General features: G+C 50.0%; 52 protein-coding genes (1 of these 52 cut by a window edge). 35 read left to right on the top strand and 17 right to left on the bottom strand.

Features of this window, described 5'->3' with window-relative positions:
- A protein-coding gene (locus TX85_RS26620) for a family 43 glycosylhydrolase (protein WP_049895200.1) crosses the window boundary here: on the top strand, positions 1-2,437 show its 3' end. Its footprint begins 4,145 nt before the window's first position; only the last 2,437 of its 6,582 coding nucleotides appear in the window; the start codon falls outside the window, past its left edge; the stop codon is at positions 2,435-2,437.
- Between the two features lie 457 nt (positions 2,438-2,894).
- Positions 2,895-4,175 carry a GTPase HflX gene (gene hflX, locus TX85_RS23235; protein WP_044482291.1) on the top strand — a complete coding sequence of 427 codons (1,281 nt, stop codon included), beginning with the start codon at positions 2,895-2,897 and terminating at the stop codon, positions 4,173-4,175.
- A 66-nt stretch (positions 4,176-4,241) separates the two neighbouring features.
- Here hflX and TX85_RS23230 read toward each other — a convergent pair whose 3' ends face one another.
- Positions 4,242-5,810 (bottom strand): sensor histidine kinase, encoded by a 1,569-nt coding sequence (locus TX85_RS23230; RefSeq protein ID WP_044482290.1) that lies wholly within the window; start codon positions 5,808-5,810, stop codon positions 4,242-4,244.
- The gene (locus tag TX85_RS23225; RefSeq protein WP_044482289.1) at positions 5,807-6,493 is read right to left on the bottom strand and encodes a response regulator transcription factor; all 687 of its coding nucleotides are present in this window, start codon (positions 6,491-6,493) and stop codon (positions 5,807-5,809) included. The genes TX85_RS23230 and TX85_RS23225 overlap by 4 nt, the downstream gene beginning before the upstream one ends.
- 512 nt (positions 6,494-7,005) lie before the next feature.
- Here TX85_RS23225 and TX85_RS23220 point away from each other — a divergent pair.
- Complete coding sequence (locus TX85_RS23220; protein ID WP_044482288.1) at positions 7,006-7,938, top strand: manganese-dependent inorganic pyrophosphatase; 933 nt, start codon at positions 7,006-7,008, stop codon at positions 7,936-7,938.
- A 758-nt stretch (positions 7,939-8,696) separates the two neighbouring features.
- Here the strand turns inward: TX85_RS23220 and TX85_RS23205 are convergent.
- Entirely contained in the window at positions 8,697-9,974 is a 1,278-nt protein-coding gene (locus TX85_RS23205) for an MFS transporter (protein WP_044482285.1), read from the bottom strand.
- 184 nt (positions 9,975-10,158) lie between these two features.
- On the opposite strand from TX85_RS23205, the gene TX85_RS23200 reads away from it, so the two are divergent.
- The gene (locus TX85_RS23200) at positions 10,159-12,405 is read left to right on the top strand and encodes an ATP-binding protein (protein ID WP_044482284.1); all 2,247 of its coding nucleotides are present in this window, start codon (positions 10,159-10,161) and stop codon (positions 12,403-12,405) included.
- Here TX85_RS23200 and TX85_RS23195 read toward each other — a convergent pair whose 3' ends face one another.
- A complete protein-coding gene (locus tag TX85_RS23195; RefSeq protein WP_044482283.1) occupies positions 12,406-12,708 on the bottom strand; it encodes a hypothetical protein in 303 nt (100 codons plus the stop codon).
- Between the two features lie 266 nt (positions 12,709-12,974).
- On the opposite strand from TX85_RS23195, the gene TX85_RS23190 reads away from it, so the two are divergent.
- Positions 12,975-14,321 carry an amino acid permease gene (locus TX85_RS23190; protein WP_044482281.1) on the top strand — a complete coding sequence of 449 codons (1,347 nt, stop codon included), beginning with the start codon at positions 12,975-12,977 and terminating at the stop codon, positions 14,319-14,321.
- Positions 14,322-14,339: 18 nt separating this feature from the next.
- Here TX85_RS23190 and TX85_RS23185 read toward each other — a convergent pair whose 3' ends face one another.
- Both TX85_RS23185 and TX85_RS23180 read right to left on the bottom strand, forming a co-directional pair.
- Positions 14,340-14,972: a LysE family transporter gene (locus TX85_RS23185; RefSeq protein WP_044482279.1), complete on the bottom strand. Its 633-nt coding sequence runs from the start codon at positions 14,970-14,972 to the stop codon at positions 14,340-14,342.
- Between the two features lie 327 nt (positions 14,973-15,299).
- Positions 15,300-15,872, bottom strand: a complete 573-nt coding sequence (locus tag TX85_RS23180) for a type II toxin-antitoxin system PemK/MazF family toxin (protein ID WP_044482278.1) — start codon at positions 15,870-15,872, stop codon at positions 15,300-15,302.
- Between the two features lie 197 nt (positions 15,873-16,069).
- On the opposite strand from TX85_RS23180, the gene TX85_RS23175 reads away from it, so the two are divergent.
- The 14 genes from TX85_RS23175 to trxB all read left to right on the top strand — a co-directional run bounded on the left by TX85_RS23175 (position 16,070) and on the right by trxB (position 35,566).
- Positions 16,070-16,327 (top strand): YqkE family protein, encoded by a 258-nt coding sequence (locus TX85_RS23175; protein ID WP_044482276.1) that lies wholly within the window; start codon positions 16,070-16,072, stop codon positions 16,325-16,327.
- 108 nt (positions 16,328-16,435) lie between these two features.
- Positions 16,436-18,163 carry a sensor histidine kinase gene (locus TX85_RS23170; protein WP_233500844.1) on the top strand — a complete coding sequence of 576 codons (1,728 nt, stop codon included), beginning with the start codon at positions 16,436-16,438 and terminating at the stop codon, positions 18,161-18,163.
- 106 nt (positions 18,164-18,269) lie between these two features.
- The gene (locus TX85_RS23165) at positions 18,270-19,856 is read left to right on the top strand and encodes a response regulator (protein ID WP_044482275.1); all 1,587 of its coding nucleotides are present in this window, start codon (positions 18,270-18,272) and stop codon (positions 19,854-19,856) included.
- Positions 19,857-19,995: 139 nt separating this feature from the next.
- A complete protein-coding gene (locus TX85_RS23160) occupies positions 19,996-20,916 on the top strand; it encodes an ABC transporter permease (RefSeq protein WP_044482274.1) in 921 nt (306 codons plus the stop codon).
- An 18-nt stretch (positions 20,917-20,934) separates the two neighbouring features.
- The gene (locus tag TX85_RS23155; RefSeq protein ID WP_044482273.1) at positions 20,935-21,861 is read left to right on the top strand and encodes a carbohydrate ABC transporter permease; all 927 of its coding nucleotides are present in this window, start codon (positions 20,935-20,937) and stop codon (positions 21,859-21,861) included.
- Between the two features lie 58 nt (positions 21,862-21,919).
- Positions 21,920-23,506 carry an ABC transporter substrate-binding protein gene (locus TX85_RS23150; protein WP_044482272.1) on the top strand — a complete coding sequence of 529 codons (1,587 nt, stop codon included), beginning with the start codon at positions 21,920-21,922 and terminating at the stop codon, positions 23,504-23,506.
- 31 nt (positions 23,507-23,537) lie between these two features.
- Entirely contained in the window at positions 23,538-25,613 is a 2,076-nt protein-coding gene (locus tag TX85_RS23145; protein ID WP_044482271.1) for a beta-galactosidase, read from the top strand.
- 225 nt (positions 25,614-25,838) lie between these two features.
- Positions 25,839-26,420, top strand: coding sequence for a peptide deformylase (gene def / locus TX85_RS23140; protein ID WP_044482270.1), 582 nt, complete (start codon positions 25,839-25,841; stop codon positions 26,418-26,420).
- Between the two features lie 32 nt (positions 26,421-26,452).
- Complete coding sequence (deoC, locus tag TX85_RS23135; protein WP_044482269.1) at positions 26,453-27,124, top strand: deoxyribose-phosphate aldolase; 672 nt, start codon at positions 26,453-26,455, stop codon at positions 27,122-27,124.
- Positions 27,125-27,290: 166 nt separating this feature from the next.
- The gene (locus TX85_RS23130) at positions 27,291-28,100 is read left to right on the top strand and encodes a MerR family transcriptional regulator (protein ID WP_044482268.1); all 810 of its coding nucleotides are present in this window, start codon (positions 27,291-27,293) and stop codon (positions 28,098-28,100) included.
- Between the two features lie 154 nt (positions 28,101-28,254).
- Positions 28,255-30,213, top strand: a complete 1,959-nt coding sequence (locus TX85_RS23125) for an FAD-binding protein (RefSeq protein WP_044482267.1) — start codon at positions 28,255-28,257, stop codon at positions 30,211-30,213.
- Between the two features lie 186 nt (positions 30,214-30,399).
- Positions 30,400-31,692 (top strand): homocysteine synthase, encoded by a 1,293-nt coding sequence (locus TX85_RS23120; protein WP_044482266.1) that lies wholly within the window; start codon positions 30,400-30,402, stop codon positions 31,690-31,692.
- Positions 31,693-32,463: 771 nt separating this feature from the next.
- Positions 32,464-34,413 carry a heavy metal translocating P-type ATPase gene (locus TX85_RS23115; RefSeq protein ID WP_044482265.1) on the top strand — a complete coding sequence of 650 codons (1,950 nt, stop codon included), beginning with the start codon at positions 32,464-32,466 and terminating at the stop codon, positions 34,411-34,413.
- A gap of 193 nt (positions 34,414-34,606) precedes the next feature.
- Positions 34,607-35,566, top strand: a complete 960-nt coding sequence (gene trxB / locus TX85_RS23110; protein ID WP_044482264.1) for a thioredoxin-disulfide reductase — start codon at positions 34,607-34,609, stop codon at positions 35,564-35,566.
- Between the two features lie 81 nt (positions 35,567-35,647).
- Here trxB and TX85_RS23105 read toward each other — a convergent pair whose 3' ends face one another.
- A complete protein-coding gene (locus TX85_RS23105) occupies positions 35,648-35,845 on the bottom strand; it encodes a membrane protein (RefSeq protein ID WP_044482263.1) in 198 nt (65 codons plus the stop codon).
- A 268-nt stretch (positions 35,846-36,113) separates the two neighbouring features.
- Between TX85_RS23105 and TX85_RS23100 the strand changes: the two genes are divergently transcribed.
- From TX85_RS23100 to TX85_RS26915, 6 genes are all read left to right on the top strand, one after another.
- Positions 36,114-37,241, top strand: coding sequence for a transglutaminase domain-containing protein (locus TX85_RS23100; RefSeq protein ID WP_044482262.1), 1,128 nt, complete (start codon positions 36,114-36,116; stop codon positions 37,239-37,241).
- A gap of 108 nt (positions 37,242-37,349) precedes the next feature.
- Complete coding sequence (locus tag TX85_RS23095) at positions 37,350-38,066, top strand: response regulator transcription factor (protein WP_044482261.1); 717 nt, start codon at positions 37,350-37,352, stop codon at positions 38,064-38,066.
- A gap of 1 nt (position 38,067) precedes the next feature.
- Positions 38,068-39,018 (top strand): sensor histidine kinase, encoded by a 951-nt coding sequence (locus TX85_RS23090; RefSeq protein ID WP_044482260.1) that lies wholly within the window; start codon positions 38,068-38,070, stop codon positions 39,016-39,018.
- 83 nt (positions 39,019-39,101) lie between these two features.
- On the top strand, positions 39,102-40,025 hold the full coding sequence (locus TX85_RS23085) for an ABC transporter ATP-binding protein (RefSeq protein ID WP_044482258.1): 924 nt from the start codon (positions 39,102-39,104) through the stop codon (positions 40,023-40,025).
- On the top strand, positions 40,003-40,710 hold the full coding sequence (locus tag TX85_RS23080; protein ID WP_316244904.1) for an ABC transporter permease: 708 nt from the start codon (positions 40,003-40,005) through the stop codon (positions 40,708-40,710). Before TX85_RS23085 ends, TX85_RS23080 begins: the two co-directional genes overlap by 23 nt.
- 20 nt (positions 40,711-40,730) lie before the next feature.
- Complete coding sequence (locus TX85_RS26915) at positions 40,731-40,904, top strand: hypothetical protein (protein WP_158297370.1); 174 nt, start codon at positions 40,731-40,733, stop codon at positions 40,902-40,904.
- 128 nt (positions 40,905-41,032) lie between these two features.
- On the opposite strand, the gene TX85_RS23075 is transcribed toward TX85_RS26915, so the two are convergent.
- On the bottom strand, positions 41,033-42,163 hold the full coding sequence (locus TX85_RS23075; RefSeq protein WP_044482256.1) for a virulence factor: 1,131 nt from the start codon (positions 42,161-42,163) through the stop codon (positions 41,033-41,035).
- Between the two features lie 498 nt (positions 42,164-42,661).
- Here TX85_RS23075 and TX85_RS23070 point away from each other — a divergent pair, with 498 nt between their 5' ends.
- From TX85_RS23070 to TX85_RS23060, 4 genes are all read left to right on the top strand, one after another.
- Positions 42,662-44,011 (top strand): cytochrome ubiquinol oxidase subunit I, encoded by a 1,350-nt coding sequence (locus TX85_RS23070; protein WP_044482254.1) that lies wholly within the window; start codon positions 42,662-42,664, stop codon positions 44,009-44,011.
- Positions 44,008-45,039: a cytochrome d ubiquinol oxidase subunit II gene (locus TX85_RS23065; protein WP_044482253.1), complete on the top strand. Its 1,032-nt coding sequence runs from the start codon at positions 44,008-44,010 to the stop codon at positions 45,037-45,039. Before TX85_RS23070 ends, TX85_RS23065 begins: the two co-directional genes overlap by 4 nt.
- A gap of 7 nt (positions 45,040-45,046) precedes the next feature.
- On the top strand, positions 45,047-45,157 hold the full coding sequence (gene cydS, locus TX85_RS28265; RefSeq protein ID WP_392391862.1) for a cytochrome bd oxidase small subunit CydS: 111 nt from the start codon (positions 45,047-45,049) through the stop codon (positions 45,155-45,157).
- A 105-nt stretch (positions 45,158-45,262) separates the two neighbouring features.
- Entirely contained in the window at positions 45,263-46,192 is a 930-nt protein-coding gene (locus tag TX85_RS23060; RefSeq protein ID WP_044482252.1) for an MBL fold metallo-hydrolase, read from the top strand.
- Here TX85_RS23060 and TX85_RS27100 read toward each other — a convergent pair.
- Positions 46,187-46,369: a hypothetical protein gene (locus tag TX85_RS27100; RefSeq protein WP_199558855.1), complete on the bottom strand. Its 183-nt coding sequence runs from the start codon at positions 46,367-46,369 to the stop codon at positions 46,187-46,189. The genes TX85_RS23060 and TX85_RS27100 overlap by 6 nt on opposite strands.
- Before the next feature lie 219 nt (positions 46,370-46,588).
- Entirely contained in the window at positions 46,589-46,879 is a 291-nt protein-coding gene (locus tag TX85_RS27095) for a hypothetical protein (RefSeq protein ID WP_222860725.1), read from the bottom strand.
- A 245-nt stretch (positions 46,880-47,124) separates the two neighbouring features.
- Between TX85_RS27095 and TX85_RS23050 the strand changes: the two genes are divergently transcribed.
- Positions 47,125-47,313 (top strand): hypothetical protein, encoded by a 189-nt coding sequence (locus TX85_RS23050; protein WP_044482250.1) that lies wholly within the window; start codon positions 47,125-47,127, stop codon positions 47,311-47,313.
- Between the two features lie 111 nt (positions 47,314-47,424).
- Here the strand turns inward: TX85_RS23050 and TX85_RS23045 are convergent, their stop codons facing one another.
- From TX85_RS23045 to TX85_RS28105, 3 genes are all read right to left on the bottom strand, one after another.
- Positions 47,425-47,934, bottom strand: coding sequence for a hypothetical protein (locus TX85_RS23045; RefSeq protein ID WP_044482249.1), 510 nt, complete (start codon positions 47,932-47,934; stop codon positions 47,425-47,427).
- A 304-nt stretch (positions 47,935-48,238) separates the two neighbouring features.
- Positions 48,239-48,391, bottom strand: a complete 153-nt coding sequence (locus TX85_RS28260) for a hypothetical protein (RefSeq protein WP_392391861.1) — start codon at positions 48,389-48,391, stop codon at positions 48,239-48,241.
- Complete coding sequence (locus TX85_RS28105; protein WP_044482248.1) at positions 48,363-48,587, bottom strand: helix-turn-helix domain-containing protein; 225 nt, start codon at positions 48,585-48,587, stop codon at positions 48,363-48,365. The genes TX85_RS28260 and TX85_RS28105 overlap by 29 nt, the downstream gene beginning before the upstream one ends.
- An 886-nt stretch (positions 48,588-49,473) precedes the next feature.
- Here TX85_RS28105 and TX85_RS23030 point away from each other — a divergent pair.
- Positions 49,474-51,099 carry an ABC-F family ATP-binding cassette domain-containing protein gene (locus TX85_RS23030; protein WP_044482246.1) on the top strand — a complete coding sequence of 542 codons (1,626 nt, stop codon included), beginning with the start codon at positions 49,474-49,476 and terminating at the stop codon, positions 51,097-51,099.
- A gap of 164 nt (positions 51,100-51,263) precedes the next feature.
- Here the strand turns inward: TX85_RS23030 and TX85_RS23025 are convergent, their stop codons facing one another.
- Positions 51,264-51,464, bottom strand: a complete 201-nt coding sequence (locus TX85_RS23025) for a hypothetical protein (RefSeq protein ID WP_101781221.1) — start codon at positions 51,462-51,464, stop codon at positions 51,264-51,266.
- A 141-nt stretch (positions 51,465-51,605) separates the two neighbouring features.
- Here TX85_RS23025 and TX85_RS23020 point away from each other — a divergent pair, with 141 nt between their 5' ends.
- A complete protein-coding gene (locus TX85_RS23020) occupies positions 51,606-52,481 on the top strand; it encodes a cation diffusion facilitator family transporter (RefSeq protein WP_044482244.1) in 876 nt (291 codons plus the stop codon).
- Positions 52,482-52,556: 75 nt separating this feature from the next.
- Here TX85_RS23020 and TX85_RS23015 read toward each other — a convergent pair whose 3' ends face one another.
- Positions 52,557-54,551: a methyl-accepting chemotaxis protein gene (locus TX85_RS23015; RefSeq protein WP_044482243.1), complete on the bottom strand. Its 1,995-nt coding sequence runs from the start codon at positions 54,549-54,551 to the stop codon at positions 52,557-52,559.
- 282 nt (positions 54,552-54,833) lie between these two features.
- Between TX85_RS23015 and TX85_RS23010 the strand changes: the two genes are divergently transcribed.
- Positions 54,834-55,829 carry a C40 family peptidase gene (locus TX85_RS23010; protein WP_044482242.1) on the top strand — a complete coding sequence of 332 codons (996 nt, stop codon included), beginning with the start codon at positions 54,834-54,836 and terminating at the stop codon, positions 55,827-55,829.
- Between the two features lie 100 nt (positions 55,830-55,929).
- Here TX85_RS23010 and TX85_RS23005 read toward each other — a convergent pair whose 3' ends face one another.
- Positions 55,930-56,256: a hypothetical protein gene (locus tag TX85_RS23005; RefSeq protein WP_044482241.1), complete on the bottom strand. Its 327-nt coding sequence runs from the start codon at positions 56,254-56,256 to the stop codon at positions 55,930-55,932.
- Between the two features lie 113 nt (positions 56,257-56,369).
- Here TX85_RS23005 and TX85_RS23000 point away from each other — a divergent pair, with 113 nt between their 5' ends.
- A complete protein-coding gene (locus TX85_RS23000; protein ID WP_044482240.1) occupies positions 56,370-56,942 on the top strand; it encodes a hypothetical protein in 573 nt (190 codons plus the stop codon).
- An 86-nt stretch (positions 56,943-57,028) separates the two neighbouring features.
- Here TX85_RS23000 and TX85_RS26115 read toward each other — a convergent pair whose 3' ends face one another.
- Entirely contained in the window at positions 57,029-57,193 is a 165-nt protein-coding gene (locus TX85_RS26115; RefSeq protein ID WP_044482239.1) for a DUF1328 domain-containing protein, read from the bottom strand.
- Between the two features lie 228 nt (positions 57,194-57,421).
- Here TX85_RS26115 and TX85_RS22990 point away from each other — a divergent pair.
- Positions 57,422-57,671, top strand: a 250-nt coding sequence (locus TX85_RS22990; protein WP_044482461.1) for a DUF948 domain-containing protein, incomplete at its 3' end; no start/stop codon positions are given.

Here is a 57,671-nt window from a genome sequence, read left to right as displayed (position 1 = left end):
CATCGCCGATCCTTACGTGCTGTTCCACGACGGAATCTATTATTTGTACGGCACTCATACGGCGGATTGGCCGGGTATGCAGAACGGTATCAAGGCATATACCTCAACCGACCTAGTGCACTGGGAGGATCAAGGCTATGCCTTAAGCAAGGAAGACACCTGGGGCAATAACCGGTTCTGGGCGCCGGAGGTGATCGAGAAGAACGGAACCTTCTACATGTACTATGCCGTAGAAGAACGCCTTGCCGTTGCGACGAGTGAATCGCCTTTAGGGCCGTTTGTACAGGATGTTCAGGCGCCGCTTCATCTGAATACGCCTGAGATTGATGCGCATATTTTTACGGATGATGACGGCAAGAGCTATATGTATTTTGTTCGGTTCAACAATAATAATCACATCCTGGTTGCGGAAATGAACGAAGATATGAAGTCCATTAAGGAAGACACCGTCCAATTTGTGTTTGCGCCTACGCAAAACTGGGAGCTAAGCACAAAGCAGCCGGCAGCAAGGATCAATGAGGGACCGTTTGTAATCAAGCATAATGGAACCTATTATATGACTTACTCGGGGAATCACTTTGAAAGTCCGGATTACGGGGTCGGATATGCGACAGCGCCAACGCCGACGGGTCCATGGACGAAGTATGAATATAACCCGATCATGAAGTCAAACATACTGGTGCCGGGTGCGGGTCATCACTCTCTCATCTATTCGCCGGCTGGATCCGAATTGTTTATGGTCTACCATACGCACTATCGCGTGGGTCAGACGGAGCCGCGAAAGCTGGCGATTGACCGCGTTCAATTCGTTCCGCAAGAGAGCGGACCGGATGCGATGGAGGTATGGGGACCAACGGTTACGCCGCAGCCGATGCCTTCCAGTAAGAGCATTGAGCCTGAACCGGTCGCCGTGGAGAGCGTTGCGGTATCCGGAGCCGGCGGTGTTTCGAGTATTACAAGTAGGGGCGGGACTCTGCAACTGCTTGCCGAAGTGCTTCCGGCAAATGCTGGCGATAAGCGTGTGAACTGGTCGATCATCAACGGCAATGCATACGCAGATCTCTCGCTTGCCGGGTTATTAACCGCCAAAGGTAACGGAACGGTGACCATTCGGGCAACCTCTGTAAGCACCCCGGACATCTTTGGGGAAATCACTGTAGTTATTTCCGGGCAGCAAGCCGCTTCTGGCGGAGGGGGGACACCTGCAACACCGGGCGGATCTTCTTCTCCTTCACCGGGCACGCCGGATTCAGGAACGAAGCCTTCGGATACGGCAGGACAAGTGAATGGAAACAGGCTGCAGCTAACCGAAGCTAAGCCTGATGCGAATAGGGCCGTATTCTACGAAGTGCCGGCTGATCTGTTCATCCAGGCAGCTGCAAAATCGGCGAATGGAACGGTGGCAATTGTTGCCGCATCAGGCGCTGCGGACCGTGCAGCTATTGCCTTGAAGGCAGAGCTTCTTGATGCCGCATCCAAGCAGGGAATCAAGCAACTGAGTCTTGATCTGGGCTTTGCCGCGGTAGCCTTCGATCCGTCTGCACTTCCGTCAAAGCTAACGGCAAGCGGAACACTCACCTTGAAGGTATCCAGGAACGGTGAACAGCCTGATCTGACAGGGGTCAACGGCTTAAGCGGAGTCATTGCCGCGTACGAGGTTGTCTTGGAGCACGATGGCAAAATCGTATCCGGGCTTGCTAAGCGCATGCTTCGGATCGGATTGGATTACAAGCTGGAGTCAGGCCAAGAGCCGGAACATGTCATTGTATTCTTCATAGATGACGCGGGACAACCGCAGCTAATCGTAAATGGGGCTTATCATTCCGATACAGGCAAGGCGGAGCTGTCAGCTTCCAACTTGGGCACTTACGCCGTTGCCTATCGAGATATCACCTTCGAAGATCTGAATCATGCCGCATGGGCGCGTCAGGGAATCCGCGCACTCGCGGCCAGAGGAATCCTTCAGGGAACCGGTGATAACAAATTCCAGCCAGGAGCAAAGGTATCGCGGGCTGAATTTGTCTCGATGCTGATCCGCTCCTTTGAGTTAAGCGATGCTAACGCATCCAGCGCCTTTACGGATGCCAAGACAGGAGCTTGGTATTACGAAGCCGTCGCAAGCGCGCAGAAGCTGGGAATTGTAAACGGCAAGCCGGACGGCAGCTTCGGCGTCGGCGATGACATTAGCAGACAGGAGATAGCTGCCATGGCCTATCGTGCTGCGCAGTTGGCTGGAATCCAATTCAGCGCTTCTTCTATCGACGCTTCCTTCCTCGATCAGGAGAAGATTTCCGCGTATGCGCAAGAAGCTGTTGCTGTCCTGAAAGCTTCAGGCATCATCAACGGCAAAGGAAATAACCTGTTTGCACCACAGGATTCCGCCACACGAGCTGAAGCGGCAATAATCATCTATCATTTATTCAATCTGATACCGTAAGATGAAGAGAAGGGCTGTCTCCTTGGATCTCTGACCTATGGAGACAGCATCTTTTTCCGCCATGAACTGCAAACGCAAATTGTCAGGCGAACCGCTTTATGTTACAGTAGAACTATCTTAAGCGAACGGAGGGTTCCTCGTGATTAATATTAAATTCCGTTTTTCCACTTTGCGCGGCTAATTGAATAGTGCTCAAAGGCTCTGCACCTGTGCAGGGCAAACGGGATTGGTATGCTATGACGAAGGGACTCATTTTTTGAATAGAATATGCCGACTAAAGGAGAAGCCGCCGGGAGCGCGCATTATTTGCCGCGGACCAAGGCCTTCTCACCTTTATTTTCGTTTGTTCCGACACAGGCTGCTGCCTGTGTTTTTTGTTATGCAGAGCACATTCCCGCGCGATTGAACATGACCGTAATGGTTAAACCTATTCATGAACGCTAGGGAGGAATATGTTATGGAACAATTAAAGCAGAATGCCGTTTTGGTCGGTGTAAACCTGAATCATCAGAAGGATTTCGAATACTCCATGGAGGAGCTTGCCAATCTAGCTGAGGCCTGTGACATTGAGGTCGTGGCGACACTTACCCAGAACCTGGCCAAGATTAATTCGTCTCACTATATTGGGACCGGGAAAATAGAAGAGGTTCGAGCGCTCCTGGAAGCCAATGACGGAAATCTCGTCATTTTTAATGATGAGCTGTCCCCTTCGCAGATCCGCAATCTGGAGGCAGACCTGGACTGCAAAGTTATTGACCGAACCGTGCTGATTCTCGATATTTTCGATCAGCGGGCTCGGACGCGCGAGGCGCAGCTTCAGGTAGAGGTTGCACATCTGAAATACATGCTGCCGCGCCTTGTCGGGATGCGGGAATCGCTTGGCCGCCAGGGCGGCGGTGTGGGCACCAAGAACCGCGGTGCCGGGGAGACAAGGCTGGAGCTGGACCGCCGGCGGATTGAAGAGAAGATTACAGCGTTAAGCCGAGAGCTGGAGACGCTGACACTGCATCGGCAGACGCAACGGAAGCAGCGCAAGAAGAATGATTTTCCCGTGGTCTCTCTGGTCGGTTACACCAATGCAGGCAAATCTACGATAATGAATGCGATGCTGGAGCGGTTCAACCCGGAGCAGGAGAAGCAGGTGCTGGAGAAGAATATGCTGTTCGCCACTCTGGAGACCTCGGTCCGCAGTATTCCGCTTGAGGATAACAAGACCTTTCTGCTCACCGATACGGTCGGCTTCGTCAGCAAGCTGCCCCATCATCTGATCAAGGCGTTTCGGTCTACCCTGGAGGAAGTGGCGGAGGCGGACTTGCTGATCCATGTCGTGGATTATGCCAACCCGGAGTATGAGCGTATGATCGATATTACGAACAGGACACTGGAGGACATCGGCATCAAGGATATCCCCGTTATCTATGCCTATAACAAAGCAGACCTGACCGAGCAGGCGATCCCCGAAACGCTGGACAATCGGATCTACCTCTCGGCCAAACGCCGGATCGGCATTGAGGAGCTGGCGGGCTTGATCTCCCGGCAAGTCTTCAAGGATTACATCCGTTGCGACATGCTGATTCCTTATGATCAAGGCGCTGTCGTCTCTTATCTGAATGAGCATGCGAATATTCTGCATACGAGCTATGAAGAGGAAGGCACGCGGCTTGCCCTGGAATGCAGACAGAGTGATTATGGCAAATATGAGCATTATGTCGTGGAGCCAATTGAGATTGAAGCTTAACATCTGCTAACAACAGACTGGGCCAGCCCAGTGCCTCCAAAGTGGAGGAACGGGCTGGCCCTGTTATTAATGGGAGGGAGCGTCCGCCGCTAGGATAGGCAGCTTCACGATGAATGCCGCACCTTCACCCGGCGTGCTGTCGACCTCGATCTGTCCGCCATGGACCTCAACAATCGATTGAGTGATCGCAAGCCCCAGGCCTGCCCCGCCCTGACGGTTGCGGACCCGGGAGACCTCGCTTCTGTAGAAGCGTTCGAATACATGGGGGAGATGCTCCGGTGTAATCCCCGGACCGTTGTCCTTCACCCGGAGTTCGGCCCAGTTGCCTGCAAGGACAGACAGGGAAATATGGATGATTCCCAGCCCGGGGTCTGTGTGCTGTACCGCATTGTGGAACAGATTCAGAATTACCTGCTTGATTCTGTCGCGATCCGTCATAGCCCGGATATGCGGAGCCAGAGAGAAGATGACCTTCCGTTCTCCGGCCAGCATCCGCAGCTGCGGCTCCATCTCTTCAATCAATGTATCCAGCGAAGTCTCGGATCTGCTGACAGCAGGAGTTCGGTCCAGCTTCGCAAGGATCAGCAAATCCTCGACCAGCTTCTTCATCCGCTTGGCTTCGCCAAGCATGCTTCCAAGCGCCGCATTCAGCTGTTCCGGTTTCTCGGCGGCACCGCGCAGCAGCACCTCAAGGAAGCCGTGAATCGAAGTGAGTGGTGTCCGCAGCTCATGGGAGGCATCCGCGATAAACCGCTGCATATGCTCCTTGGCCTCCCGCTCATTTTCAAAGGAAGCCTCCAGCCGCTCCAGCATCCCGTTGAACGATTCCGCTAACCGGTCGATCTCGCTCTGCCCGAGAGAGGTATCAAAGCGGCGGTCCAGCTTGCCGGCATCCAGCTCTTCAACCGTCTTCACCATCTGATTCAGCGGAGTCAAGGTTTTGCGTAGAATCGACAGATAGAGCATCAGCCCGGCACCGAGCGCGATGAGGGACAGACTGATGAAGATAGTCAGCTGCCGCCAGGCAATAGCCTTCAACGGCGCTGTAGAGATGCCCATCTGAATCAACAGATCCCAGCTTCGCGGCCCGTCGGCAGGACGGAACACAAGAAGCTGCTCAGTGCCATTTTGATCATGCGCGATTTGATAAGCCCGTATATTTCGGGTGTCCCATTCCTTCCGGATCTTGCTGTATTGCTCCGATGTCAGTTGCGGGGCGGGAAGCCCGGATTCGTTGGAGGAGGGGTTAATCAGTTCGTTCTCTGCATTGATCAATGCAATCGAGGTGTCCGGCAGAAATAAGAACGGCCTCCGCTCCCCGGCCTCGGACGTATCGTAAGGAGGCGATGCAGAGGGCGGCACAAGCGCCGTACCTGCCTCATTCTTGAACCGGTTCCGGATAATCCAGCTGTTCTCTCCCAAGAGCTCCTTCGGAAGGCCGCGGATCTGCGATTGCAATGTCTCAGCCTGGTTACTGTACAGGAAATTTTTCATGACAATAAATTGCACGGTACCGATAAGCAGAAGCAGGACAGCAAGAATAATGAGTGATCTGGATAGTAACTGGGTTCGTAAAGAAGCGGGGGAAAAGCTGTCCCGAAGCCTTCCGGACCACCGACGGATGCCGGGCTTCATGGAAGGTCTACGCGGTATCCCGCGCCTCTGAGCGTCCGGATCAACCGATGCTCCCTATCGTTCAGCTTCTCGCGCAAGGAACGGATGTAGACCTCTACAATATTTTCCTCGCCGCCAAAATCATATCCCCAGACCTGCTCCAGAATTTTGCTCTTGCTGAGAACAATGCCGTGATTGATGACAAGATATTTCAAAAGCTCATACTCTGTGGGGGACAGTTCGAGCACGGCCTGGTTATACTGAATCTCCTTCCGCCGGTCATCGAGCTTGAAGGGGCCGAAGCTGACTTCTCCGAACAAGGCGGGGAACTGATTGCGAAGGCGCGCTCCGATTCGGGCCAACAGCTCCTCAAAGCTGAACGGCTTCACTACATAATCATCCGCACCGGTCGTAAGGCCCTTTACCCGATCCTCCACCTCGTCTTTGGCGGTTAGCATAATGATCGCAACATTGTGGAGCGTCTTCTTCAGGAGCCGACAGACCTCCCAGCCGTCCATCCCAGGCATCATCACATCAAGGATAACGACATGAGGCTGGTATTCAACAGCCAGATTCACCGCAGTCATGCCATCGGCGGCAGTCCGGATGTCAAAGCCTTCATTCACAAGTCCGAGCTCAAGAAACTGGGTAATATGCGCCTCGTCATCGACGAGCATTATTTTGACACCCTTGATGTTCTTCATGGTACTAGCCTCCAGTGCAGCGCAAACTATAATTACTTTTAGAGGTCGTTCAAAAAGTCAGCTTTTGATCACGAAGGGGTTCAAGAGGTTGATTCGACATCGAATCTAGCGTTCACCCTCGAAGTCCGAGCGGATGCTTACGAGGTATGCTTCCTTTGGAAGCATTTCGCTCATGTAGGGTTTGCCTACACTCCGTTCCTCCTTCTTCGGGTTCTCGCAACCTTCTCGGTGCTGAAAACCTGACTTTTTGAACTCGTACTTCTATTGTGCCCGATATCGCTGAACATCCGCTGAATGCCGCCTGAGCAGGAACTGAAACTCTTATCGAGGTTGTTCAGAAGGTCATCTTTTGAACACGCACTCATAGCCGAACTCCTGCGGCAGCACGGATTACTTAGATGGTACATGGTTTATCCGGTGCTGTAAATTCATTTCGCTCAGGACAGGTCTTGATTGTAAATCTGGTTGTGAGCTATACTTTTCTAAGCGAAATCATAAAGGAGAGTAATCGAATGGAAAAAGTATTGATTTTCGGACACAAGAACCCGGACACGGATACCATCTGTTCTGCTATTGCCTACGCGGACCTGAAAAAGAAGCTCGGCTGGGATGCTGAAGCTGTGGCTCTCGGCGCACCGAACGGCGAGACTCAATTTGCGCTGCACAAGTTCGGCTTCCAGGCTCCGCGCGTTATTGAATCGGCTTCAGATGAAGTGAAGAAGGTGATTCTGGTCGACCATAACGAACGTCAGCAAAGCGTCTCCGATATTGAGAAGCTTACTGTAGTCGAGGTTATCGACCATCATCGTATCGCGAATTTCGAGACCAGCGGACCTCTGTACTATCGCGCCGAGCCCGTAGGCTGCACTGCGACGATTCTGAACAAGCTGTACAAGGAAAACGGAATTTCCGTTCCTGCGAATATTGCCGGACTGATGCTATCTGCGATTATCTCCGATTCCCTGCTGTTCAAATCCCCAACCTGCACTGAGCAGGATGTAGCTGCTGCCCGCGAGCTTGCTGAAATCGCAGGGGTAAATGCGGAGGAATACGGACTGGATATGCTGAAGGCAGGTGCCGATCTCAGCGATAAGACGATCGAGCAGCTCATTTCGCTGGATGCGAAGGAATTTGATATGGGCGGCTCCAAAGTGGAGATTGCGCAGGTTAATGCGGTAGACGTTCAAGATGTTCTCTCGCGCCAGGCCGAGCTTGAGGCGGCTCTGAATGCAATCGTGGACCGCAAGGGACTGGATTTGTTCCTGTTCGTTGTGACAGACATTCTGAACAATGATTCTGTAGGGCTTGCGCTTGGAAAAGCAGCTGATGCTGTTGAGGCAGCTTATCAGGTGAAGCTGGAGAACAACACCGCCGTGCTGAAGGGCGTTGTATCCCGCAAATCTCAAATCGTTCCTGTTCTTACCGATATTTTCAATCAACGTTGATCGGTATAAGTTGGTTCAACTCATATAAAAGAGACAGCAATAAGAGTCCTGCAACTCCCATGCAAAGGCATGTGGGGTTGTCAGGACTCTTTCTTGTTGCGGTAAACACCGTCTCCAATACGGTTTTCATTCGCTCAGAGCGAAAACGGTTAGTAATGCGGAAATCGGGTCTTTGTCTGCCTGCAATCCACATGAACATTGATGTCTCGTCCACCTCCGGGGTAAGCTGCGTCAAAGCCTCTCCTAATCAGACACCTATTTGTGAGCAACCGGTTCTCTGATTAGACATCTGCTGCTTGCTGTCGGATACTTTAAACTCCTAACGGACATTTTAGATCCTTAGCAGACTTGTTCTTATGATTCGAAGGGTTAACGGACATTTCGGGCGCTTAGGACGCTCAAACGACTCTGGTTCACTCGATTCTACTCTCTAAGCAACCGAAATGTCCGTTACAATTCTGGCTCATCCAAAGGCGGACCGTAAGGAGACATAATGTCCGTTATACCAAGTGTTTACTTCTTTAGACCAAATGTACCGCATTGCTTATATTGGGAAACAGAGTTGATCCCTGCTATATCAAATGTTCGAATGTACAAAGAAACCGTCTCCTATTGGTTTATGGTTGGGTGGCACCACCATTTTCCAGAGAGCGGTTTCTTTATGTTTGACGAAATGAAAGAGGGTGCCCCTCAGTTCATCTTATGATCACTTCTGGGACACCCTTGACAAGGTATTAGCTGGTTTCTGATTAGAGAGCCTAGTGTATCTGAGGAGCCGCTGCTCCGTGCGAAGAATCCAGTGTTGCTGCAGGCTTGTATTTGAAGATTGGAATGAGAATAATCGCTCCAACCAGCATCACAATCCCGGCCATAGAATAAATGCCGACCAGCGGAAAGAGCTTTTTCATTACGCCGGCCAGGGACATCATAATGACCATCATGCCCATGAACATCGGGCTAAGCACGCCGTTTACCCGGCCTACATAGCTTTGCTCGGTGGACTGCAGAATCAGCGTATTGATTCCGATCTGAATGCATGGGAAGGTCAAGCCGTTTAGAAACTGCAGAAATAAGGTTAATGATATGCTATTGGACCATCCCATTCCTATAATACATATCGCGCTGACCGCCGTGCCGAAGGCCAGAAGAATTTGCGGGCGAATCTTGCGGGAGAGCGTCATGATCACGCCGCCGCCTATTAACATCGCTACGCCGTTCACCATAAGGAGATATTGCAGGAACTCCTTGTCTTGACCAAGACGCTCTGTTACCAGGAAGAGTCCGAGCGTCTGAATGGTGCCGATCGCAAAGCCTGCGATTGCAAAGGCCACTCCGAGTACCTTCAGAATCGGACTTTGCCAAACATAGCGGAAGCCGTCACGCAGCTCCTGAAGGATGCTGGAGCCTTTCTTTTCTTTTGACGTGTTATGCTCCTCTTCATCTGCAGGCAGTCGGAACAAGACCAGAGCGGACAGAAGGAACGCAACGCCCATCACCCCGATGGACAAATGAATGCCGAATTGATGGTAAGCGAAGATGCCCAACGAAGGTCCCATCACCATAAAGATGGCAATCAAGGACTGGAACAGCGCCATCCCTTGTTGTACTTTATCCGGATGAACATGCTGCTTGAACAGCTTCATGACCGAGGGCTGTGAGAACTGGGACAGAATGGCGGACACAAAGGTTGCCAGATAGACGCTTTCCCAGGAGCCGTACAGAAGCGTGAGAAGCACTGCAAAGACGGAAACGGCGGATAAGAAATCGCACCAGATCATCGTTCGCTTGGGCCTCCAGCGGTCAGCAAATGCGCCGCCGATGAAGGAGAAGACAAAGATTGGCGCAAATTCGACCACCGAGATCAGGGATATCGCGAGCGGATCACTGTTGGTCTGGTCAGTAACAAACATCAGAATTGCAAAATTACGCACCCAAATCCCGATTTGAAGAAAGATATTCGAGATCAGAATCGTCTGATAGAACTTGTTCTTGAACAAGCTCACCGGGGCGGATTGAACAGAAGCAGAATTAGCCATTATGCGTCACCTCAATATGAATTTATCTCTATACACGGTTTCTCCCAGAGTAATCATAGCTTGACGAAGGCACATTGAAAAGGGAAAAATGAGATATACATAAATTTTACTTTTAAGCTGTTGAACTATAATGATTTAAGAGATAGAACCATTACATCCATTTAACCTAGGGCGGAGGCAGAACATGGACAACAAGCGGGAATATGCGATTGGTGAAGACTTGAGCCGGATGGTTCTGAAGCATATGGAGGATTTGGTGTATTGCTGCGACCTGCAAGGGATCGGAGTCTATTGCTCGCCGTCTTTAGAGAAGAAGCTTGGATATGCGCCGGACGAAATCATCGGTGTCCCGTTCTCGCAATGGGGCTTGCTGGAAGAGACGCGCAGCTGGCAGGACATCGTGCGGAATGGGCGCGGAGAATTACAGGTTACCTTGAAGCACAAGAACGGCGCATACCTGCCTTATGATTTTCACTTCTCGATTGCTGAGGAGACAGATAACGGGCCCTTGTTCATTGTGGTTGGACGCGAGGTCTCTCTCTCCGGAAGTGAAATTGATATCCTGAAAGAGACGATGGGCATGGCGCGGATCGGAAGCTGGGAATGGAGTCTGCCTGACGACAGGGTGATTTGGCTTGGGGATGTGTTCCGGATGCTCCGGTTCGATCAAGCTAACAATACGGTTACGTCGAAAGAGGTCTTAAGCAAGTTCTCGCCCCGTGAACGGGAAAGATTTCTCCAATCACTTGGCGAGGCTCTTGAAAGCGGGGTCTTCGACTTTGAATTCAGGCATACTATTCCGGAGACTGAGACGGAGTACTTGCATTTACGGGGCACAGTAAGCTATGACAACAGTGGAACCCCGGTAAGAATGAGTGGGACCGTGCAGGATATTACCGACCGCAAACGTGTGGAGCGCAAGCTTCAGGAGACGGTAGAGAGGTATAATTCCCTGAAAAAATATAATCATGACGCGGTGTTCTCTCTGGATCTGCGGGGCCATGTGATCAATGCTAACGCTATGGCCGAGAAACTGACGGGCTACGAGATTTCGAAAATGACCGGACAGCGCTTTTCAATGTTCATCGGCGAAAGCAAGCTGCGGGATATTTTATCTGCAGCGAAGTCGAATTTCTCCACGCCGGCAATCGACAAGAGCATTAACAGTATCCGTCAGAAGGATGGACAGGAGGCAGAGGTGCTGGCGACGGTTGCGCCGATCATTATCGGCGGCGAAAATGTCGGATTCTATATTATTGCGAAGGATATCCGGGAACAGAAGCAGCTGTTAATCGCCAAGGAGGCAGCCGAGCGAACAAACCGGGCCAAGAGTGAATTTCTTGCGATGATGAGTCATGGGATTCGGACACCGATGAACGGCATCATCGGAATGACCGATCTGATGATCGAGATGAACGAATTATCGGAAACCCAGAAGGAGTATCTGGAGATTATCCGCAAGAGCGGCGATACCCTGTTGGCCATCATTAATGATATTCTTGATTTCGCAAAAATCGAGGCCGGCAAAAGCGAGCTTCATGAAAGCACATTTGATCTCCGTCTGGCTGTATCCGAGACATTGGATATTCTGAAGATTCGGGCTAACGAAAAAGGGCTTGCGCTTTCCTTTGACGCCGATCCGGCAATTCCTGGGCTCGTCATCGGAGACCCGGACAGGCTCAAGCAGATTTTAATGAATCTGATCGGAAATGCCTTGAAGTTTACTTACTCCGGTGGAATTACGGTTGAAGTCTCCTGTCTGAGCCAGGCCGCACAGCAGCTTCGTCTTTGCTTCGCCGTCAAAGATACCGGCATCGGGATTCCGGAGGAGAAGGTGGCCTTGCTCTTTAAGCCGTTCTCGCAGCTGGATCAATTCATGACACGGCGGTTTGAAGGTACGGGATTAGGACTGGCGATTACGAAGAAGCTGGTAGAGATGATGGAAGGGAAAATATGGGTTGAGCAGCATCAGGGGCCGGGGGTGACCTTTAAATTCGAGGTGACGCTTGGCGCTGTCTATCCGCAGGAGGATGAAGATCCGGGTATGGAGCAGCATCAGGGAGCGAGGAAGCTGCACATACTGATTGCTGAAGATAACGAAGTGAATCAGATTGTGCTCCAGAAGATGCTAGAGCAGCAAGGACATACGACCAAGACAGTGGCGAATGGTTACGAGGTTATTCAAGCGGTGGCATATGAAGCCTTTGATATTATTTTCATGGATGTGCACATGCCTGAAATGAATGGACTTGATGCTGCCAGAGTATTGAAAGAGACCCTGGCACCTGGGGCTTGTCCCGCCATTATTGCGGTAACCGCTAATGCGTTGAATGAGGATCGGGACCTTTGCCTGCAGGCGGGGATGGATGATTATATTTGTAAGCCGTTAAAGAGCACTATCATCTCCGAGACACTTCAGAAATATATTTGATCAAAGAAGGCGGAATCGCTCCAATTGCTCCCAAAGCTGTTCCTGAATCAGAATCTCCCGCTGTTTGTGTCCAAGCAGATCGAAGTGGGGGAAGGGCGGACGGTGGTGAATGTAATCCGGGCTTAGGTCATGCCGCAGACACCAGTCCTCCAGGCGCACAAGATCATTGCACCCTACCTTGGTCACGGTTTTGATGCCAGGGAACCGCGGATCGAGCCAGTAGTGGGTCAAATAGGCGATCTCCCCTCGGGAGACCGCCTGTTTCCATTGATTAAGTTCTTGTCTGCTGATGCCAAAAGCCATAGCTATACCTCCGCTGAGCGCTCTAATTAAGCCATTATAACACAGCAACTGAGCTGAAGAGATGGGCCCGTCGCCTCCAGGGAGGATAGAACCTCGATTTCTCCGCTGCGGGGCACAAGAAGAAATCCGGTTTATCGGCAGCAATAGGAAACGTACGTATTTTAATTCCGATTTCCTCCAACAATATAAATTCCAGTGCAATTATAGAAACCCAGAGAGTTAAGGACTGCATCCGGAAAATTTCGAGATCATTGGAGGAGTAAAGGGTGAAGGAAAAAGGAAGACAGGGGGATCAAGAGAAGGGCGGATTAGCCTGGTGGCAATTGGCTTTGCTGGGGGTTGCGTCAACCGTTGGCACCGGGTTCTTCCTCGGTTCGGCGATCGGGCTAAAGGCGGCAGGACCGGCTTTCTTAGCAGGTCTGCTGCTCGCTTCCTTTGCTACCTATACCGTATTCGAATCTCTGGCCAAAATGACGGCCCAGCAGCCCGAGAAAGGATCCTTCCGGACCTATGCCAAGCAGGCGTTCGGACGCTGGGCCGGCTTCAGCAGCGGCTGGGTCTATTGGTTATCGGAGATTCTCATCATGGGAAGCCAGCTGACCGCAATATCCATGTTTGCCCGCTTCTGGCTGCCGAATCTGCCGCTTTGGATGTGCGCGACAGCCTTCGCGGTCCTGGCTCTGCTGATCATTTTTCTGGGCAACCGGGGATTTGATACGACCGAGAATATTCTGTCTGTCGCCAAGCTGGCGGCAACGGTAATGTTTATTATCATAGCCGCTGCGGCCTGGATGGGGTGGCTCCACGGGGAGCGGCCGAAGGGAGGGCTCGAGGCCTATCGCAACTGGCTGCCTGGGGGCTGGATCGGCGCCTGGTCCAGTCTCATTTTCGCCTTCTATGCCTTTGGCGGAATTGAGGTCATGGGCATGATGGCCTTTCGGATGAAGCAGCCCAAGGATGCGCCGAAGGCCGGCAAGGTCATGCTGCTGCTCCTGACGGTTCTGTACGGCTTGACCATCGGACTGGTGCTGTCCCTGATCGCACCGGATAAGCTGAACCCGAAGGAAAGTCCGCTGATCACGGCGCTGAGCCAATTTCATTTGCCCTTTATCCCCCATGTATTCAACGCGGTATTGATTATCGCGGGCTTCTCCACGATGGTTGCTTCCTTGTATGCGGTCGTGACCATGCTCGTCACCCTCTCGGAAGAACACGATGCGCCGGCGGTTTTTTCCAGAACCGCGATGAAAGACCGACCTATGTATGCTCTGGGCATGTCGGCCATCGGGCTCGCGGCTTCCATCGTATTATCCCTTCTCATTCCCGGCACGATCTACGAGACGATTACGATAGCTGCCGGGCTGCTGCTGCTCTATAATTGGGTTTTTATTTTGCTCTCCGCAGGCGGAGTTCTGAAAGAAGGGAGCAAGGGGCGGATCAAGCGGATGACCGGTCTTGCCTTCATTATAATAGCTGTCTTCGGCACCATGGCAAGGGGGCCGGGAAGGCCGGGTTTCTGGGGGAGTCTCGGATTCTTGGCGCTAATCGCCCTCGTCGCCTGGTTCATGCAGCGCAAAGTATGGAGCAAGCAGCAGGCGGGCGGACAGAGCTGAGGCCAGCCTTATTGATGGCTACACCCTTTGCAGCAGCAGTTGCAGAGCCTCAAACAAAAAGTAAAGGCCGAATCCGATCAGGAACAACCCGGACAGCACGGAGACACCCTTTAATAAGCGGTCGCTCACATATTTGCGGAAAATACTGGCGAATCCTGCCATGGTTAGATCCCAGATCAGCAGACCAAGAATAATCGAGAAGCTGTTCAGGATCAGATCCCCTAATCCGGACTGGGCCGCCGTCTGGGCAAGCACGGAGCCGTAAATGCCGAGCCAGAACAGAATGGACAGCGGGTTGCCCAGTGACATAAAGAAGCCGGACATGAAGGATTTCAGCAACGGCTCCCGGCCCCGCATATCCGCCATTTGAAACTTTCCCGCATCCTTAAGGCTTTCTATGCCCGTATATATGAGCAGGAAGCCGCCGAACAGCCACAGGAAGGTCTGCATAAACGGAATATTCAAAAAATGAATTACACCAAAGAACACAAGCAGCATATAAATCACATCCGCTGCCATTGCGCCGAGACCGACCAGCCATGCCGACATAAAGCCGCCCCGAATGCCCTTGGACAGCTGGGCGGCATTGACGGGACCGATCGGGGCTGACAACGACAGCCCGAGTACGATATAACCAAGCATCTGATTCAAACCTCCAACGTCATGAGTTACTTGTACATCCTATTCGACGGGAGAGGCTTGTATCACAAAAACAAAAATAGACAGGTGGGATAAATGGTTAAAGTTCGTTCCAGCGGGTAAATGGTAGCAAGAGGGAATTTAAAGATGCCAACGCAGAGATGAAGAAGCTTAGAAAGTGTGAAACAAATATAAAAAAGGAGCCTTTCGGCTCCTTCTCGGACTCAACGACACGCGGGCACGTGTGAGTTTATCCACGACGGGGTGGATGACGTAATGAATCAATTTATATTCATTCTACCCTGTCGATTTGAAAAAGTCAACCTTATTCTGGAGTTTCTACAATCCAAATGACCATTTAAGCCGGGTTTCCAGTCGGCTGATATCTTCTTCGTCGAGCGAACCTAAATGATCTTTAAGACGTATTTTACTTACCGATGTGGTTTCTTCCGTTTTGGCTGCCGAGTCAAACGCGAGAAAATCATATTTATTTTTGAACAGAAAATAATGGCTTTGAAATCGCGGAATCGGATTGCCCTCCTTTGTCAGGATAGGCTGCCCTGTTTTTGGAAAGGTACGGATTTTCAAGTTCTTTGTTAATGGAATGACCAGTACATTGCCCGATGTTGAATTCACGGTATTATTTGAAATAATCACGACAGGACGCTCTTCATTTTGTTCACACCCGATATTTTCCCCGAACTGGCAAAAGTGTACGGCTCCTCTTGCCATATTCCGTTTTGTCTGCGTCTTCTCATGCTCAATCCAATGATGCGCCATTTCCAGCTGAAGAGGCAGCCAATCATAGATTTGCTTTGTCTTCAGCTTCTTCGCATATTCCGTCCGCGAATTACGCTCTCTCTTCTCGGCAGAGGCCCTGAATGCCCCGCCATGCTCATGTTCCTTATTCATATCGATCTCCTCCTGGCTCGCCTGATTCAAAATCGACTTAGACGTATATATGTTGAATTACACGTATTTCTATGCTGTTAAAACAAGCAGGCCTTCTTTTTTTCTTATTCTCATCATTCTCATTCGAAGGTCCGGTTATGAGTTGACAAGCCAGGGGACTCATGATAATTTACACTTGAATTCGAGGTGATGAAGAGATGGCGAAGAAAAAGACACAGGGGACACGTCCTGCCCCGGCGGCGGACAAACCGGCAACACTGAAGGATCTGCTTGGGGAGACAACGATTGCGAAGCTGAAGGAGCAGGCTGCCGCTCTGCAGCAAGAAGAGGATCAGCGCAAGGAAGAGGCAAGGCTTAAAGCGGAGCAAGCGCGGAAAGCAGAACAGAAAAGGCTGGATAATGATTTCGAGCATCTGCTGAAAAACAGCAGCATGGATTGGAAAAAGTTCAAATAGAAAATATACCGGAAGCAGGGCCATAGGATGAGCGCTTCCGGTTTTTTCAATCTTGGATGTAAGCGTTCGCAGACTGACGGAGAGGGCTGTATGCGCATGGCGACCTTAATGAAACGGAAGTATATGCCTTTTACATACAAAATGTTAATTCCCTATTTGCTCCTGGTCCTGGTGACCGATATGATTATCGGATACATCTCTTACACCATGCTCGTTCAATCGCGAACCGAGATGGCCGAGAGCAATATCCGAACCGGGATGGAGCAGGCAAGGAACAATATACGTTATCAAATGGACGAGATTCAGCGAATGTCGGATACACTGTTCGGAAGTCTGTCCTTTCAGCGTGCGCTTCAAACGAAGGGCGAGCCTTATGAAATCTATCTGGTCATGCTGGATGAGATTGTCCCGCAAATTACGGCTCCGCTAAAGCTGTTCGGCAATAGCATCAGATTATTGCTGTATACGGTGAACAATGATTTGAATCTGGTCAGCGGAGATGACCTCAATGCGCCGATTGAGGATAGCGATTACTACATACTGCCATTGGAAGAAATTGAGCAGAGTGAATGGTATCGGACCTACAGGAATTCGGAGCTGGATAATATCTGGCTCCAGATTGATACAGATGAGCGGCTGGGAAATATATCGCATATTCGAAAGCTGGTCTCATACAGCGATTACAAAACAGTGATCGGGTACGTACGAATAACCGTCCCGTTAGATGATCTGTTCGGCGACTTCGCCACCTTTCCGGTAGAGGAAGGGATTGTGCTGACCTTGGTCGATAGCGCTGATCCTGCAACCGTGTTATACCAACGCGGGGAAGTGAGCGAGACGAAGTCGGAACAGGACTATCTCCGGCTGGAGGAGCCGATTCCGGGAACAGAGTTCAGGATCCGGACCTTTGTTCCGAATGCTTATCTGACCAAGGATACCCTGAAGCTCCAGCGATCCATCCTGATGGTGTGCGCAATCAGCTTTGCAGGAATGTCGTTGATCGGTTCTATGGTGGCCCGGCTATCCGGGCGGAAAATGGCTCGCATCGTGCGTTTTGTCCGCTCCTTCCAGGAAGGAAACTTCAAGAAGCGGATTGCCTTTAAAGGAAATGATGAATTTGTCCATATTGCCGATGCCTTTGACGTCATGGCGGGCAATATTCAGGAATTGATTGACCGTGTGTATGTTCAGGGAATCCAGCGAAAGCAGGCGGAGCTAGAGGCGCTTCAAGCCCAGATTAACCCGCATTTTCTCTACAATACCTTGTCTGCTATCAGCAGCCTGGCTAACCTGGGAGAGACGGAGAAGGTCACGCAAATGGTGCAGGGATTATCAAGGTTTTACCGGCTTACGCTTAACGATGGGCAAGCAATTACTCCGCTCCGTAATGAAATCAGACAAGTGCAGACCTACCTGGAGATCCAAAGAGTTAAATATGCTAACAGCTTTCAAATTTATATAGACGTAGAGGAAGATATTCAAGATATGCCGGTCATGAAGCTGATTTTGCAGCCTTTCGTAGAAAATGTGTTCAAGCACGCCTGGTTTGGCGACAGCATAGCCATTCGCATTTCTGCGGTTAGATCAGGAGACCGTATTCTGTTCAAGGTGATTGACAATGGAATTGGTATTCGGCATGATCGGATTCAGTCGCTCTTTGCTCCTGGAGAGCAGGCGGGCGGATACGGGATCAAGAATGTGGATGAGCGCATTAAGCTGAGGTATGGCGAGGAGTATGGCGTGTCTATTGCAAGCCTATATGGCGGAGGGACGACGGTAAGCATCGCCTTGCCCATCCGGGAGGAAGCTCCAGCCCAAGGCATCGAGGACAATTAAGGAATCGTTGGAAAAGTATGTATTTTCATTGACGAGCGATATGTTCAGGGTATAGGGATTAGGCTATGCTCATTGCATGGATAGATTGACTTCGGAGGAGCCTCGTATGGATATCAATATCTTGCTGGTGGATGATGAAGTGGTCGATTTGGAATGGCTTCGCAGACGAATTGCCGCGGGTCCGCTGCCTTATCCGCTTCATATAGCAGGGACAGCCAACAGCGGCTTTCAGGCCTTGAAGCTGCTGGAGCAGGAGAGGGTAGATATTATCTTGTCCGATATACGGATGCCGATTATGTCCGGTATGGAGTTTGCCCGTCGGGCCAAGGAGATCAAGCCCGAGATCAAGGTCGTCTTTATTAGCGGGCATGAGGATTTCGGGTATGCGAAAAAGGCGATTGAGCTTGGCGCGTCAGGATATCTGTTGAAGCCGGTAGAGGATTCAGAGCTAACCGACATGCTCCAATCGCTGTGCGAGACGGTACAGCAGGAACGGGAGGCATCTACCTCGGCAACGGCAGCATGGTCGGTGGTGATGGAGGAGCTGCTGATCCGCTGGATTACGGATGAAGACTCCGGAAGCAGGGTTGGCAAGCATCTTCAAAGTATTCTGCATCCATTGCTTTACACCGGTACAGTGGCTGCCCTCATTGAGATTGATGATCTGGAGTGGAAAGCGTCCGAATTAAGCGAGGATGAGAGGAGTATGCAGATACATCAGCTCGCAGGATTCATACGCAGCTATGTGGAGGAGAACATGCTCGGCACCTTTTTCAAAAGCCAGCCTAACCAGTTTTTAGTGTTGTCTTCCTTGCACGAGCGGGAATTCCCGCTCCAGCTTGAGGGTCTTGTCCAGGCGATCCGGACCTCGTCGCCCTTTACAGTGACGATCGGGATCGGCAAGCTGGCCCGGGACGAAGAGCAACTGCGGGAATCATGCCGTCAGGCACAAGCTGCGTTAAGCATGAAATGGCTGGTAGGCAAGGACCGGTTGATCTCGCTGGATGTGGTGGAATGGGTGCCGGATGCGAATACACCGCTGCCCAGTGTCGATGCTATTTTGGATGAAATGCTCCATGCGATTATGGTCTACGATCTGGTAAGGATCGATGACTGTATCGAGAAAATGTTTAACCAGCGGTTGAAGCCTGGACGGAAGAACGAGGTCTATGATTTGATTCTGAGGATTACAACCAAGCTTCACGCCGATCTAAGGCAAATGGGTGAAAGTCTGTATGAGCTGCTGAAGTGGGATGCTTATCAGCCGCTCATCCTTTTTCAGTTCGAGACTGTCCAGGATATAAAATCCTGGCTGAGAAGACGCTTCTTTGAGCTTTCCGAGGTGCTGTACGTGAAGAAGCAGCGGCAGAAGCGGAAGCTCATTGAAGATATTATGATCTATGTAGAGCAGAATCTGGAGCAGAAGCTTACGCTCAAGGAGGTAGCGGCCCGGTTTGATTTTACACCGAACTATCTGGGGTATTTGTTCAAGGAAGAAACCGGAGAGCATTTCAGCGAATATCTGAACAGCTTGAAGATCCGGCGTATCTGTCAGTTGCTCTGCGACCCGACCCTTAAAATCTATGAAATTGCAGAGCGAATGGGGTACAAGAACATCCTGTATTTCAATCGGCAATTCAAGCAGGTGATGGAGATGACGCCGGGGGAATATCGGAAGAAACAGAATATATAGTAGGTATCATCAGGCGCCCTGCAGGGTGCCTTTTTTTGTAGAAAAAGTATTAAAAATTGTTGGCTCGCTGGATTACGTGTATGGGGGCTTGCCTTCTATAATTGGGGCAGAAGCAACAAGAGGGGAGTAGAGCTACGAGATGAGAAGCCGCGGCTTTTGGAACGATGTGAAGAAATACCGGACGCTGCTGCTGATGCTGGTTCCCGGTGTACTGTTTTTCCTGCTGTTTGCTTATATCCCGATGGCAGGCATTGTTCTGGCTTTTAAGCAGTTCAATTACAGCGGGGGCATTTTCGGCAGTCCCTGGAATGGATTCGACAACTTCCGATTCTTTTTTGATTCGGGAGATGCCTGGCGCGTCACAAGAAATACGGCACTCTATAACATTGCATTCATTGTGGTGAACAACGGACTGCAAATTTTCGCTGCAATCCTGCTATTTGAGGTTGCCGGCAAATGGTTCCGCAAGATAACCCAGACGGTGATGTTCCTGCCCTACTTTATTTCCTGGGTGGTCGTAGGGGCCATTGCCTACAATCTGTTCAATTATGATGTGGGTACGATCAACATGCTGCTGCACAAAATCGGCATGGAGTCGATCGATATTTACAATACGGCAGCCTACTGGCCGGTCATACTGGTGCTGGTCTCCGCCTGGAAGGCGCTTGGATATGGAACAATCATGTACCTTGCGGCGATTACAAGCATTGATACCGAGATGTATGAAGCGGCCGAGATTGATGGGGCCAACATCTTTCAGCGTATCCGCAAAATTACGATTCCCAATCTGATGCCTACGGTCATCATTCTGATCCTGCTGGCAATCGGCAACATCTTCCGAGGAGACTTCGGGATGTTCTATAACATGGTCGGCAATAACGGACTGCTGTTCTCGTCTACGGATGTCATCGATACGTTCGTATTCCGGCTGCTGATCACGTCCAATGAAATCGGAATGTCCGCAGCGGCTGGGTTTTATCAGTCCCTCCTTGGGTTCGCGACCATTATGCTCGCCAACTACGCGGTGCGTAAATACGACAAAGATCATGCGTTGTTCTAACGAAAGGAAGGTGCTGCAATGAACGTGATCCTGTCTCAGAATCTAAAGCCGGAACGGCGCAAAACAACACAGCACGATCGCTTGATTCTCGCTATTATCGGCTATTTCATGCTGACCCTGCTGGCCGTATTCTGTATTTTTCCTTTCCTGTTGGTCGTCTCCTCCTCGCTTACCGAAGAGAGCGCCATTGTGGAGAACGGATTTCAAATCTTTCCGACCCGCTTCTCGCTGGAGGCGTACCGGATTTTATTCGAATTTCCTACGGACATGCTCAAGGCGTATGGGGTGACGATTTCAGTAACGGCGCTGGGCACCTTGGCCGGATTATTCCTGACCTCGATGACCGCTTATGTGCTGGCGAGAAAAGATTTTAAGTGGCGGAACATCTTTTCCTTTTTCTTCTTCTTTACCACCTTGTTCAGCGGAGGACTCGTTCCTTGGTATCTACTCATCGTAAATTACTTGCAATTAAAGGACACCTTGCTGGTGCTGATCCTGCCGATGCTTATGAACGTCTTCTATATTATCGTGATGAAGACCTTCATGAGCAGCATTCCCGAGGCGATCATCGAATCCGCGAAGATCGACGGGGCCGGCGATTTTCAGATCTACCTCCGGTTTATTCTGCCGCTGTCAAAGCCGGCGCTGGCCACGATTGGACTGTTTATAGCGCTGGCTTACTGGAATGATTGGTACAATGCTCTGCTGTTCATATCCAACTCGGATTTGATGCCGCTGCAATACTATTTGTACCGCTTGTTAGGCAATATGGACGGCATGCGCAAGGCGATGATGGAATCCGGAGCCGTTATCAATTTCAATATTCCGACCGAAAGCCTCAAGATGGCGATGACAGTCGTAGCTACCGGGCCGATTTTGCTAGCCTATCCGTTTGTTCAACGTTATTTCGTGCAGGGGCTGACGATTGGTGCTGTGAAAGGATGACCACAGGGGAACCTGGTTATCGATAGATTCCATCCAAATGATTAGGGGGAGCTTTGTCATGAGACGGAAGAACACGAAATTCATGTTTTTATTGGCGATGATCGTAGCTGTGTCCGCCTTTCTTAGTGCTTGCGGCGGGAATGGCGGGAGCACTAATGCTCAGACCAACAAGCCGGCGGAGAGTGATTCCGGCACTGCGGCCAATACGGTGAAAGAGGAGAATACCGGACCAGACCTGTCCGAAGAGGTCAAGCTGAAGATGCTTCTGGTCGGGGGCAAGCCCGCGGATTATGACGAAGTATTCGGCGAATTGAACAAGCTGCTAAAAGAAAAAATTAACGCCACGGTAGAAGCTGAATTTCTGGACTGGTCCGACTGGACGCAGAAGTATCCTTTGAAGTTCGCAGCCAATGAGGATTTTGACATCGCTTACACGGCGAACTGGGCGTTTTACAACGACCAGGCAAGAAAAGGAGGCTTTCTGGAGCTGAATGAGGATTTGCTGTCCACATACATGCCTCAGACCTGGGCGGCTATGCCGGCCGTGTCCTGGGAGCAGGCCAAGGTAGACGGCAAGCTGTACATGGTTCCGAACAACAATACAGAAGTGACCGATAAGGTGGTGCTGATTCGGGAGGATCTGCGCAAAAAGTATAACCTCGACCCGGTGAACAGCCCGGAAACCTATGCGAATTATGTCAAGACGATTGCGGCTAATGAGAGCGGGTTCAATGCCTTCGGCGCCAAGCCGGCAGATGGCTGGAAGTGGCATGAGCTTGATCAGATTTTGCTGGAGCAGCAGAATGAATGGAATCTTGTGGATTATAGCATGCCGCTGGCCTATAAGCTGGAGGATGCATCCTCGAAGGTATTCAATGTATATGATACACCCGAGTTCAGACAGCTGCTGGACTATTATAAAGACCTTGCAGATAACAAGGGCTGGTCCAAAAACATTGTGAATAACAAAAATGATGTCTGGCAGGACATCAAGGCCGGCAAGACCGGGTCCTACGCGCAAAACCTGGGAACTGTTGCCTTCAACCTGGCAGAAATGCGCCGGGATAAGCCGGAATACGAAGCAGCCATTGTAGATCTCACACCGGACAAGAAGAAGATCGGAGCGATCTCGACCCAGAACGGCATGGCGATCCATGTCACATCCAAGCATGTTGAACGCTCTTTGATGCTGATTGATTTGCTGCAAAATGATAAGGAAATTCATGATTTGACGATGTACGGGATCGCCGGCAAGCATTATGAACCCGTAGGCGACGATAAGTACAACGCGGGTCCAAGCGCCGCCAACTATACCGGGTTTTCCAACTGGGGATGGAACTCGCAGTTGAATCGTTCGGATGCGTCCTATCCGGTTGAAGCAGATGAGATTCTTGCCGGCTGGCAGGAGAAGGTATACCACTTCCCGCTGGAAACCTTCGTATTTGATGATTCCAAGGTGAAGAATGAGGTTGCCAACGTAGGCAATGTTATGCTGCGCTATGCAATTCCGCTTGAATATGGATTAATCGCTGATCTGGATAAGGGCCAGGAGGAGCTGAACAAGCAGCTCAAGTCCGCCGGAATTGACAAGATTCAAACCGAGCTTCAAACGCAAATTGATGCTTTCCTAGCAGCATTGCAATAAAGACTACCATTGTAACGGAGGGACACACGACATGACGATGAAATTTCCGGCTATTAGCGGCAAGCTGCCCGTATTCATGCATGGGGCGGACTATAATCCTGAGCAATGGCTGCACGATCCGGCTATCCTGCAAGAGGACATCCGGCTGATGAAGCTAGCCAACTGCAATGTGATGTCCGTGGGCATCTTCTCCTGGGGCAAGCTGGAGCAGGAGGAGGGAGTATTCACCTGGGATTGGCTGGATCAGGTGCTGGATCTGCTGGTTAAGAACGGCATCTATGTCTGGCTGGCTACGCCAAGCGGCGCTCGTCCTGCCTGGATGTCCGAGAAGTATCCGGAAGTGCTGCGGGTAGAGAAGAACAGACAACGCAATCTACATGGGATGCGGCACAATCATTGCCTCACCTCTCCCGTCTATCGGGAGAAGGTGAGAATTATGAACTCCAAGCTGGCGGAGCGCTATTCGTTCCATCCGGCCGTGCTCGGCTGGCATGTCTCGAACGAATATGGCGGTGAATGCCATTGCGAGTATTGCCAGGATGCATTCCGCAGCTGGCTGAAGCAGAAATACGGCACGCTCGAAGCGCTGAATCAGGCCTGGTGGACGACCTTCTGGAGCCATACCTTTACCTCATGGTCCCAGGTGGAGTCTCCTGCTCCTCATGGGGAGATGATGGTTCATGGACTTAATCTGGATTGGCGGAGATTTGTCTCGGATCAGACGATTGATTTCTTCCGTCATGAGATTCAGCCGTTGAAGGCAGTAAATCCTGATTTGCCGTGTACTGCGAATATGATGGATCTTTTCTACGGCCTGGACTATCGTGAATTTGCCAAGGCTGTGGATGTGGTGTCCTGGGATGCCTATCCGACCTGGCATTCAGAGTCCTCGGAGACGGGAGTGGCCTCATGGTTCGCATTCAACCATGACTTGTTCCGCAGCCTGAAGAAGAAGCCGTTTATGCTGATGGAGAGCACGCCGAGCCAGACCAACTGGCAGAGGACGAGCAAGCTGAAACGGCCGGGGATGCATCGGCTGTCTTCCTTGCAGGCTGTTGCGCACGGCTCGGATACCGTACAGTATTTTCAATGGAGGAAGAGCAGAGGCTCCAGCGAGAAGTTCCATGGTGCCGTCGTCGACCATGTGGGCCATGAGCATACCCGGGTGTTTCAGGATGTGGCCAGTCTTGGACGTACCCTTGGCGAGCTGACGGAAGTGCTGGGAACAACGGTGCCGGCAGAGGCGGCCATACTCTTTGACTGGGATAATCGGTGGGCCGTTCTCGATGCGCAGGGCCCCCGGAATGGCGGAATCCACTACGAGGATACAGTGGTTCAGCACTACCGGGCGTTGTGGCAGCTCAGCGTGCCGACTGATATTATCGGCGCATTCGATAGCTTGAATCGATATAAGCTGCTGATTGCCCCGATGGTATATCTGCTTCGTGAGGAGACGGGGAGGAAGCTGACGGAGTATGTGAAGCAAGGCGGAACATTGCTGGTAACGTACTGGTCCGGTGTGGTGGATGAGCATGATCTTTGCCATCTTACCGGCTGTCCGGGCCCGCTCCGGGAGGTAACAGGAATTTGGGCGGAGGAGATCGACAGCCTGCATGATCACGATCATAATGAGCTTATTTTCCAGCAAGAGAATCCGCTTGGGCTCCAGGGTAGCTATGCGGTGCATGAGCTATGCGAGAGAATTCATTGTGAGGGAGCGGAGATCCTGGCTGCGTATAGTTCGGATTTCTATGCCGGTGACCCCGTGCTTACGGTGAATCGCTTTGGTGAAGGCAAGGCTTATTACCTGGCAGCCCGTGTGAAGGAAGATGAGTTCTATGAAATGCTGTATGCCAGAATTGTATCTGAGACGGGCGTGCTAAAATGTCTGGACAGTACCTTGCCCAAAGGGGTCAGCGTGGAGATGAGAACAGATGGAACTCATGACTACTTGTTTGTTCTTAACTTTTCGGGCCAGGAAGCTCTTGTAGATCTGGATGATAGAGCATATTCAGATCTGGAGAGCGGGCAGGTTGTGCAGCATCGTCTTCAATTGCCGGTACATGGCTCGGTGGTGCTTAAACGCAAGACACTTGTCAACGTGTAATTATGTAATTCGAATCCGTTTTTCCAGAATGCATGCACGTGAAAATTATTTTGATCAGGTTAAATTTTAACTGAATTTCCTTGGGTGTGAACACCTTCAAAGAAGCCGGCGTATCGTGCGCCGGCTTTGACTTTTTACTATCGTCATGCTACGCTGATGCTGGTATTTTGAAGCTGAAAAAGAACGCTTGAAAATTCAGATGAAGGTGGAAGAAGGATTCATATCATGAGCAAATTTAACCGTGACTATATCATTTTAATGGACGATATCATTAGAGAAGGCGATCCGATTCTGCGAACCGTTACCGAGCCGGTCAGCATTCCTCCGACCGAGGAAGACCGCGAGGAGATGGCGGCTATGATGCAGTTTTTGAAGAACAGCCAGGATCCGGAGCTCTCTAAAAAATACAAATTACGCCCCGGCGTAGGCTTGTCCGCGAATCAGATCGGTCTGAACAAGCGGATGTTCGCCGCGCTGCTCAGTGATGATGAGGGCAATGACCGTGAAGTGGCCCTGTTCAATCCGAAAATTATCAGCCACTCGGCGGCGATGACTTATTTGCCGGAAAGCGAGGGCTGCTTGTCGGTGGATCGGGCGATTCAAGGCTTCGTGCCTCGTTACGAGAAGGTTCAGATCAAGGCCTACGACGCGGAAGGCAAGGAATTGAAGCTTCGCTTCAAGGGATATGATGCGATTGTGATGCAGCATGAGATGGACCATTTGAACGGAATCATGTTCTATGACCGGATTAACAAGGAGCATCCATTCAAGCTGCCGGATGGAGTACAGATTTCCAGCCTATATTAATAACGGAAAATATTTATTTTGGAGGAATTGGAATGGACACGAAAGCAATTTTGGGTATGATCGATCATACGCTTCTTAAGGCGAATGCCGGCAAGCAGGAGATTCTCAAGCTGGTAGAGGAAGCGAAGGAGCACAATTTTGCATCTGTATGCGTAAATCCTTACTGGGTGAAGCTGGCGGCAGAACAACTAAAGGATTCCGAGGTCAAGGTGTGTACGGTAATCGGTTTTCCGCTGGGAGCGTCCGCTCCTGAAGCGAAGGCCTTCGAGACCGCACAAGCGGTTGCCGATGGCGCGGGTGAGATCGATATGGTCATAAACATCGGGGCGCTGAAGGATGGAGACGATGAGGCGGTGCGTTCCGACATGGCAGGCGTTGTGAAGAGCGCGCAGGGCAAGCTGGTCAAGGTCATCCTCGAGACCTGCCTGCTGAACGAAGAAGAGATTGTTCGCGCTTGCCGTCTGGCAGTTGAGGCCGGCGTTGATTTTGTGAAGACGTCAACAGGTTTCTCTACAGGCGGAGCAACGATTGAGGCTGTGGCTTTGATGGCGAAGACCGTTGGGCCTGAGTTCGGCGTCAAGGCTTCCGGAGGCGTGCGCAGTCTGGAGGATGCACAGGCCATGATCGAGGCGGGGGCTACCCGGCTTGGAACGAGCGCCGGTGTGGCGATTGCCCAAGGGCTTGCGAGCAAGGGCGATTATTAATTGAAGCTATTTTGGATGAAGCAGCGCTGTTCCCTCAGCTAATGAAGGGAAGGCGCTTTTTTCATGGAGTTGGGTAAAAGGCGGGGCGGGATGTGAAGCAGGTTATACCTGGTCTGGAAGCCAGAATGATATGATTGGAGGAATGAGATGAACCGGGAGGAAGAAGATGAAATATTGCATAGGTGAGTTTTCAACGATTCTGGGGATTACGAAGGATACGCTGAGGCTGTATGAGAAGCATCAAATTGTGGAGCCGGCGAAGGATGATCATAATAGCTACCGTTATTATAATGATCTGGACGCCAGAAATTTGCTGATGAGCCGATGGTACCGCAGCATGGGAATTCCGCTCCCCGAGGTTGCTGAGCTTATGAAGCATGCCTCTGTCGAGCGGGTGAATCATGAAATAGCGAGGAGCAGGGAGCAATTAGAGGAAGAGATTCGCAGAAAGACGATGCTGCTTGATAAGATGAATCAGATAGAGCAGGAGATCGGCGCCTTGGATGCGGAGCTGTTCCAATGCAGGATCAAGCAGCGGCCTGGATGGTACCGGCTGAAGCAGACGGTGAATAACCGGCTTCTAAAAAATGAGCGCATGAATCGGTTGGTCAATCAATGGATGGACTGTTTGCCGTTCGCCTTTTTCAGTTTCAGGATTGAAGAAGAGGAGTTGCTCACAGACAGCCTGAAGAATTGGAAGCATAGCTGGGGCTTAACCTTGACGGAAGAGGATGTGCAGAAGCTCGGCATCGAGATCGGCGACCAGGTTGAGTATATCCCCCCAACCCAGTGTCTGTCCGCAGTTATCGTAAAATCCCAGTCCAGCCCGATCACGAAGGAGACGCTGGGGTTTATGTTTGAAGAATTAACGTCCCTGGGCTATCAGGTGACTGGCGATATCGTAGGAAGAATTATTATGAATGAGCAGGAACGGGGCAAGAAGCGCTCCTATCTGGAGGTAAACATTTCAATTTAACAGCGTTTTGCACGCTTGACCTTCGTGTTGGACCAAGGTTTATACTCCGAATATAGGCTGCCGGGTGAATGAGTCAGTGAGGTTTAATCATATCGTATAAAGTGAAAAACTTCACATTGGTAGCCGCCATACTATAGGATTTGGGGGAGAGAGTATGTTTATTCGGAACAGCAAAGGGTTCAGACCGGTTCTGGCACTAGGCCTGTGCCTCATCCTGCTCATCGGGCTATTGGCCGGATGTCAGGGCAACGGGAATGAAGGGAATTCGGAAGATGGATCAAACCAGCAGGAGACCGGCTTCAAGGCTGGAACCTACACGGGGGAAGCCGAGGGGAAGGAAGGAACCATCAAGGTTGAGGTCACGATGGACCAGGCTGATCAGATCAAGGATATTCAGATTGTCAGCCAATCTGAGACAGCGGGTCTTGGCGATTCGGCGATTGAGCAGATCAAAGAGCAAATTTTGACGCATCAGACTCTGACCATCGACGCAATCAGCGGGGCGAGTGAGACAAGTAACGCGATGCTGGCTGCCGTTGAAGCCGCGGTTAAGCAAGCAGGCGGAGATCTGGCAGCTTTGAAGGCCGGGACGGTAGCCAAGGCCGGAGAGGGCAAGGTCGAGCAGCTTGAAGCGGACGTTGTTGTCGTGGGTGCGGGTGCTTCGGGCGTATCGGCAGCGGTGAGTGCAGCCGATAAGGGAGCCAAGGTAATTATTATTGAGAAAACAGCAGTCATCGGAGGGGCAAGTAACCTGTCGTGGGCAGGGAAGTTTTACAACTCCTCGGTGGCGCTTGAAAATGGTGTAAAGGTTGCGGTTGAGACAGAAATTGCCGACTGGATCGTTAATAATCACTGGAGAGTTGATGCGGCCGCAATTAGGCAGTATGTGACTAAATCCGGAGAAACCTATGATTGGCTGAACGAAAAAGGCTACAATACAACCTTTATTAATTTTGGCGGTGAACAGCTCCACATGCTTCCTGCCTATGAGACACGTGAAACCTTGCTTCGGGCTATGCTGGCCGAGTCGGTTGAGCAGCATGGAGGACAAGTCCTGACAGAGACAACAGCCAAGAAGCTAATGACAGGCACAGATGGTGCTGTTACTGGTGTAGTGGCAGAGAAGAAGGATGGAACCACCCTGGAAATCTCGGCCAAGAGCGTGGTTATGGCGACAGGCGGTTATGCAGGGAACAAGGAAATGGTGAAGGAAAGCTTTGGCTTCGAAGGAATTAACGGGGGACTGGGGCAGAACATCGGCGAAGGCTTGCAAATGTCCTGGGAGGCTGGCGCGAAGGTGCCGGATAATTTCGGCGGACAAATGCTTCACCAGACCTTGGCGAGAGCAACCGGCAATCTGAAAAAGGAATTTACTTCTTATGAGGCCAGCTATCCGTTGATGACGGCTTACTTGCCGAATTTTATGAACGTTGGACCATCAGGTGCAAGATTCCGGGATGAGGCATCTACGCTGGAGGCAGTTGCGGCAGCCAATACAAGTGCTTTTAATGGAGCTTATCATCTGGTGATCGTATCGAAGTCCCAGTTGGATGCGCTGGCAGCGAAAGGGATGACAGGTGTAAATGCGCCTAAGCTTCCGGGCATGCCGCCGGAATTCTATTCTGATTTCGCGGACCAGTTCACATTGGAGAATCCATGGACGAATGCGGAGCAAGTATTTGACGCTATGGTGGCCAACGGCGACGGCTTTAAGGGAAATACCATTGAAGAGCTTGCAACTAACGCTGGTATGGATGTGGAGGTCTTCAAGGATGCGTTCAATAGTTATGTGGAGGCAACGAAGAGCGGCGTAGACAGCGAGTTTGGCAAGGCGAAGGAATATCTGGAGCCGATGGGCGATGAAGGCCCTTACTATGCAGTCGTAGCTGAAATTAATAACCTGGGCTCTGTAGGCGGGTTACTTGTGAATACGAAATTCCAGGTTCTTAATGATAGCCGGGTTCCTGTGAAGGGGCTGTATGCCGTAGGATTGGAATCCGAAGGCGTCCTCTTCAACGATACGTATGTAGGAAATGGCGTCGGACTTGGATATGCCTTTACTTCGGGACGACTCGGGGGCGAAAGCGCAGCGGCAGGCGCGCTGAATCAGTAATTATAGCATGACTGTAATGTCGGAGCCGGCGGGAATCAGGGGATTCTCATCGGCTCCATTTTTTTATTTTTAATTCATACAAAAATTATCGGATTTACTATTTCCAAATTGAACATTCTGTGAGAGAATAGTGAAAACAACTTGACCGACGGGTCTATTACAGCCAAATTAAAGGAGGATTACCCTATGTCCGAAGAACGTCAATTTGCCCCTGAAACCCTAGCTATTCATGCAGGGCAGGAGCCGGATCCCGTAACAAATTCACGTGCAGTTCCGTTGTATCAGACCACTTCCTACGTATTTAATGATACCGAGCATGCTGCCAATTTGTTTGGTCTGAAGGAGTTCGGTAACATTTATTCCCGGATCATGAACCCGACGAATGATGTCTTTGAGAAACGCATTGCAGCGCTTGAAGGCGGAGTCGGTGCTTTGGCAACGGCTTCCGGACAAGCGGCGATTACCTTCTCGATTCTGAATATAGCCGGGGCAGGGGATGAGATCGTATCCTCATCTACCTTGTACGGCGGAACTTATAACCTGTTCGCGATTACTCTGGCGAAGCTGGGGATTACCGTGAAATTCGTGGATGCCTCGAATCCGGAAAATTTCCGTGCGGCAATAACCGACAAGACCAAGGCCGTATACGCAGAGACGATTGGAAACCCTAAGGGCGATGTGCTCGACATTGAAGCTGTAGCGGCGATTGCTCATGAGAACGGCCTTCCGTTGATCGTGGATAATACTTTCCCGAGTCCGTATCTGCTGCGGCCGATTGATTATGGTGCAGATATTGTCGTGCATTCCGCGACCAAGTTCATCGGAGGACACGGCACTTCGATTGGCGGTGTCATTGTCGACAGCGGGAAGTTCGACTGGACTGCGAACGATAAGTTCCCGGGACTGACTCAGCCCGATCCGAGCTATCATGGTGTTGTCTATACCGCAGCCGTTGGTCCGCTCGCCTATATTATTAAAGCGCGGGTTCAACTGCAGCGTGACCTGGGAGCCTCTTTGTCTCCATTCAATGCATGGCTGCTGATTCAAGGGCTGGAGACTCTCCATCTTCGCGTAGAGCGTCACAGCGAGAATGCTCTCAAGGTAGCCAAGTACCTGGAGCAGCATGAAGCGGTGGAATGGGTGAGCTATGCCGGCCTTCCGAGCCACCCTTCCTATGAATTGGCCCGGAAATACCTGCCTAAGGGTCAGGGAGCGATTCTTACCTTTGGCATTAAAGGCGGCCTGGAAGCAGGACGCAAGCTGATTGAAAGCGTGAAGCTGTTCTCCCATCTGGCCAATGTCGGCGACTCGAAGTCCCTGATCATTCACCCGGCAAGCACAACGCACCAGCAACTGAGCGAAGCGGAGCAGGAGGCGGCTGGAGTCAATCCCGAGTTGATCCGCCTGTCTGTCGGGACAGAAGCCATTGACGATATTCTCTATGATTTGGAGCAGGCGATCGCTGCCAGCCAAGTCTAATATAATTAGGAAAGAGGGTGTCCCAAGTTAAATTCTGCACCCCCTTAATAACAAAATAGAGTGATATTCATTTAGAAACCAAGGAGCTAAGCGGCCTTCTCTCGCTTGATTCCTTGGTTTCCTTTTGCGTCCAAGACAAATGAGGATCGAGGGATCCACCCGATCTCCAAGCTTACTGGTTTTGGCAAGCCTCGAAGTTTTAGTGACATTCTGCATTAAAATCGCCTCACTCTACTCCATGCCAGCAATTTTAATGCCTTTTGGCAGTTATTTCGCCGCACGAGCACCCATGCCAGGAATTTTAATGCCTTTCGGCACTTGTTTCGCCGCATGAACCCCCACGCCAGGAATTTTAATGCCTTTCGGCATTTATTTTTGACGCATGGGCCCCCACACCAGCAATTTAATGCCCTTCGGCATTTATTTCGCCGCATGAATGCCCACGCCAGGAATTTTAATGCCTTTCAGCACTTAGTTCGCCGCCCGCCAATCATTTTAGTGCTTTTTGACACTTGTTTCGCAACGCACGGCGTAATCTCACTTTTTTTCATTTATTTCTATTTGATGGTTTACATTGCAGGGACTTAGGAATACAATAAAATTAAATTAAAAGTTTCCCGCACGCAATTTTATTGGATTAATACAAAAATGATTATCATTCTCAATAACATGCTGCTCCGGAGTTTCCGGGGCGGCATGTGCCATTTTTAGGGGGTTAACAATGGTATTCATTATCAATTAGCCAGAGGGAACAACGAGGAGGAGATTACAATGGAAGCAAAAGCATATCTAAAGCCGAAGGAAGCAACGGCAAAAACTTCAGGAAATCCTGATCCCGGGGGCAAGCATCGGAGATCGTTCACCCGGCTGCTGCGTCATCGGGAAATGATGATGGCGCTGGGCAGCGGAGTTATGATGCTGATCGGATGGATAGCGGGGCAGTGGGCTCTCCCGGGATGGTTCTCAACCGGCATGTACATTGCTGCTTATGGGCTGGGCGGATTTACGAAAGCGCGAGACGGTGTCGCGACATTGTTGCGCGAGAAGGACTTGGACGTGAATCTGCTGATGATTGCCGCTGCTGCCGGAGCAGCCGCGATCGGTTATTGGAATGAAGGAGCGATGTTGATCTTTATCTTTGCCCTAAGCGGTGCCTTGGAATCCTATGCCAGTGAACAGAGTAAAAAAGACATCTCGGCGCTTGCGGCGCTTCGTCCGGAGGTGGCTGTAAAAATCGAGGATGGAGTAAGGAGAGAGGTCCGGGTCGAGGAATTGGAGGTTGGAGATCTGTTGCTGATCAGACCCGATGAAGTGATTCCTGCAGACGGTGTGATTCAAAACGGGGATTCCTATGTCAACCAGGCCTCTATTACCGGCGAGTCCGTTCCCGTCCGCAAGGGAAGAGGGGATGAGGTCTATGCCGGAACGCTCAATGAGGATGGCGCGCTTTATGTCACCGTCGGATCACCGGCCGAAGGGACTCTTTTTGCCAAAATCATCAGGCTGGTTGAACAAGCGGAAAAGGAAACCCCAAAGACGCAGCAGTTTATTAAGCGGCTTGAAGGAACCTATGCTAAAACCGTACTTGCGGTTACAGCAGCTCTGCTGCTGTTGTCACCAGTATTATTGGGATGGCCCTGGGAGCAGAGCTTCTATAAATCCATGGTGTTCCTGGTGGTAGCTTCGCCATGTGCTCTGGTCTCCTCCGTGATGCCGGTCATGCTGTCGGCCATGTCCAGAAGCGCGCGCCGGGGCGTGCTGTTCAAGGCGGCTGCTTCAATGGATCGGCTGGCAGGGATCAAGGTGGCCGCTTTTGATAAGACGGGGACGCTGACCTTGGGCAATCCGGTTGTCACGGAGATGATCACCTTGGAGGGATGGGATCGGACCGAGGTATTGGCTGCTGCCGCTGCGATAGAGCAATGGTCAAGGCATCCGCTGGCCCGCGCCGTCCTTGCGGAGGCCAAGAAGGAAAATCTGGAGCTGCCGGCGGCGGAAGATATCCAACAGCTTCCGGGGCGGGGGATTCAGGCCAGAATCGGCGGAAGAACATGGATCATCGAAAAAGCAAATGAGCAGGATTTGCTGTTCCCGGATCAGCTGAGGGGAGTAATCCAGGGTCTGACAGAGCAAGGAAATACGGTATCCACTATTAGCTGTAATGGGAGCTATGCAGCTATTCTTGGAATCCGGGATGAAATCAGGCCGGAAGCAAGGGAAGCCATTTCGAGGCTGCATCGGTTGGGGATCAAGACAATCATGCTGACCGGGGATCGGAAAGTAACGGCGGACTTCATCGCGGCTGCAGCAGGAATCGATGAGGTGTATGGTGATCTGCTTCCCGAGGAGAAACTGGAGCGGGTCAAAGAGCTGGGACAGCGGATCGGCCAGGTGGCCATGATCGGTGACGGCGTTAATGATGCTCCTGCACTGGCGACGGCTTCGGTCGGAATTGCAATGGGTGAAGGAGGCAGCGGTGCCGCACTTGATGTTGCAGATATCGTGCTTATGAACGGCAAGCTCGACAAGCTTGCGGATACGATGGAGCTGGCAGCAAGAGCCCGCAGAGTCGTTATGCAGAACCTGATTTTTGCCGGGTCCGTGATTTTGCTGCTTGTTACCAGTAACTTCATTCAGGACATTCCGCTCCCGCTCGGCGTCATCGGACATGAAGGAAGTACCATCCTGGTGATCTTGAACGGATTACGCTTACTGCGGTAACCGGGGTGTATAACCGCAGTTCATCATTCCTTCATGCAAACTTCACCGAACCTTACAGCCGGAATTGTTGACACTACAGAAGACAGTCCACATAATTAATCTTATAATGAAAGCTTAAAAAGTCAGCTTTTCAGCTAATTTTATTCTATTCATGGGTATATGAGCGTATTTCGCTTCTGAGGAGGAATTTATCATGTATAAATCCATTATTATCGGGACCGGGCCTGCGGGTCTGACTGCCGCCATCTATCTGGCACGCGCCAATATGAATCCGCTGGTGATTGAAGGACCGCAGCCTGGCGGGCAGCTTACAACCACTACAGAGGTTGAGAATTTTCCGGGATTCCCGGACGGAATTATGGGTCCGGAGTTAATGGACAATATGCGGAAGCAAGCTGAACGGTTTGGTGCGGAGTTCCGCACAGGCTGGGTCAATCAGGTGGATTTGAGCCGCCGTCCATTTAAGCTGCAAGTGGAAGGGATCGGCGAATTGCTCGCAGAGAGTCTCGTGCTCTCGACAGGTGCTACAGCCAAGTACCTTGGCATTCCTGGCGAACAGGAAAATGTAGGGCGGGGCGTGAGTACCTGTGCGACCTGTGACGGCTTCTTCTTCCGGAACAAAGAGATTATTGTCGTGGGCGGGGGAGACTCCGCATTGGAGGAAGCCGGCTTCCTGACGCGCTTTGCTTCCAAGGTAACGCTGGTACACCGCCGGGATGAGCTGCGGGGCTCGAAGATTATGCAGGACCGGGTACGTCGAAATGAAAAAGTGGAATGGGCGCTGAATCGCACTCCACTGGAGGTTGTGGTGAATGAGAACGGTGTAGTGACTGGGCTCAAGGTTCGCAATAATGCTACTGACGAAGAAGAATTCATTTCCGCATCCGGCGTTTTTGTCGCGATTGGCCATCATCCGAATACAGCCTTTTTAGAAGGTCAGATTGGGACTGACGAGAATGGATATATTCTGGTTACGCCAGGCACTTCGCAGACCAATATTCCAGGAGTGTTCGCATGCGGCGATGTGCAGGATACCCGCTACAAGCAGGCGATTACTGCAGCAGGCAGCGGATGCATGGCAGCGCTGGATTGCGAGAAATTTCTGGAGAGCCAGGAGCATCAAGCTGTAGCTCAGAATAGCATGATGGGGTAAAATAAAGGCCGCACTCAAGAGGTGGAATTTTCCGATTCTTGAGTGCGGCCCTGTTTATGCCGAATTCATCGAGTCTGTAACTTACACGAGCAAGCCGACGATCAGTTGAAACATAAAGTATCCGATCACGCCGCTGCCGATCAGGCTTAGTCCAACCTTTTTCTTTCCTTGAAATAATCGTAGAATTCCCAGGCTGACTAAAGGTGCGATAATCAAGAGAAAGAACATCACGGCGATAAATAATTCGATGGAAATATCCGAAAGGTCAACAATCGTCATGGCAGTAACCGCTCCCCAACTTTGAAAATGAATTAAGCAATGACATATATCACAGTATCGAACTGTTTTTTTATTATACCAAACCTGATTTCATTTTTGGATGCCCAAGCTTGAAAAATAAGTCAATTTGACGTCAGTTTTATTTGCGGAGGCTGAAACACAGAAACCTTCACAAAGCGAGTCCTCCTGACAAAACTAGAAGAACTTTGCGGTTAATCCTGTGCTACAATAAAAAAGATAGCGGAATTTTCCAAGGGAGGAAGCGAGCATGAGACAAGGACGAGGCCACTTCTGGATTTCAGCGGGAATTGCAGGAACAGTGCTCCTTTGCAGTATTCCGGCCAATTGGAACAATGTTACCGTGTTAGCGGCAGCAAAGCAGGCTTATGTGACCACAACTCAAGGCATTCAGCAGGAGTTCGTCACGGGCATGATGGCCCGTCAAACCTCGATCAGCTTCAAATACAAGGGCTCCACCAAATCAATGGGGAGTCTGCTCCAGACTGCGATGAATGCAGCCCTGGAAAGCGACCCTTATACGAAATATGTAGTGGAGCGTTATAACTACTCCTGGGAAGGAACCAAGAACGGAATTGTGAATATCACGTTAAAGGTGACTTATCGGGAAAATGCGGCCCAGAGCAATTATGTGAACAAACGCGCCGCAGAAATTCTCAAGCAAATTCTGGTTGCCGGAATGAATGAGCATGAGAAAGTGAAGGCAATACATGATTATGTCGTTCAAAATATGAAATATGACACTCAAATGAAAAAATATACGGCTTATGAGGCCGTCTATTCCGGCGAAGCGGTCTGTCAGGGCTATGCCCTTCTTACCTACAGGCTGCTGGAGCAAGCCGGAATGAAGAATTTAATTGTGGAAGGAATGGCCGGAGGCCAGCGGCATGCCTGGAACCTTGTTCAGATCAATGGAGCATGGTACCACCTGGACACGACGTGGGATGATCCGATCGGATCGCTTCCCGATGACATCAGCTATAAGTATTACCTGCTCAATGATCAGCAGATCGGGAAGGATCATAGCTGGAGTGTCCGTGTGCCCGCAGCTTCAACGCTGTATCGGGATGCATTGAAGGTGTTGGAATCCAAAGGGGATAACCGGGCAGCCTTCTATCGACAGCTTCAAGTAGAGTTGGGGTATGACTTGTATAAGCCGGAGAACGTGATCACTTCCAAGGCTCAGCTTAAAAATGCAGTGGGGGCAAAGCTCAAGGAGGGCGGCATGAATATCACGATTCGTTATGCCGGAACCCTGGAGCAATTGCTTGAGGACCTGCCGGAGCTGTATCAGTTCCCCATCGAACGGATCACGTATATGTCCGAGCCGTTTGAGGATACGGGTGACCTGAAGGTATGGATTTCCTGGGAGCTTTGATTCGAAGGAAACAAGTAAAAGTCAGAGGGTGTTCCTTAGTCAGTGACTTTGGGGACACCTCTTTTTCATATAGGAGAACGTTTATTTATATAGAAGAGGGAGAATCTCATGGCTTATAAAGTGCTATTGGTTGAGGATGATACACAAATCGTGGAAATGCTCCAGGGTTATTTAGAAAAAGAAGGCTATGACGTTACGGCTGCGCTGAATGGGGTGGATGGGCTCATCCGATTTGGACAGGATCATTTTGATCTGGTTATCGTGGATATTATGATGCCGCAACTCGACGGGATTGAGGTCATTAAACAAATAAGGAATCAAAGCGCTGTCCCCGTTATCATCATGTCTGCCAAGGACGGCGATGTGGACAAGGCGATTGGACTCGGCTTCGGGGCGGATGATTACATTGCGAAGCCCTTCTCCCTGATTGAAGTATCGGCCCGGATAAAGGCGATGATCCGCAGGGCTACCATGTATTCCAATCCAGAGACCTCGGTCCTCCAAGACCAGGCCCCTGAATTTAAGGTTTTGAATTTCGGTGACTTATGTATAGATTTAGATAATTACTCAGCCAGGAAGGACGAGATGGATCTCAAGCTGACGGCTAAAGAATTTGAAATTCTCAAGCTGTTTGCCACTAACCCTAACCGTGTGTTTACGAAAGCACAGATTTACAGATGGATATGGAACGATGAATATTATGGCGATGAGAATGTCATAAACGTACATATCCGCCGGCTGCGCGAGAAGATAGAGGACGAGCCCTCTAACCCCCGCTATATAAAAACCTTGTGGGGCATCGGCTATAAATGGGATGGTCAATAACATGGTGATTGCTCTAGTTATTCTTGTTGTCCTTGTTGTTGTCCTGGCGGTCATCGCTGCGGTTCAATTTTATGCCTATCGGGTGAGAAGCGCTAACCTGAAGCACATTCAGAATCAACTGAACAACATCATCACGGAAGGGACTAACGAGAAGCTGCTCGTGTTTACATCGGATCAAGCCTTGATTCCTGTTCTGATCGAAATGAACCGGCTGCTGGAGCATAATCAGCAGAGAGCCGCAGATTTTATGAAGATGGAGCAAGCGATGCGCAAAATGATCTCCAACATTTCTCATGATTTAAAGACTCCCCTCACGGTGGTGCTTGGCTATCTGGAGACGCTTGATCTGCACCCGGACATCAGCGAGGAGGAACGGAAGGCGCTGCAGGGCAAAGTGTACGCCAAGGCCAACGAGGTTCTGGAGCTGATTCACAAATTTTTTGATCTGGCCAGACTGGAGTCCGGAGATAAGCGGATTGAGCTTTCGCCCGTCGACATCAATGAAGTGTCCCGAAAAAACATATTAGCCTTTTACGACACCCTGACGGCCAAGGGATTTGAGGTGTTGATCGAAATTCCGGACAACCCGCTTCTCGTATGGGGAAATGAGGAGGCGCTGGAGCGGATTCTGAATAATCTAATCTCCAATGCCATCCAGCATGGCGGGGAAGGAAAAACGCTTGGTTTAACCTTGCGGGCCGATGATGATTTTGTGTATATGGAGGTTTGGGACCGGGGTAAGGGAATTAGCGAGCTGTATCAGGAACGGGTGTTTGAACGAATGTATACCCTCGAGGACTCACGCAATAAATTTTTTCAAGGCAGCGGTCTGGGACTGACCATTACCAAAAGGCTGGTGGAGGCGCAAGAAGGCGTTATACGCATCCACAGCAAGCCCTATGACCAAACGGTCTTCACCGTCCAGCTAAAACGCCTCTCCTTTTCAAAGTAAGAAATTCGTAAGGAACGAGTAAGAAAAAAGGAAAGACCAATCCTTAGAATAAATCTTGCAGGGAATAAAGGAGGGATCCAAGGATGACTTATACGGTAAGAACGAAACAGCTTACCCGTGCTTATAACGGCAAGGAGGCCGTTTCCAATGTAAATCTGAACATCAGGCAGGGGGAAATCTACGGGCTGCTCGGCCCTAACGGAGCGGGAAAAACAACCGTCATGAAAATGCTCACCAATCTGGTCAAACCGACAGCAGGGGAGATTGAAATTTTCGGGAAAAAGCTGACTCCTCATTCATACCACCTGTTAGGGCGAATGGGTACGATCATTGAAAACCCGATTTTTTACGAAAGATTAACAGCCCGTGAGAATTTGGAGCTTCACTGTGAATACATGGGCTATTACAACAAACAGTCGATTGCTGAAGCGCTTGAGCTGGTGAGTCTGAAGGGAGTTGAAGGGAAGCCTGTTAAGGATTTTTCGCTGGGGATGAAGCAGCGCCTTAACATCGCAAGGGCTATTTTGACTAAGCCGGAGTTGCTTATTCTGGACGAACCCATTAATGGCCTCGATCCGGTGGGGATCAAGGAATTTCGGGATTTATTCAAAATGCTGTGCAAGCAGTATGGAATCACGATTCTTATTTCCACTCATATTCTTGCCGAGATTGAACTGATCGCGGATACGATTGCGGTGATGAATGAAGGGAAGCTGCTTCAGGAGGTTTCCATGGAGCATATCGCTCAGCAGACTGCGGAATATATCGAACTCACTACCCCTTCAACCCAGAAAGCCGCTTATGTGCTGGAGAACTATTTGAACCTCACGAATATCCGGATAACCGGAGAGGCCGAGCTTCGTATTTATGATTGCCCCATTCCTCAAAGTGAACTAATGAAGGGCTTGGTGCTGCATGAGGTAGAGCTTGAGGCTGTCCATCAGAAAAAAGGGTCGCTGGAGGATTATTTCCTTTCGATCCTGAATGGAGGTGGCACTATTGCTTAAGCTTATGAAACTGGAAATGCGTAAATTTCGCATAAGCTCGTATATTTACGCTGCTTTGCTTGCGACTGCCGTTATTTTTATCCTGATGTGCACCTTCAGCTTGAATGCGGAAATGAGAGAAGTTTTCCCCATAATGAACTATGAAAATTTGTTCACTATTCTAGATGTGCTCGTCCGGGGGACCTATATCGTATTCGCTGCCGTACTTCTCGCCAGGATTGTAATAGAAGAGTATCGGAGCAAATCTATTAACGTTCTGTTTATGTACCCTATTAACCGGAAAAAGCTTATTGCCGCCAAGCTGCTGGTTATCATCGTGTTTGTATTTTTGGCCTATATTCTGACAAATCTGGCGGTGGGCATAAGCATCTATATATTGAACCAGTTCATCTCAATCATCCCGGAGCCGCTGACCTTATCGATGGTGTTCAAAACGTTGACAAAGATCGTCATGAGTGCGTTGGCGACCAGCTTTTTAAGCCTGATCCCCTTGTATGTTGGCATGCGCAAGCATTCGGTGTCAGCAACCATTGTTTCGTCGTTCCTGGTCGCTGCGATTGTCTGCCAGACCGTTGAGGGCTTCAACCTCTTTTCTATTGTCGCCGTCCCGGTGAGTATGGCGCTGCTCGGTGCGGCTGTCGCTTACTTTTCCATTCGTAATGTTGAACGTGACGACGTACTTTAATCTCGTGGGGAGGAAATGAGATGCTGAATACCATACTGAAATGGCTGCTGATTTTATGTACCGCTTCTCTCCTGGTGAACGGACTGCTTTTTGCAGGCACAGGCAACCGCACGCTGCTCGTTAACATTGCAGGTAATGCCGGCCTGGGAGTCGTATTGGCTTTGTACCTGGGAATCATCAGAAAAAAGCAGTAGGCTTGCCTTTCCGGCAAAGAGCATAGAGAGCTGCTGTTACGTTTAGGCAAAAAGATGCAGAAAGACCGCAGGCCCTGTGAGGGATCTGCGGTCTTTTATATAGCATAGAAGTTTACTGTATCTGTGGTTTATTTGCGCTTGGCCATCTGCTGCCAGACCGTTCCCGCCGCCTCTTCTCCAGATTGAATTCGTTCGACCGCCATTCTGGCCTGGAGCCCGACCTCGAATTCAACGTCATCGACGGCTTCAATGAGCGCGTCCAGCGCGTCGTCGGTTCCCACCTCATAGAGGAAGCGCGCTGCCCGCCAACGCACTAGCTTGCTGCTGTCCTTCAGCGCAGCGATCATCGCCGGTGTCACCGATGGATCGCCGATGTCGGACAGCGTATCGCCTGCCGTGCGCCGAACGGCAGGCGAGCGGTCGCGGAGCGCCTCGCACAGCAGCTCCACCGCCTCCGGCGACTTCAGGTCGCCTAGGTACACGACCGCGAGGCGCCGGATCTGAAGCTGCGGATCGCGCAGCGCTTCCGCCAGCAAGGGCAGTGCCTCGGGGCCCGGCTGCTGGAGCGCCTCGAGCCCCGCGTAGCGCACATGCCAGTCCGCGTGCTCCATCATCCCGCGGACCTCCGCAAGCCCGAGCGTGCGGCGCTGCTCGACGAATTCCGCCTCGCTGCGCCCGTGAGCGATGGCTTGCGTCTTAATCGTCTCCAGCCGCTCCGGCGGATAAGCGGCCTCCAATTCCTGCTCGACCTCGCGGGCGATCTCGGCCGGCTCTCCATAGCGGACGCCGTAATCCGTCAGCTTCCGCTCCTTGATGAGCGTGGCGCTTGCCACCTCGGTCACCGCCGAGACGAAGCGCTCGCCGAGACTGATTCGCTCCTCGTGCTGCCCGGACTTGACGCGGATCTGCATCGGGATGCCGCGGAAGAACTGCACCAGCACCTCGGATTCGCCGTAGCCGGCCGCTTCGGCCGCCTCAGGGTCCCAAGCGGAAGAGATACCCTCCTGGCCGAACTGGCGCTCAACCTCAGCAAGAATGGCGGCCCAATCCGCCCCGCCTTTACGGTCAAGAGCGATAAAATCCGCCGTATGAAAGACGCTCTTTACTCCGGGAATGCGAAGCATGTCGGCAATCCATGAAGGAGCCGAACGAATGTTATCAGTCGTGTATGTTCTGCGGATCCCGGCCTCCAGCGTCTTATCCAGATGGAGCTTCATGGAGTTAGGGCTTGGGGTAGGTTCAATAAAGATAATTTTCATATCCGTGCAAAAGCTCCTTTCAAAAAAATACTTCAAATCTATTGTATCTTATGTTCTCGAGAAGCCCAAGTTCCTGTCTTATAAATGAGCAAAGGAATAAAAAGGAATCGAATTGACACACTAACTTGAGAGGTAGTTCAAAAAGTCGGCTTTTGATCACGAAGTGTTTCAGGTGGTTAATTCGACATCGAATCTTGCGTTCACCCTGGAAGTCCGGTACTCATGTAGGGTCTGCCTACACTCCGTTCCTCCTTCTTCGGGTTCTCGCAACCTTCTCGGTGCTAAAAAGCCGACTTATTGAACACGCATTTTAAGAGGTAGTTCAAAAAGTCAGCTTTTGATCACGAAGTGTTGGATAAAGAAAGGAGAGCGCATGTTCAAGAAGCAGGAAAAGACCTTAATCATCATCTGTCTTGTCATCGCTGTCATTATGCTGGTGGCATTTGTCCGAAGTACGCTTCGCTTCATGCAATATTATCCTTGAGGAGTGAAATTCCGATGCTATCGATGGATCCTGTTACCTTAAGCCGGATACTCACCGGGCTCACGTTATTTGTACATATTATCTTTGCCTCCATCGGCGTGGGAATCCCCCTGATGATCGCGTTGGCGGAATGGAGAGGGATCAGAACGAAGGATCCCCACTATACGCTGCTTGCCCGCCGCTGGGCAAGGGGCTTTGTCATCTCCGTTGCGGTCGGCGTTGTAACAGGCACGGCCATTGGCTTGCAGCTGAGCCTGCTCTGGCCTACCTTTATGCGGGTTGCCGGTCATGCGATTGCCTTGCCGCTATTCATGGAGACGTTCGCTTTTTTTATCGAAGCGATTTTTCTCGGGATGTATCTGTATACCTGGGACCGCTTCAAAAAGCCAATGCTTCATTTATTACTGCTCATCCCTGTGGCGATCGGCTCCTCGGCATCGGCATTCTTCATTACGAGTCTGAATGCATTTATGAATTCACCGCAAGGCTTCACTTTAAGGAACGGGGTCTTCACCGACGTGCAGCCGCTGGCAGCCATGTTCAACCCGGCCACCCCGACCAAGGTGTCTCATGTGTTAGCTTCATCCTATACGCTGAGCGCCGGGCTGTTGGCCGGCATTGCCGCTTACAGCATGCTGCGTGGGCGCAAGGAGGTTTATTTCAGAAAGGCGTTAAACCTGACCGTCATGGCCTCCTTTATCTTTGCTGCCAGCACGGCTATTATCGGAGATTTCTCCGGAAAATTTCTGGCGCATTATCAGCCTGAGAAGCTGGCGGCGGCTGAATGGCACTTTGAGACCATGACGCAGGCTCCGTTGATCTTTGGCGGTGTGCGGGATGAGAACGGTAACGTTCACTATGCCCTGAAGATTCCGTACGCTCTCAGTATTTTGGCCGGTAACTCGCCGAATACGAAGGTGATCGGTCTGGAGGAGTTCCCGGAGGATGAGCGCCCGCCATTGCTCATTCACTATATGTTTGATTTAAAGGTGACGATTGGCGTTGTCCTGCTTGCTATTCCGTTTTTATTTTTATTGCGAAGAAGATTTCGCGGGAAAAGTAAAGGCTATCCCCGTTGGCTGCTGCTGGGGGTGGTGGCGCTGGGCCCCTTAGCGATGGCGGCGATTGAGCTTGGCTGGATGTTTGCGGAGATCGGAAGACAGCCGTGGATCGTGCGAGGTTACATGAAAGTATCGGAAGCGGCAACCACCTCTACCAGTGTAGGTTATATGCTGATTTTGTTCGTGCTGCTGTATATTGTGCTGTGTGCTTCCTGCATTGCCGTGCTGGTCAAGCTGTTCAGAGGCAAAGACGTCAATGATGAGATGAAGCAGCTGGGGATCCCGGAAGGAGGACGGTCATGAGCTACGGAATCATAGGTATTACTGTTCTGTGGACGTTTCTGTTCGGCTATCTGATCGTGGCCTCGGTGGATTTCGGCGCGGGATTTTTCAGCTATTACAGCAAGATCACCGGGCACAATAATAAGGTGCATACGATTATTCAGCGTTACTTATCGCCGGTGTGGGAAGTGACGAATGTCTTCCTGATCTTCTTTGTCGTCGGGCTGATCGGCTTCTTTCCCGATTCGGCTTATTATTATGGAACGGCATTGCTGGTGCCGGGCAGTCTCGTCACGGTATTGCTTGCCTTGCGCGGTGCTTATTACGCCTATAACACGTACGGAAGCAGCAAGGAGGATAATATAACCTATATGGCGATTTACGGGGCGACGGGTCTCTTGATTCCGGCGGCTCTGTCTACCATCCTGGCGATATCCGAAGGCGGAATTATCCGGGAAGAGAACGGGAAGGTTGTACTCGATTGGGCCCGGTTCCTCACAAATCCGTATACATGGTCCGTCATTATTTTGGCGCTGGTGTCCGTATTGTACATTTCCGCGATGTTCCTTGCTTTCTACGCTCAAAAGGCGGGGGATGAAGGAGCATTTTCCGTGCTTCGCACATATGCTCTATCTTGGAGCGGACCGACCATTCTGGCCTGTCTGTTCGCATTCTTTCAGATCAACCGGCAGAACCCGGCCCATTTCAGCAACATGCTGGATATGGCCTGGATGTTCCTTGCTTCGCTGATTTGTTTTTTACTGGCGGTTTATTTTATATGGAAGAAGAAAAATCTCGGTTGGTCATTCCTGCTGGTCATCCTGCAGTTCGGGTTTGCCTGGTATGGCTATGGAAGATCGCATCTTCCCTATATCCTGTATGACCAGATCAGTACGGCGGACAGTATTACTAACGATGTGATGGCTGGCGCGCTGATTGCCGCATTTCTCGCCGGCTTGCTCGTGCTGATTCCATCGCTGATTTTAATGATGCGCCTGTTCCTGTTCGATGCTAAATATGTAAGCGGCAGTCCGCTGAAGAAAGGATGAGAAGCCGGTGGAGCACTTTATTATCATGATCGCTCCTGAATTGGTCATTGTAGCGGCGGTAGTGTTCTTGTTCGTATATGCGGCAAAATCGAAACCCCGGGCCGATGAGCTCGAATGAGAGAGGCCGTCCAGTACCACCGGAACCGAGATGTTGGAAAATTCGGTCGAGGTGCCCTACAATGAAAAAAGAGATAGAGCAGGGGCTGGAAGGAGGAATCTTTAAATGCCGAAGACGCGTTATACCAATCTGGACAATGTCAGTACGGATAAGACCTTGAAGCAATTCAGGCAATGGCGGGAGGAACGCCGCCGGAAGAAGAAGGACTATTCATACCTAATTCCCAATTCACCTCCGCAGCTCGACTATCTAAGCTCCAACCGCAGCGAGCTTGCGATTACATGGATCGGGCACTCCACTTTTCTGATCCAATTCGCCGGTCTAAATATCGTTACAGATCCGGTCTGGGCCATGCGAATGGGATTTCAGCGGAGATTGGGGATGCCGGGACTGCCGATCGGCGATGTCCCGGAGGTGGATGTCATTCTCATTTCACATTCGCACTACGACCATATGCATGTATCCTCCATCCGGAGATTATATCGCGAGAACACGCAACTGATCGTCCCGATCGGATTAGCCCGCAAGATGGCTCGCAAGGGCTTCCGGCGTGTCCGCGAGCTGAACTGGTGGGACAGCATGCAAATTGGCGACGCCAGAATTTCCTTTGTCCCGACCCAGCACTGGACGCGGAGAACGCCCTTCGATACGAACACCTCGCATTGGGGCGGGTTCGTGCTGGAGGATGCTTCAGGCTCGATGCGAAGCATCTATTTTGCCGGAGACAGCGGATATTTTCCCGGCTTCAAGCAGATCGGCGAACGCTTCGATATCTCGGTGGCCCTATTGCCGATCGGAGCGTATGAGCCGGAATGGTTCATGACCAGCCAGCACACGACCCCGGAGGAAGCCGTTCAGGCTTTTCTCGATGTGAAGGCGGAGCTGATGGTGCCTATGCATTACGGCACATTCCGGCTTGCCGATGATACCGCAAGGGAGGCGCTGGACCGGCTGGAGGCGGACCGGGCAAAGCGCGGGATTCCCGAGGAAGCGATCAAGGTGCTGCTGCACGGGGAGACATTGCGGCTCTTATAGCAGCCGCTTCTTGAATGTTACAGCAGCACCCGCGATCAGCAGCAGCAAGCAGACACAAGCTACGGCAAGGGCACTGTACATCTCTGATGGCCGGATTGCATTTGTGAGCAATGCCGTATTGTTGAGTGCAAGGATTAATGGATTGTATTTCTGTGCAAGCGGAGCTATATTTACCATCGCCAGCAGGGCTGACAGCGCCTGTAACGATCAAAGCTCCGTAGCTGCTTTTGACAAGTGTTGCCGCGAAAAGGAGCAAGGTCATCAGGAAAGCCCCGAACAACCATAGGCAAAACACGGATAATCCTAAATAAGGCGGATCGTCGTTCGGGAACAAATAAGCTGTATAACCCCATGTAACGATAAACGCTGTCGTATAGCTGACCGTCCACAGCAAGATCATGGCGGTAGCTTGGATAGAATGACGGCATGACGGGAAAGTCCTTTTGTCAGCATATTTATGAGTGTTCCCCGAGTCAACTCTGTGCCCAGTATGCCGCTGAACAGAATGACGATCAGGATAAGACCCATTTGGGAAGTGTTCTTGAAGAACTGTATCCAGGCGTCAAGGGCAGTAGGCTCAGCGATCGTCAGTGTCATTCCTTCCGGTAAAAAAGAGGATAGCAGCTCCGGCATCAACTTTGCGGTGAGCGGGCTGAGCATGCCAACAATGAAAAATACGGCGATCAATAGGAGCAACTTATATGTCCTAATACTCTCAAGCAGCTCTTTTTTCTGAATTCAAGGGCATAGCCGTCTTGGCGATGCTTCTCTTTTAGTTCGGACAATGTGCCGTTCAATGCCAGCTTACCACCATGCAGAATCACAAACTGACTCAAACTCATTAAATATTTAGTGTCATATAGATAGATTTTGGATCTTAATAGTGATATTGTGATAAAATAGTAAAAACACTTCGAACTAGGAGGTGAATTATGTTCCCGAAAAATCTTAATTCGATTGAGGAAGATATATCAAAGAAAAGATTAGAAGAAACGCAAAAGCAGTTACTAGAGAAACCTAGAAAAAGATTTTGGCAACTGAGTAGTACCTTGATAGCAGGAATTATAATCGTTGGTGCATTTATTTTATTTTTATGGATAATGCAAAAGATTAGGTATTAAAAGAAAAAACTTCGAATCCTTCTAAATAAAAGACGAGCCTTTAGAATAACTTCTAAGGCTCGCTTTTGTTTGGTCATTTATTGACCCTTTTATGGTAAATCTATCATTTCATTAAGGACTTAAGAAAATGTATCCAGGTAATGTTGACTCTGCGGAGAAATGAACATAATTAGGGTTTATAACAAATGCAGAAACACCACTTAATCCCGCTTGTGAAATTATAGCGTCCTCAGTTGCATAATAAACGAATGCATTACCAAAATGTGGATGTCCCCAAGCGAGAAACCGATCACCACAATCACATTTATACCATCCACCGCCATTTAATTCTTGAACAATGTTTCCATTTTGGTCACGGACACTGGCAAATCCTTGAGAAACCATTCTGTGGTGACTCCCGTATTTTGTACAATAAATTTCCGCGAAGGGGGTAATGAGATCTTGGTTATTAGCAGTTGATGTAAATGAATTAGTGAAGGAAGGCAGAAAGTTTAAGGTTGTAATTCTAGAGTGATCGTGGTGATGTTCTGCAGTTACTGCAACGTTATCGGCTGAAGCCATCGCAGTAGTTGGTAGTAGGAGAGCAGCGGTCAAAATGAGAGCAGATAGTTGCTTTTTCATCTTAAAAACCTCCTATTATTTGGTTTTAGTGTATCATATCCCCTTATTTATTATTGAATATGAAATATACATAGTCAATGTAAATATTATATTTTTTTACTTTTAATGGTTATAAAGATATATTTATATAATCCTAGGTTTATTCTATAGATATTGATAAAATAGCGTCATTAGGTTAAGACATTGAGAGAATATCACGAAAAAGAGCAGGTTATCTCTCGGATAACCTGCTCTTTTTTTGTGCAGAGTGCCAACTAAGGTGTATGTTCATATATTGTGTTTACAAATTATAATTGAATCATACTCAAAATGACTCTTTAAAAGATAGATACTCACGCAATGCAATTTCAACAACATCGACCATCTTCTTATTCTGCTTAGTAGCAAAAATTTTTGAATCTCTATGCAAGGCCGGATCTAATTCAAAGTTAGCTCTTCGAGTGAGAAGTCCCTCCATTTTTTGTATAACTGTATCTACAGTTTCCTGTATTTTGTGCTTGTAGTTGTTTTCTATTTAGCATCCTTTGTAATGCTTCTCTTTTATTGGACACGGAAGTTTTGGACACCCCGATAAATTGGGCCAGATCATCCTGTGTAATCCCTTTTTCCTTCCTTTTACTGACCAGTACATGCGCAATATTAATCTCTTTCATATGGATCACCGCCTTTATATTCAGTGTATAAGAATCTGTTGTGTAGCATAAGGGATTTGTAGTTGATTTCAGTTGAATAAATCAACTGGCAGGAAACATGGAGGCAGAGGAAGGCCGGTCCCTGCGGTATTCCCTGTCGGTACTCGCTGTTGGTACTCTCTGCGGTACACCTTGTCAGTACTCTCCTGTCAGTCCTTCCTGTCAGTGTTCACAATCGCAATCTACACAACCGCACAAATCGCTGCCGCGCGCTATAAGGAAGTTGTACGAAATTCCGTATAACTATGTATGCGAATATCTGCTAACAAAGCAATTTATACGAAATTTCGTATAAGTCGTAGCCCGGAAGCCTCTAGTTTGCACAATTTGTATGGAAAATCGTATAAAATCTCAATAATCCGCCCTTCTTCCGAGAACTTTATACGATTTTTCGTACAAACCTCCTCAATCAACTGGAGCGAGCACATCCGCCGCAATAATCGCACCACCACAACAACCGCAGCCACCGCAACACCACAACCACCACAACACAACCACAACCACAGCAACCACAACCACGAAAATACTACTGCGGCGAGAACTTCTGAATGTAAGTACACCCTGCTCCCCCACAAAACCCGCAATCCCAGCACTCCGAGCTCCAGGCGAGACTCCAGCACTCCGAGCCCAAGACTCCGGCACATGAGCCCCGAGACTCCAGCACTCCGAGCCCAAGACTCTAGCACTCAAGCCCGAGTACCCCAGCGCTCCAGCCCCCGCCATCTCTGGGGACAAAGACCGCGGCTCGTACAGCCCCCAATATCCGAGAAGGCTCAACTTCCCGGGAAATATGTGTTATAATACGGAGTCAGTAGTGTGATAACTCATAAAGGATGGGATTATTTCAATGATCAGTACGAGTGGTGTGACGCTCCGCTATGGAAAACGGGCACTTTTTGAAGATGTGAATATAAAGTTTACGCCAGGAAATTGCTACGGTTTAATTGGGGCGAACGGGGCGGGGAAGTCAACGTTCCTGAAGATTCTCGCCGGAGAAATTGAGCCGAATCAGGGTGAAGTAAGCATGACGCCGGGCGAACGCATGGCCGTGCTCAAACAGAACCATTACGAATATGACGATTATGCGGTGCTGGAGACGGTCATTATGGGCCATAGCCGCCTGTACTCTATTATGAAAGAGAAGGATGCCTTGTATGCGAAGGCTGATTTCTCGGAAGAAGACGGGATGCGTGCCGGCGAGCTGGAGGGCGAATTTGCCGAGTTGAATGGCTGGGACGCTGAGCCTGATGCGGCTGCACTCCTGATCGGCCTCGGAATTCCGCGTGACCTGCATGATAAGAAAATGTCTGAGCTGAGCGGCAATGAGAAGGTTCGTGTCTTGCTGGCGCAAGCATTGTTCGGCCGCCCGAACAACCTGCTGCTTGACGAGCCTACCAACCATTTGGATTTGGAGTCTATTCAATGGCTGGAGAACTTCCTGATGGATTATGAAGGTACAGTTATTGTGGTATCCCATGACCGTCACTTCCTGAATAAAGTATGTACGCATATCGCCGATATCGACTTCGGCAAGATTCAAATGTATGTGGGCAACTACGACTTCTGGTATGAGTCCAGTCAACTTGCCCTGCAATTGCAGCGGGACGCGAACAAGAAGAAGGAAGAGAAGATCAAGGAGCTGCAGGCGTTCATTCAGCGCTTCTCCGCCAATGCTTCCAAGTCGAAGCAGGCGACCTCCCGGAAGAAACAACTGGATAAGATTACTTTGGAGGATCTCCGCCCTTCCAACCGTAAGTATCCGTTCCTGCACTTCAAGGCTGAGCGTGAAGCAGGTAAGCAATTGCTTACTCTGGACAACGTGAGCAAGACCGTAGAAGGCGAGAAGGTGCTGGATAATCTCAGCTTTGTCGTTAATAAAGGCGATAAAATCGCGTTTGTCGGCCCGAATTCTTTGCCGAAGACGACGTTGTTCCAGGTGCTCATGGGTGAGCTTGAGGCGGATGGCGGTGAATACAGCTGGGGGATTACTACCTCGCAGGCTTATTTCCCGAAGGATAACTCCAGCTACTTTGACGGCGTGGACATGAATCTGGTGGATTGGCTGCGTCAATATTCGAATGATCAGGATGAGACCTTCCTGCGCGGCTTTCTTGGCAGAATGCTATTCTCCGGTGAGGAAGCGCTCAAGAAGGCAAGCGTATTGTCCGGGGGCGAGAAGGTTCGGTGCATGCTCGCAAAAATGATGCTGAACGGCGCCAACGTGCTGCTGTTTGATGAGCCGACCAACCACCTGGATCTGGAATCGATCACGGCATTGAGTAACGGCTTGATCGATTTTGACGGTACGATTCTGTTTACGTCCCATGACCATCAGTTCATTCAGACGATTGCCAACCGGATTATCGAGATTACGCCGAACGGCATTATCGATAAGGTCATGACATACGACGAATATTTAGAGAGTGAAGAAATTCAAGAACTCCGCAAGAGCATGTATCCGGAGGAACAATAATAAATACACTACTTGAAATAAATGACCTTGGTTCGGTGTCACCCGAGCCAAGGTCATTCTATATACTAGGATTAGCGGATATTGATTGCAACTTAATTCAATTATAAATAACAAAAGCTGCTCCGCCGATCATTAGGCAGAAGCAGCTTCTTCATCTTTCCGGATTATGATCCTCCGGTCCGACGACGCTGATTGTTTGGTTTTTTGTTGTTCTGGGTTCTCAATGCCTTTGTCTGCAGGCTGCCGTTCATTCCCGGCTTGGAAGCATTCTTTTGCTGCTCTTTCTTTTGTTGCAGCTTTTGCCGCATGGCCTCGGCCAGGTCAATTTTACGCGGTTCGTTAGTGTTTTCAGACACAAAAATCATCTCCTCGTTGTTGAAAAGGGGCTTGCCCTTATCATATACGTTTTTAAAAGGGGTTACAACGGGAATAATGATTTGAGTTGAGTTTTTCCGTGGGATAGGGATCTAGCAACTGTCGCGATAGGCTTTGGAGGTGCGGGATGGATGGACATTTACGATGATATACGAAAAGGAGAGCGCGGCGCCTGGGTCAGTATCACGGCTTACCTGCTGCTATCCGCTTTTAAGCTGTTCAGCGGCTATTGGTTTGCATCAAGCGCGCTGCTTGCGGACGGGTTTAATAATTTGACGGATATCGTTGCCTCGGTAGCTGTACTTGTTGGCTTGAGAATATCCCAGAAGCCGCCCGATTCTAATCATGCCTACGGGCATCTCCGGGCTGAGACGATTGCCGCGCTGGTGGCTTCATTCATTATGGCCATGGTCGGCATCCAGGTAATCATTACTGCAGTGGAATCTTTATTTGCAGGCCAGAAGGGGACACCGGATGTTATATCTGCAGGAGTGGCCTTGGTCTGTGCGGCCGCTATGGGCGGTGTCTATTGGTATAACCGTAACTTAGCCAGGAGGATCAATAATCAGGCACTGATGGCAGCGGCCAAGGATAATTTGTCCGATGCGCTGGTCAGTGTCGGAGCTGCTGTCGGTATCATTGGTGCCCAATTCGGGCTGCCATGGCTTGATGGGGCGGCGGCTATTGCGGTCGGCATATTGATTTGCAAGACAGCCTGGGACATCTTCAGGGATGCCACGCATAACCTTACGGATGGGTTCGATGAGGGAGAGCTAAGCGACCTGAAAAGAATGATTGCCCGGACCGAAGGCGTGGAGAGCATTCGCGATCTGAAGGCGCGGGTTCATGGCAATCATGTACTGGTAGATGTTGTCATCGAGGTGGCTCCTGAACTGACAGTCATTCAAGGCCATGCGATTAGCGACCGGGTAGAAGAGCAGATGAGGAAAGTGAAGAATGTAATGCATGTGCATGTTCATGTCGAGCCAAGCTCAAATGGAATTTAATAGAATGAAGCCAAGAGGCCAACCCTTCCGGAAGATATCTTCCAGGGGTCGGCCTCTTGTGTTATCAATAAATTTCTAATATTTGAAAACCTGAATCTGCTGCTTCAGGGCGGTCATCATTTCATCGAGGGTTTTGAACGATTGTACGAAGCTATCCATAATTTCGTTCTGGCGCTCGGAGGCTTCAGATACGGCATGTGCATTTCCAGCAGACTCCTTCGCCGTACTAAACATATCTTCCACGGAAGCCGTAATTTCCTCGGAGCCGGCCGATAGCTGTTGTGTGGTGGCGGACACATCCTGCATTTGATTGGATACCTCGCGAATGGAGAGGCGGATATGCTGGAACCGTTCGCCTACCTGACGGATATGCTCGATTCCGCTGGCAATTTCTTCATTGTTGCGATCTGTCGCGTCTACGATGATAGAGGAGAAATTCTGAATTTCTTTAACGATCTCGGAAATACTCTCGATTGAATTGTTGGTTTGCTCGGCCAGCTTTTTCACTTCGCTGGCGACAATGGCAAACCCTCGTCCTTGCTCTCCGGCACGGGCCGCTTCAATGGAAGCATTCAGGGCCAGTAAGGAGGTCTGTCTTGAAATTTCAGAAATGACATCGACGATTTGACCGATTTGCTCGGAGTGCTCCTCCATTGTTTTGATTTTTGAAGCTGTCTCCATAGAGGATTGACCGATCTTATTCATCTGTGTGATTGCAGTCTGAAGTTCAGTGAAGCCACTTTCAACCTCGCTTGTTACATGCTCAGACTGTCCGGATACGCCGGATGCGGTTTCCGAAATGCGCTGAACACCCACGGACATTTCCTCCATAGCTCTGGAGGATTGCTCGGCACTTTGCAATTGAGTATTTGCGCTTGCCGCAACATCCTGGATGGAAGTTGCGATCTCGCTGGCAGCCTGTGCAGAGTGATTAGCCGATTGAAACAGCTCGGAGGAAGAAGCAGAGACCCGCCCGATCGTAGTGTTGATCTGCTGCACGATACCGGCCATGTTCGAAATCATCAGATTAATGCCTTCACTCATTTGTCCGATCTCGTCGCGCGACTTGACCTCAACATGCTGCTTCAAATCTCCTTCCGCAACGATGCGGACAATTTGCGAGATGCGCAAGATCGGTCTGACGATCCTGCGTGAGAAGAAGAGGGCAATGAAGGTAACAACAATGATGGAAGCTATGAGAATAATCGTAATAAGCTGATTGGCTTGGGTAAGCTTACCTGTGATTTCTTGTTCAGGTACAGTAATGATAAGCTTCCAATTGGTATTCGGAACAGTCCCAAAGTAACTGAGCAACGCCTTACCTTCCTCCTTGTAGCTCACCATGCCCTGTTCTTGTTCGAGGATGGTCTGGAACGCTTGGGCCTGCTCTGGTGTATCCTCGAATTCCGCAACATTTTTGCCGATTCGGCTCATATCGCTATGAGAGTAATATACACCATCACCAGAGATGAAGTAGGCATAGCCTGTCTCTCCCAGCTTGATCTTATTGCCCATATCCCCAAGGACTTTAGGGGTTACTGAGAAGGCTACCCCGCCCAGAAACTCCCCGTTTGCATCGGTGATCGGTACAATGAGAGGGATGATATGCAGATCAAGAGCCTCCAGATAGGACATATCGGCCACGGAGTAAGTTTTTGTTTCTTTGGCTTTCAAAAAATAATCTGCTGTACTCATATCAGAGCTCATGCCGAGCATATTTTGCAGCAGGCCGTTCTTATCGATCAGGCTGTATCCTTCAGACTGATTGTCGCTCTGATCTAGGATGTTCAGTATAGGGAATATCGTGTCTGAATCCATCGTCCGGAACTCTTCGTGCTGGGCAATCAAATCAGATACGGCTCCGACTTTGGTGCCGATCCATTCATCCACCCGTTCAAGATTGAATTCCAGTGCCTGGTTGGCGATTTGCTCATTGTCCTGCTGAAGAAGATTGCCGAAGTAAGTTGTAAAGAAATAGATTGAAGCCAGTAGTGGGAGAATCGAGATCGCCAGAAGAAGTGCCGTCCATTTTACATAAATCGAATTGAGTAAACTCTTTTTTCCTTTCATTCCTAACCCTCCAGAAACTAGTCATTATATGTAAGCTAATTCTTTTATCGGTTGAAAAATAATGATATTTACACAGTTATGTGAAAGTTTGTGGAACTTTCTCTTACTTTCACAAAATAGGTACATAGAACCAATTTTAAGGAATATTTTACTAGTCACAATATGATAAATGACCGATTTAGACACAATTCGACATGGACTATAATGGGAAGAGCGCCAAAGAAAGGAGGGAGGGCAAGGATCCACCTTTGACATCAAGAAGAACAACTGGAGGTATACCAAATGAAGAAGAGCATGTCGATACTGGTCATGGGAGCATTGATATTTACGTCATTACCTACGTGGCAGGGACAAGCCTATGCAGCAGAGGCTGCCGTCCAGAATGTACAGCAGGGCCAAATTATTAGCGGTGTAAATCTGCGCTCAAAGCCTTCACTATCCGGCTCAATCATCGGTTTTGTCGGCAAGGGATCTGTAGTGACGATTCTGGAGCAGAGCAACGATTATTTCTATAAAGTAAGAACCTCGGAAGGTACGACCGGATATCTCAGTGCGGCCGACAAGTACATAAGTGTGCAGAAGGCCGGGAGCAGCACAGCTGCAGGGGTTGTCATCTATGGAGTCAATTTGCGGGATAAGCCTTCAACTAGCGGGAAGGTTATCAAGATGCTTTCCAAGGGTACCAAGGTAACCATCGTGGATCAGAGCAACAGCTATTTTTATAAAGTAGAGACGGAGAATGGGCTGAAGGGATACGTCAGCACATCTTCCAAGTATCTGAAGATCAACGGCAAGGTGACATCGCCGACACCTTCTCCATCGCCAGGGACATTGGATAGTGCAAAGATTGAGCAAGTGATCCGGACGGGGCAGAAGTATCTCGGAACACCGTATGAATATGGATCGGATCGAAACACGACGGACACCTTCGACTGCTCTGACTTCGTAAGACAGGCCTACCGGGAGTCGATCGGCATTGTCCTGCCGGCGGATTCAAGAAAGCAAGGGGCATGGATTCGGGATAATGGGACCGCGGTGTATAGCATGGATAGTTTAAAGCGTGGTGACTTGGTATTCTTCATGAGCTACAAAGGCTCATCCGCTTCCAGCTATGCCGGGGTGAACCCGAATACCGAACGGATTACGCATGTGGGAATCTATCTCGGAAACGGTGAGATACTGCATACCTATTCCAATTCCTCAGGAGGAGTGCGGAAGGACAAGCTGACGGGTTCCTGGAAGCATCGTTTCCTGTATGGAGGAAGTGTGCTCAAGTAAGAACAACTCATTCCACAACAAAAATCGCTCTGCGGCAGGGATATCCTGATTCGTAGAGCGATCTTGTTTGAGTGCGGAAGTTCTGGTATTCTCTTATAAATTAGAAGTAGGATGGAATATAGCCGGGAACATTGATCCAGGCTTTACCGAGCCAAGTATAGATTTCAACCCAGTCTCCAAGAACTTCGCCAGTCGGATGAACGTCCTGCGGTGCAAGCGCGCTAATTGCCGACCCGCTGGGTGCATTGTAGAAATAAGTAATCTCTAGAAGGGTAATCGGATTTGGAGCAAAGAAGACATCCCCTGCTTCAATGATGGGTTCTTCCAGAACTGGAACTACTGGCTCCTCTAATGTAGCAGCGGAAGCGGATGTTCCGAGTGCAGCGGCCAGAATAAGGGATGCGGAAATGGCGGTAAACTTTTTCATAAAGCTTCTCCTCCTCTGAATCGGTTAGTAGTTACTAGTCTATTTATGTAATACACAGACAAGCAGCCAAAGAATCATTAAATTAAAAATATTTAGATAAGGGAGGACTACGATTGTCGAAAAGCAGGCTGTTCATCGGACTTTTTCTTCTTCTGCTGGTTGTGCTCATCACAAGCGTAATACTCTATATCCGGCCGACGGAGCAGCATACCTTGTCGTATACGAATATATCCTGGGAGGATAAGCTTCAAGGGATGGCAGAGACGAGACGTGCGGAGATCATTCTTACGGAACAGGAAGTGAATCAGCTGGCCAAGAAGGAGCTGGTTGAATATCTGGCGGCACATACACTCCCAGTGGAAGTGACCGGAGCGGATTTTCGGCTCTACGGGAATCAGATCACTTCCGAGCTGAATGTGACCCGGGGATTTCTTGATGCGGCAGTCTCAGCCAGCTTTAGATTGAACTACAGTTCGGGACAGCTTGAACTTTATCCGGAATCGTTGGCTGTAAAAGGCATCTCCTTGCCTCCTGAGACTTTAGGACTTGAACCGGTAGCGATTGATCTTCAGGAATATCTTCCTGATGTGGTCAAAGTACAAGAAATCGATTTTCTCGGCAAATCGATCAAGCTCAAGTTCTCGCTGGATTGGCTTGAGGTGGCCCGTTATCTTAAATTAATATGATTTACAATAGAAAGGCCTTGGTGCCGCATAAACGATATGCGTGTGCCAAGGCCTTTTTTTGAATTAAGAAGCGGGTGAAACAAATGTTACATCGATCGACGGCGCCCGGTAATCAAGGATATGACAAACAGAACGATAAAGACAAAGAATAGAACCTTAGCCACGGAAGCGGCAGCCGCTACAATATTGAAGAATCCGAAAATGCCAGCGATGAGTGCGATTACCAGAAAAATCAAAGCCCATCTCAACATGAGATCCATCTCCTTTTCATAATAAAATAAGGTATAGTGTGTATATAGGGGCGGCTGAATTATACATAGCCCCTCGAGCTTGTAGCTACCATTAACCCCTGCAAATTGGCTTGAAACAGACTGGAAAACCTTGGTATAACAAGGGGTGTGGGTTTGTTTCGGGCTTGCTGGGTCAGGGTAACTATCCATTAACGAAGGCAGAAACCGGACAGAAAGAGGGGAACTTGAATGATTTGGGAAATTAGTGTCGCAGTGATCGCGGTGGCTTTTGCCGTACTGGTGGTGTTCCTGGTCAAGACCTTAAAAGCGGCCGAAAATTCATTGGACAAAACAACACAGACCTTGCAAGAAGTTCAAAAGACTATCGATGAATTGAGTTATGAAGTGAAGAGCGTGGTCAGACAGGCCAATCAGATTATAGGCGATCTTCAACATAAGATGGAGCAAATCGATCCTGTACTGGAATCCGTGAAGAACG

Origin of the sequence: Paenibacillus antibioticophila (assembly GCF_000455265.1) — a bacterium.
GTDB lineage: Bacteria > Bacillota > Bacilli > Paenibacillales > Paenibacillaceae > Fontibacillus > Fontibacillus antibioticophila.
This window is presented reverse-complemented; position numbering and strand designations above follow the sequence as displayed.

Excerpts from the sequence above, each read along its gene's own strand:
- TX85_RS28260 (WP_392391861.1), bottom strand. The coding sequence starts at position 48,391 with ATGGAGGGACTTCTCACTCGAAGAGCTAACTTTGAATTAGATCCGGCC.
- hflX (WP_044482291.1), top strand. The coding sequence starts at position 2,895 with ATGGAACAATTAAAGCAGAATGCCGTTTTGGTCGGTGTAAACCTGAAT.
- TX85_RS23015 (WP_044482243.1), bottom strand. The coding sequence starts at position 54,551 with ATGAAAGGAAAAAAGAGTTTACTCAATTCGATTTATGTAAAATGGACG.
- TX85_RS23100 (WP_044482262.1), top strand. The coding sequence starts at position 36,114 with ATGAGACAAGGACGAGGCCACTTCTGGATTTCAGCGGGAATTGCAGGA.
- TX85_RS23130 (WP_044482268.1), top strand. The coding sequence starts at position 27,291 with ATGAAATATTGCATAGGTGAGTTTTCAACGATTCTGGGGATTACGAAG.
- TX85_RS23085 (WP_044482258.1), top strand. The coding sequence starts at position 39,102 with ATGACTTATACGGTAAGAACGAAACAGCTTACCCGTGCTTATAACGGC.
- TX85_RS23145 (WP_044482271.1), top strand. The coding sequence starts at position 23,538 with ATGACGATGAAATTTCCGGCTATTAGCGGCAAGCTGCCCGTATTCATG.
- TX85_RS23050 (WP_044482250.1), top strand. The coding sequence starts at position 47,125 with ATGTTCCCGAAAAATCTTAATTCGATTGAGGAAGATATATCAAAGAAA.
- TX85_RS23080 (WP_316244904.1), top strand. The coding sequence starts at position 40,003 with ATGGAGGTGGCACTATTGCTTAAGCTTATGAAACTGGAAATGCGTAAA.
- TX85_RS23165 (WP_044482275.1), top strand. The coding sequence starts at position 18,270 with ATGGATATCAATATCTTGCTGGTGGATGATGAAGTGGTCGATTTGGAA.
- TX85_RS23105 (WP_044482263.1), bottom strand. The coding sequence starts at position 35,845 with ATGACGATTGTTGACCTTTCGGATATTTCCATCGAATTATTTATCGCC.
- TX85_RS23005 (WP_044482241.1), bottom strand. The coding sequence starts at position 56,256 with ATGAAAAAGTTTACCGCCATTTCCGCATCCCTTATTCTGGCCGCTGCA.
- TX85_RS26115 (WP_044482239.1), bottom strand. The coding sequence starts at position 57,193 with ATGTTGAGATGGGCTTTGATTTTTCTGGTAATCGCACTCATCGCTGGC.
- TX85_RS28105 (WP_044482248.1), bottom strand. The coding sequence starts at position 48,587 with ATGAAAGAGATTAATATTGCGCATGTACTGGTCAGTAAAAGGAAGGAA.
- TX85_RS23095 (WP_044482261.1), top strand. The coding sequence starts at position 37,350 with ATGGCTTATAAAGTGCTATTGGTTGAGGATGATACACAAATCGTGGAA.
- TX85_RS23195 (WP_044482283.1), bottom strand. The coding sequence starts at position 12,708 with ATGGCTTTTGGCATCAGCAGACAAGAACTTAATCAATGGAAACAGGCG.
- TX85_RS23150 (WP_044482272.1), top strand. The coding sequence starts at position 21,920 with ATGAGACGGAAGAACACGAAATTCATGTTTTTATTGGCGATGATCGTA.
- TX85_RS23090 (WP_044482260.1), top strand. The coding sequence starts at position 38,068 with ATGGTGATTGCTCTAGTTATTCTTGTTGTCCTTGTTGTTGTCCTGGCG.
- TX85_RS23045 (WP_044482249.1), bottom strand. The coding sequence starts at position 47,934 with ATGAAAAAGCAACTATCTGCTCTCATTTTGACCGCTGCTCTCCTACTA.
- TX85_RS23175 (WP_044482276.1), top strand. The coding sequence starts at position 16,070 with ATGGCGAAGAAAAAGACACAGGGGACACGTCCTGCCCCGGCGGCGGAC.
- TX85_RS23060 (WP_044482252.1), top strand. The coding sequence starts at position 45,263 with ATGCCGAAGACGCGTTATACCAATCTGGACAATGTCAGTACGGATAAG.
- TX85_RS23025 (WP_101781221.1), bottom strand. The coding sequence starts at position 51,464 with ATGATTTTTGTGTCTGAAAACACTAACGAACCGCGTAAAATTGACCTG.
- TX85_RS23180 (WP_044482278.1), bottom strand. The coding sequence starts at position 15,872 with ATGAATAAGGAACATGAGCATGGCGGGGCATTCAGGGCCTCTGCCGAG.
- TX85_RS23155 (WP_044482273.1), top strand. The coding sequence starts at position 20,935 with ATGAACGTGATCCTGTCTCAGAATCTAAAGCCGGAACGGCGCAAAACA.
- TX85_RS23170 (WP_233500844.1), top strand. The coding sequence starts at position 16,436 with ATGAAACGGAAGTATATGCCTTTTACATACAAAATGTTAATTCCCTAT.
- TX85_RS26915 (WP_158297370.1), top strand. The coding sequence starts at position 40,731 with ATGCTGAATACCATACTGAAATGGCTGCTGATTTTATGTACCGCTTCT.
- TX85_RS23220 (WP_044482288.1), top strand. The coding sequence starts at position 7,006 with ATGGAAAAAGTATTGATTTTCGGACACAAGAACCCGGACACGGATACC.
- TX85_RS23115 (WP_044482265.1), top strand. The coding sequence starts at position 32,464 with ATGGAAGCAAAAGCATATCTAAAGCCGAAGGAAGCAACGGCAAAAACT.
- def (WP_044482270.1), top strand. The coding sequence starts at position 25,839 with ATGAGCAAATTTAACCGTGACTATATCATTTTAATGGACGATATCATT.
- TX85_RS23230 (WP_044482290.1), bottom strand. The coding sequence starts at position 5,810 with ATGAAGCCCGGCATCCGTCGGTGGTCCGGAAGGCTTCGGGACAGCTTT.
- TX85_RS23030 (WP_044482246.1), top strand. The coding sequence starts at position 49,474 with ATGATCAGTACGAGTGGTGTGACGCTCCGCTATGGAAAACGGGCACTT.
- TX85_RS23075 (WP_044482256.1), bottom strand. The coding sequence starts at position 42,163 with ATGAAAATTATCTTTATTGAACCTACCCCAAGCCCTAACTCCATGAAG.
- TX85_RS23160 (WP_044482274.1), top strand. The coding sequence starts at position 19,996 with ATGAGAAGCCGCGGCTTTTGGAACGATGTGAAGAAATACCGGACGCTG.
- TX85_RS23205 (WP_044482285.1), bottom strand. The coding sequence starts at position 9,974 with ATGGCTAATTCTGCTTCTGTTCAATCCGCCCCGGTGAGCTTGTTCAAG.
- TX85_RS23010 (WP_044482242.1), top strand. The coding sequence starts at position 54,834 with ATGAAGAAGAGCATGTCGATACTGGTCATGGGAGCATTGATATTTACG.
- TX85_RS27100 (WP_199558855.1), bottom strand. The coding sequence starts at position 46,369 with ATGGTAAATATAGCTCCGCTTGCACAGAAATACAATCCATTAATCCTT.
- TX85_RS23120 (WP_044482266.1), top strand. The coding sequence starts at position 30,400 with ATGTCCGAAGAACGTCAATTTGCCCCTGAAACCCTAGCTATTCATGCA.
- TX85_RS23200 (WP_044482284.1), top strand. The coding sequence starts at position 10,159 with ATGGACAACAAGCGGGAATATGCGATTGGTGAAGACTTGAGCCGGATG.
- deoC (WP_044482269.1), top strand. The coding sequence starts at position 26,453 with ATGGACACGAAAGCAATTTTGGGTATGATCGATCATACGCTTCTTAAG.
- TX85_RS23070 (WP_044482254.1), top strand. The coding sequence starts at position 42,662 with ATGCTATCGATGGATCCTGTTACCTTAAGCCGGATACTCACCGGGCTC.
- TX85_RS23225 (WP_044482289.1), bottom strand. The coding sequence starts at position 6,493 with ATGAAGAACATCAAGGGTGTCAAAATAATGCTCGTCGATGACGAGGCG.
- TX85_RS23020 (WP_044482244.1), top strand. The coding sequence starts at position 51,606 with ATGGACATTTACGATGATATACGAAAAGGAGAGCGCGGCGCCTGGGTC.
- TX85_RS23065 (WP_044482253.1), top strand. The coding sequence starts at position 44,008 with ATGAGCTACGGAATCATAGGTATTACTGTTCTGTGGACGTTTCTGTTC.
- trxB (WP_044482264.1), top strand. The coding sequence starts at position 34,607 with ATGTATAAATCCATTATTATCGGGACCGGGCCTGCGGGTCTGACTGCC.
- TX85_RS23125 (WP_044482267.1), top strand. The coding sequence starts at position 28,255 with ATGTTTATTCGGAACAGCAAAGGGTTCAGACCGGTTCTGGCACTAGGC.